This window comes from Christensenella sp. KGMB01412 (assembly GCF_055522415.1).
This window is the reverse complement of sequence record NZ_JBVFVW010000001.1, coordinates 57,672-115,342: the sequence shown is the minus strand read 5'-3', so window position 1 is coordinate 115,342 and position 57,671 is coordinate 57,672. Positions and strand designations below refer to the sequence as shown.

The 57,671-nt window shown below is 50.1% G+C and carries 57 protein-coding genes and 1 pseudogene (2 of these 58 cut by a window edge); 3 read left to right on the top strand and 55 right to left on the bottom strand.

Translation table 11 applies throughout. The features are described 5' to 3' along the window. The 26 genes from recA to pta form a co-directional block, all read right to left on the bottom strand. Positions 1-1,062: the 5' portion of a recombinase RecA gene (gene recA / locus ACS5WU_RS00575; RefSeq protein ID WP_302761075.1), read on the bottom strand. Its footprint begins 18 nt before the window's first position; 1,062 of the gene's 1,080 nt are visible here — the first part of the coding sequence; the start codon lies at positions 1,060-1,062; its stop codon lies off the left edge, out of view. Between the two features lie 20 nt (positions 1,063-1,082). Next, entirely contained in the window at positions 1,083-1,625 is a 543-nt protein-coding gene (gene pgsA, locus ACS5WU_RS00570) for a CDP-diacylglycerol--glycerol-3-phosphate 3-phosphatidyltransferase (protein WP_046443117.1), read from the bottom strand. Then, complete coding sequence (gene rimO / locus ACS5WU_RS00565; RefSeq protein ID WP_302761077.1) at positions 1,622-2,947, bottom strand: 30S ribosomal protein S12 methylthiotransferase RimO; 1,326 nt, start codon at positions 2,945-2,947, stop codon at positions 1,622-1,624. Before rimO ends, pgsA begins: the two co-directional genes overlap by 4 nt. Before the next feature lie 4 nt (positions 2,948-2,951). Further along, positions 2,952-5,378 carry a DNA translocase FtsK gene (locus ACS5WU_RS00560; RefSeq protein ID WP_302761079.1) on the bottom strand — a complete coding sequence of 809 codons (2,427 nt, stop codon included), beginning with the start codon at positions 5,376-5,378 and terminating at the stop codon, positions 2,952-2,954. Between the two features lie 170 nt (positions 5,379-5,548). Further along, complete coding sequence (locus ACS5WU_RS00555) at positions 5,549-6,829, bottom strand: M16 family metallopeptidase (RefSeq protein WP_052740412.1); 1,281 nt, start codon at positions 6,827-6,829, stop codon at positions 5,549-5,551. 200 nt (positions 6,830-7,029) lie between these two features. Continuing rightward, positions 7,030-9,129 carry a polyribonucleotide nucleotidyltransferase gene (locus tag ACS5WU_RS00550; protein ID WP_046443119.1) on the bottom strand — a complete coding sequence of 700 codons (2,100 nt, stop codon included), beginning with the start codon at positions 9,127-9,129 and terminating at the stop codon, positions 7,030-7,032. A 243-nt stretch (positions 9,130-9,372) separates the two neighbouring features. Then, a complete protein-coding gene (rpsO, locus tag ACS5WU_RS00545; protein WP_046443120.1) occupies positions 9,373-9,636 on the bottom strand; it encodes a 30S ribosomal protein S15 in 264 nt (87 codons plus the stop codon). A gap of 91 nt (positions 9,637-9,727) precedes the next feature. Beyond that, positions 9,728-10,648, bottom strand: coding sequence for a bifunctional riboflavin kinase/FAD synthetase (locus tag ACS5WU_RS00540; protein WP_046443121.1), 921 nt, complete (start codon positions 10,646-10,648; stop codon positions 9,728-9,730). Next, positions 10,626-11,507, bottom strand: a complete 882-nt coding sequence (gene truB / locus ACS5WU_RS00535; protein ID WP_465088873.1) for a tRNA pseudouridine(55) synthase TruB — start codon at positions 11,505-11,507, stop codon at positions 10,626-10,628. The genes ACS5WU_RS00540 and truB overlap by 23 nt, the downstream gene beginning before the upstream one ends. A 32-nt stretch (positions 11,508-11,539) precedes the next feature. Continuing rightward, positions 11,540-12,490, bottom strand: a complete 951-nt coding sequence (locus ACS5WU_RS00530) for a DHH family phosphoesterase (protein WP_046443123.1) — start codon at positions 12,488-12,490, stop codon at positions 11,540-11,542. Beyond that, entirely contained in the window at positions 12,487-12,843 is a 357-nt protein-coding gene (gene rbfA, locus ACS5WU_RS00525) for a 30S ribosome-binding factor RbfA (protein ID WP_046443124.1), read from the bottom strand. The genes ACS5WU_RS00530 and rbfA overlap by 4 nt, the downstream gene beginning before the upstream one ends. Positions 12,844-12,856: 13 nt before the next feature. Continuing rightward, complete coding sequence (infB, locus tag ACS5WU_RS00520) at positions 12,857-15,337, bottom strand: translation initiation factor IF-2 (protein WP_465088937.1); 2,481 nt, start codon at positions 15,335-15,337, stop codon at positions 12,857-12,859. Positions 15,338-15,401: 64 nt separating this feature from the next. After that, positions 15,402-15,737 carry a L7Ae/L30e/S12e/Gadd45 family ribosomal protein gene (locus ACS5WU_RS00515; RefSeq protein WP_046443125.1) on the bottom strand — a complete coding sequence of 112 codons (336 nt, stop codon included), beginning with the start codon at positions 15,735-15,737 and terminating at the stop codon, positions 15,402-15,404. Further along, the gene (gene rnpM, locus ACS5WU_RS00510; RefSeq protein ID WP_052740410.1) at positions 15,727-15,990 is read right to left on the bottom strand and encodes an RNase P modulator RnpM; all 264 of its coding nucleotides are present in this window, start codon (positions 15,988-15,990) and stop codon (positions 15,727-15,729) included. Before rnpM ends, ACS5WU_RS00515 begins: the two co-directional genes overlap by 11 nt. Before the next feature lie 12 nt (positions 15,991-16,002). Beyond that, entirely contained in the window at positions 16,003-17,232 is a 1,230-nt protein-coding gene (nusA, locus tag ACS5WU_RS00505) for a transcription termination factor NusA (protein ID WP_059109562.1), read from the bottom strand. Between the two features lie 13 nt (positions 17,233-17,245). Then, positions 17,246-17,704, bottom strand: a complete 459-nt coding sequence (locus ACS5WU_RS00500; protein WP_059109561.1) for a ribosome maturation factor RimP — start codon at positions 17,702-17,704, stop codon at positions 17,246-17,248. A 128-nt stretch (positions 17,705-17,832) separates the two neighbouring features. After that, positions 17,833-18,438 carry a glycerol-3-phosphate 1-O-acyltransferase PlsY gene (plsY, locus tag ACS5WU_RS00495; protein WP_046443173.1) on the bottom strand — a complete coding sequence of 202 codons (606 nt, stop codon included), beginning with the start codon at positions 18,436-18,438 and terminating at the stop codon, positions 17,833-17,835. Between the two features lie 2 nt (positions 18,439-18,440). Continuing rightward, complete coding sequence (gene der / locus ACS5WU_RS00490; RefSeq protein WP_046443174.1) at positions 18,441-19,775, bottom strand: ribosome biogenesis GTPase Der; 1,335 nt, start codon at positions 19,773-19,775, stop codon at positions 18,441-18,443. Between the two features lie 19 nt (positions 19,776-19,794). Continuing rightward, entirely contained in the window at positions 19,795-21,096 is a 1,302-nt protein-coding gene (locus ACS5WU_RS00485; protein ID WP_046443175.1) for a DUF512 domain-containing protein, read from the bottom strand. Positions 21,097-21,269: 173 nt separating this feature from the next. Continuing rightward, positions 21,270-22,508: a serine hydroxymethyltransferase gene (locus ACS5WU_RS00480; RefSeq protein ID WP_330697063.1), complete on the bottom strand. Its 1,239-nt coding sequence runs from the start codon at positions 22,506-22,508 to the stop codon at positions 21,270-21,272. 8 nt (positions 22,509-22,516) lie between these two features. Beyond that, positions 22,517-23,197, bottom strand: coding sequence for a ribonuclease III (gene rnc, locus ACS5WU_RS00475; RefSeq protein WP_302759976.1), 681 nt, complete (start codon positions 23,195-23,197; stop codon positions 22,517-22,519). Continuing rightward, the gene (gene plsX, locus ACS5WU_RS00470; protein WP_046443202.1) at positions 23,190-24,197 is read right to left on the bottom strand and encodes a phosphate acyltransferase PlsX; all 1,008 of its coding nucleotides are present in this window, start codon (positions 24,195-24,197) and stop codon (positions 23,190-23,192) included. The genes rnc and plsX overlap by 8 nt, the downstream gene beginning before the upstream one ends. Positions 24,198-24,322: 125 nt before the next feature. Then, a complete protein-coding gene (rpmF, locus tag ACS5WU_RS00465) occupies positions 24,323-24,511 on the bottom strand; it encodes a 50S ribosomal protein L32 (protein ID WP_059109558.1) in 189 nt (62 codons plus the stop codon). An 18-nt stretch (positions 24,512-24,529) separates the two neighbouring features. Continuing rightward, entirely contained in the window at positions 24,530-25,015 is a 486-nt protein-coding gene (locus ACS5WU_RS00460; protein WP_052740416.1) for a YceD family protein, read from the bottom strand. Between the two features lie 84 nt (positions 25,016-25,099). Next, positions 25,100-26,302 (bottom strand): acetate/propionate family kinase, encoded by a 1,203-nt coding sequence (locus ACS5WU_RS00455; RefSeq protein WP_046443178.1) that lies wholly within the window; start codon positions 26,300-26,302, stop codon positions 25,100-25,102. 23 nt (positions 26,303-26,325) lie between these two features. Beyond that, a complete protein-coding gene (pta, locus tag ACS5WU_RS00450; protein WP_046443179.1) occupies positions 26,326-27,324 on the bottom strand; it encodes a phosphate acetyltransferase in 999 nt (332 codons plus the stop codon). 92 nt (positions 27,325-27,416) lie between these two features. Between pta and ACS5WU_RS00445 the strand changes: the two genes are divergently transcribed. Then, entirely contained in the window at positions 27,417-28,610 is a 1,194-nt protein-coding gene (locus ACS5WU_RS00445) for a nucleotidyltransferase (protein WP_302759975.1), read from the top strand. Here the strand turns inward: ACS5WU_RS00445 and ACS5WU_RS00440 are convergent. From ACS5WU_RS00440 to fusA, 25 genes and pseudogenes are all read right to left on the bottom strand, one after another. Beyond that, the gene (locus tag ACS5WU_RS00440) at positions 28,603-29,382 is read right to left on the bottom strand and encodes a patatin-like phospholipase family protein (protein ID WP_046443181.1); all 780 of its coding nucleotides are present in this window, start codon (positions 29,380-29,382) and stop codon (positions 28,603-28,605) included. The genes ACS5WU_RS00445 and ACS5WU_RS00440 overlap by 8 nt on opposite strands. A 71-nt stretch (positions 29,383-29,453) precedes the next feature. Further along, on the bottom strand, positions 29,454-29,924 hold the full coding sequence (locus tag ACS5WU_RS00435) for a hypothetical protein (protein ID WP_046443182.1): 471 nt from the start codon (positions 29,922-29,924) through the stop codon (positions 29,454-29,456). Further along, on the bottom strand, positions 29,921-30,400 hold the full coding sequence (gene coaD / locus ACS5WU_RS00430; protein WP_046443183.1) for a pantetheine-phosphate adenylyltransferase: 480 nt from the start codon (positions 30,398-30,400) through the stop codon (positions 29,921-29,923). Before coaD ends, ACS5WU_RS00435 begins: the two co-directional genes overlap by 4 nt. Then, positions 30,401-30,946, bottom strand: coding sequence for a 16S rRNA (guanine(966)-N(2))-methyltransferase RsmD (gene rsmD, locus ACS5WU_RS00425; RefSeq protein ID WP_046443184.1), 546 nt, complete (start codon positions 30,944-30,946; stop codon positions 30,401-30,403). It abuts the gene before it with no gap. Further along, on the bottom strand, positions 30,946-31,497 hold the full coding sequence (locus tag ACS5WU_RS00420; protein ID WP_046443185.1) for a 5-formyltetrahydrofolate cyclo-ligase: 552 nt from the start codon (positions 31,495-31,497) through the stop codon (positions 30,946-30,948). The genes rsmD and ACS5WU_RS00420 overlap by 1 nt, the downstream gene beginning before the upstream one ends. Beyond that, positions 31,494-32,651 (bottom strand): alanine racemase, encoded by a 1,158-nt coding sequence (alr, locus tag ACS5WU_RS00415; protein WP_052740419.1) that lies wholly within the window; start codon positions 32,649-32,651, stop codon positions 31,494-31,496. Before alr ends, ACS5WU_RS00420 begins: the two co-directional genes overlap by 4 nt. 13 nt (positions 32,652-32,664) lie before the next feature. Further along, the gene (locus ACS5WU_RS00410; protein WP_046443186.1) at positions 32,665-33,096 is read right to left on the bottom strand and encodes an ACT domain-containing protein; all 432 of its coding nucleotides are present in this window, start codon (positions 33,094-33,096) and stop codon (positions 32,665-32,667) included. Positions 33,097-33,130: 34 nt separating this feature from the next. Then, a complete protein-coding gene (locus ACS5WU_RS00405) occupies positions 33,131-33,709 on the bottom strand; it encodes an indolepyruvate oxidoreductase subunit beta (RefSeq protein WP_046443187.1) in 579 nt (192 codons plus the stop codon). Further along, positions 33,706-35,439 (bottom strand): indolepyruvate ferredoxin oxidoreductase subunit alpha, encoded by a 1,734-nt coding sequence (gene iorA, locus ACS5WU_RS00400; protein ID WP_059109557.1) that lies wholly within the window; start codon positions 35,437-35,439, stop codon positions 33,706-33,708. Before iorA ends, ACS5WU_RS00405 begins: the two co-directional genes overlap by 4 nt. 43 nt (positions 35,440-35,482) lie before the next feature. After that, the gene (locus ACS5WU_RS00395; RefSeq protein ID WP_046443205.1) at positions 35,483-36,781 is read right to left on the bottom strand and encodes a phenylacetate--CoA ligase family protein; all 1,299 of its coding nucleotides are present in this window, start codon (positions 36,779-36,781) and stop codon (positions 35,483-35,485) included. 247 nt (positions 36,782-37,028) lie between these two features. After that, positions 37,029-37,595 carry a histidine phosphatase family protein gene (locus ACS5WU_RS00390; protein WP_046443189.1) on the bottom strand — a complete coding sequence of 189 codons (567 nt, stop codon included), beginning with the start codon at positions 37,593-37,595 and terminating at the stop codon, positions 37,029-37,031. Then, positions 37,592-38,173: a bifunctional adenosylcobinamide kinase/adenosylcobinamide-phosphate guanylyltransferase gene (cobU, locus tag ACS5WU_RS00385; RefSeq protein WP_302759973.1), complete on the bottom strand. Its 582-nt coding sequence runs from the start codon at positions 38,171-38,173 to the stop codon at positions 37,592-37,594. Before cobU ends, ACS5WU_RS00390 begins: the two co-directional genes overlap by 4 nt. A gap of 79 nt (positions 38,174-38,252) precedes the next feature. Continuing rightward, positions 38,253-38,666, bottom strand: a complete 414-nt coding sequence (gene atpC, locus ACS5WU_RS00380; protein WP_046443191.1) for an ATP synthase F1 subunit epsilon — start codon at positions 38,664-38,666, stop codon at positions 38,253-38,255. A 1-nt stretch (position 38,667) separates the two neighbouring features. Continuing rightward, the gene (gene atpD, locus ACS5WU_RS00375) at positions 38,668-40,089 is read right to left on the bottom strand and encodes a F0F1 ATP synthase subunit beta (protein WP_046443192.1); all 1,422 of its coding nucleotides are present in this window, start codon (positions 40,087-40,089) and stop codon (positions 38,668-38,670) included. Positions 40,090-40,120: 31 nt separating this feature from the next. Further along, the gene (gene atpG / locus ACS5WU_RS00370) at positions 40,121-40,981 is read right to left on the bottom strand and encodes an ATP synthase F1 subunit gamma (protein WP_046443193.1); all 861 of its coding nucleotides are present in this window, start codon (positions 40,979-40,981) and stop codon (positions 40,121-40,123) included. Positions 40,982-41,060: 79 nt separating this feature from the next. Further along, a pseudogene (atpA, locus tag ACS5WU_RS00365) lies at positions 41,061-42,851 on the bottom strand (F0F1 ATP synthase subunit alpha); the annotation flags it as partial. 9 nt (positions 42,852-42,860) lie between these two features. After that, a complete protein-coding gene (gene atpF / locus ACS5WU_RS00360; RefSeq protein WP_046443194.1) occupies positions 42,861-43,337 on the bottom strand; it encodes a F0F1 ATP synthase subunit B in 477 nt (158 codons plus the stop codon). Positions 43,338-43,388: 51 nt separating this feature from the next. After that, positions 43,389-43,613: an ATP synthase F0 subunit C gene (atpE, locus tag ACS5WU_RS00355; protein WP_046443207.1), complete on the bottom strand. Its 225-nt coding sequence runs from the start codon at positions 43,611-43,613 to the stop codon at positions 43,389-43,391. A gap of 71 nt (positions 43,614-43,684) precedes the next feature. Beyond that, positions 43,685-44,362: a F0F1 ATP synthase subunit A gene (atpB, locus tag ACS5WU_RS00350; protein WP_046443195.1), complete on the bottom strand. Its 678-nt coding sequence runs from the start codon at positions 44,360-44,362 to the stop codon at positions 43,685-43,687. Beyond that, the gene (locus ACS5WU_RS00345) at positions 44,362-44,652 is read right to left on the bottom strand and encodes a hypothetical protein (protein WP_046443196.1); all 291 of its coding nucleotides are present in this window, start codon (positions 44,650-44,652) and stop codon (positions 44,362-44,364) included. The genes atpB and ACS5WU_RS00345 overlap by 1 nt, the downstream gene beginning before the upstream one ends. Before the next feature lie 146 nt (positions 44,653-44,798). After that, on the bottom strand, positions 44,799-45,854 hold the full coding sequence (locus tag ACS5WU_RS00340) for a GNAT family N-acetyltransferase (RefSeq protein WP_046443197.1): 1,056 nt from the start codon (positions 45,852-45,854) through the stop codon (positions 44,799-44,801). Continuing rightward, complete coding sequence (locus tag ACS5WU_RS00335; RefSeq protein WP_302759980.1) at positions 45,851-46,729, bottom strand: DUF2156 domain-containing protein; 879 nt, start codon at positions 46,727-46,729, stop codon at positions 45,851-45,853. The genes ACS5WU_RS00340 and ACS5WU_RS00335 overlap by 4 nt, the downstream gene beginning before the upstream one ends. A 38-nt stretch (positions 46,730-46,767) precedes the next feature. Then, positions 46,768-48,519 carry a pyruvate kinase gene (gene pyk / locus ACS5WU_RS00330; protein WP_046443198.1) on the bottom strand — a complete coding sequence of 584 codons (1,752 nt, stop codon included), beginning with the start codon at positions 48,517-48,519 and terminating at the stop codon, positions 46,768-46,770. A 25-nt stretch (positions 48,520-48,544) separates the two neighbouring features. Beyond that, entirely contained in the window at positions 48,545-49,468 is a 924-nt protein-coding gene (locus ACS5WU_RS00325) for a 1-phosphofructokinase family hexose kinase (protein ID WP_046443199.1), read from the bottom strand. Positions 49,469-49,602: 134 nt separating this feature from the next. Then, positions 49,603-51,681 carry an elongation factor G gene (gene fusA, locus ACS5WU_RS00320; RefSeq protein ID WP_302759970.1) on the bottom strand — a complete coding sequence of 693 codons (2,079 nt, stop codon included), beginning with the start codon at positions 51,679-51,681 and terminating at the stop codon, positions 49,603-49,605. Between the two features lie 182 nt (positions 51,682-51,863). On the opposite strand from fusA, the gene ACS5WU_RS00315 reads away from it, so the two are divergent. Further along, the gene (locus ACS5WU_RS00315; protein WP_046443201.1) at positions 51,864-52,151 is read left to right on the top strand and encodes a hypothetical protein; all 288 of its coding nucleotides are present in this window, start codon (positions 51,864-51,866) and stop codon (positions 52,149-52,151) included. A gap of 55 nt (positions 52,152-52,206) precedes the next feature. Here the strand turns inward: ACS5WU_RS00315 and ACS5WU_RS00310 are convergent, their stop codons facing one another. The 3 genes from ACS5WU_RS00310 to murI all read right to left on the bottom strand — a co-directional run bounded on the left by ACS5WU_RS00310 (position 52,207) and on the right by murI (position 56,131). Beyond that, positions 52,207-52,905 carry a beta/alpha barrel domain-containing protein gene (locus ACS5WU_RS00310; protein ID WP_046442049.1) on the bottom strand — a complete coding sequence of 233 codons (699 nt, stop codon included), beginning with the start codon at positions 52,903-52,905 and terminating at the stop codon, positions 52,207-52,209. 79 nt (positions 52,906-52,984) lie between these two features. Further along, positions 52,985-55,231, bottom strand: coding sequence for a vitamin B12-dependent ribonucleotide reductase (locus ACS5WU_RS00305; protein WP_302762311.1), 2,247 nt, complete (start codon positions 55,229-55,231; stop codon positions 52,985-52,987). Between the two features lie 114 nt (positions 55,232-55,345). Next, entirely contained in the window at positions 55,346-56,131 is a 786-nt protein-coding gene (gene murI, locus ACS5WU_RS00300; RefSeq protein WP_320606763.1) for a glutamate racemase, read from the bottom strand. 235 nt (positions 56,132-56,366) lie between these two features. On the opposite strand from murI, the gene rpsT reads away from it, so the two are divergent. Continuing rightward, positions 56,367-56,630 carry a 30S ribosomal protein S20 gene (gene rpsT, locus ACS5WU_RS00295; protein ID WP_046442053.1) on the top strand — a complete coding sequence of 88 codons (264 nt, stop codon included), beginning with the start codon at positions 56,367-56,369 and terminating at the stop codon, positions 56,628-56,630. Between the two features lie 103 nt (positions 56,631-56,733). Here rpsT and holA read toward each other — a convergent pair whose 3' ends face one another. Then, positions 56,734-57,671: the 3' portion of a DNA polymerase III subunit delta gene (holA, locus tag ACS5WU_RS00290; RefSeq protein ID WP_046442055.1), read on the bottom strand. Its footprint extends 67 nt past the window's final position; 938 of the gene's 1,005 nt are visible here — the last part of the coding sequence; its start codon lies off the right edge, out of view — the gene reads right to left on this strand; it ends in the stop codon at positions 56,734-56,736.

The following is a 57,671-nucleotide window of genomic DNA, read 5'->3' as shown; positions in this document are numbered from 1 at the left end:
CTCTGCGGCGTCTTCCGCTGTTTCCGGCTCTTCTTCATAATCCCTGTATTCGCCCAAACGGTATGTCTTTAAAATCTCCTGCTTTACTTCCTCCAGTATCTCCGGATTCGCCATCAGGTATTGGCGCGAATTATCTCTTCCCTGACCAATGTGCTCGCCTTTGTAGGAGAACCACGCGCCCGATTTCACGATAAGCCCAAGCTGCGTCCCGAGATTAAGGACACTCGCCGGTTCGCTGATCCCTTCGCCGTAATAAATCTCGAATTCCGCCATTTTGAACGGCGGAGCCACTTTGTTTTTCACAACCTTGATTCTGGTACGGTTGCCGATCATCTGGTCCCCGACCTTGATCGTCTCGATCCGGCGCACGTCAAGGCGTACAGACGCATAGAACTTGAGCGCCTTGCCGCCAGTCGTCGTTTCCGGCGAACCAAACATCACGCCGATCTTTTCACGCAGCTGGTTGATAAAAACCACCACGGTGTTTGTCTTATTGATCGCTCCTGCGAGCTTTCTCAGTGCCTGGGACATCAGCCTTGCCTGCACGCCGACAGACGAATCGCCCATCAGGCCTTCGATCTCCGATTTTGGTACCAGAGCCGCGACAGAGTCTACGACCACAATATCGATCGCGCCGCTGCGCGTAAGCATATCTGCGATTTCGAGGGCTTCCTCACCCGTGCTCGGCTGGGAAACATACAGGTTGTCGATATCCACCCCAAGATTTTTGGCATACACTGGATCAAGCGCGTGCTCCGCATCGATAAACGCCGCCGCGCCGCCGCGCTTCTGCGCCTCTGCGATCATGTGCAGCGCCACGGTTGTTTTACCGGAAGATTCCGGCCCGTATACCTCAACAATCCTTCCACGCGGCACTCCGCCTATTCCAAGCGCAACGTCAAGCTCCAGGCATCCCGTTGGGATAATTTCGATATTCATATTTTTGGCAGCCTCGCCCAGCTTCATCACTGCGCCCTTGCCAAACTGCTTCTCAATCTGCGCCAATGCGCCGTCGAGTGCCTTTTCTTTGTTGCTCATGCCTTTGTCTTTTATATCTGCCATGCTTTTCCCTCTCTACTTTCCTAATCTGTAAGCGTTTCCCGGTTCTTCACAAAATATGCGATACAGGAATAAATCGAGAGAGCAACGCTCACCCAAATCAATATTCCTCCGACTGAAACCGGCAGCCCCATAAACGGCCAATCGTTCAGGAGCAACAGTATGATCGCCACAAACTGCACCACTGTTTTGATCTTGCCGGACATATCCGCTGCGATCACCACTCCCTTTGACGCGGCGAGCGAACGTACTCCCCCGATAATCAGCTCCCTTGCCTCCAGGATCAGAACCGCGATAAAACCGACTTTCCCCCATGCCATCAGCAGCAGTAACGCCGCCAGCACAAGAAGCTTATCCGCAATCGGATCCCACAGTTTCCCAAAATTGGTGACCTGGTTATTCCTGCGTGCCAGAAAGCCGTCCAGCCAATCCGTAATTGACGCTACAATAAATATTATAGCAGCATAGATGTTCCAATCAGGTAAATCCGTGAAATAAAATAATATAAAAAATGGAATCAATATCATTCGAAACAAGGTCAGTACATTTGGTGCGTTCCACTTCATTTTATCAGTTCTCCCGTACAATCATAGCTGTATGCCATGGTTATTTTTACCTTATAATATTGTCCCGCTTCAAGCGTTTCTTCCGTTTTGATAAATATCTTTCCATCCACCTCAGGCGCTTCGGCATAAGACCGCCCATAGTACAGGCCTGAATGCTCGTCTTTTCCTTCGATCAAAACCTCATAAACCCTGCCGACTCGCGCCTGGTTTCTATCGAGCGAAATCGACGACTGCGTATTGAGCACCGAATCCCGCCTGAATTCCTTTTCCTCCTCGTCGATCTGCCCGGGCATTTCCGCAGCTTTTGTGCCTTCTTCCTGCGAATAGGAAAACACGCCCAAATGGTCGAGCTGGAATTTCTTCAGATCCTGATACAAGTGTATCACATTTTCCCGTTCCTCGCCCGGGAAACCTACGATCACAGTGGAACGAATCACAAAATCCGGCGAGGCCTTCCGCACCTTTTCAATCACTTCCTGTGTGGATTCCCACGTGTTTTTCCGGTTCATTTGTTTTAAAATTACATTGTCTGTGTGCTGAATTGGAATATCAAGATATTTCACAATGTTATCATGGCTGCACATTACAGACAACAGCTCGTCCGTAATGCCGTCAGGATAGCTGTAAAGCACCCTGAGCCACTTCACGCCAGGAATCTGGGCCGCCCGATCCATCAGCTTTGCAAGATTGACATCCTCCGCAAGGTCCTTTCCATAGCCCGTCGTATCCTGTGCAATCAGGATAATTTCGTTATAGCCCTGCTCTGCAAGGGATGCTATCTCTGCAAGGATATCCTCCGGCCTGCGGCTTTGAAACCTCCCGCGTATGGAAGGAATCACACAATAGCTGCAGCAGTTATCACAGCCGTCCGCAATCTTAACGTAAGCGGTCGGGGGCATTGTAGTAATCACCCTGCCGGAAAAATGTTCGTCAAGCGTGTGGTCCGGGTAGCTTTCATACTTGTTTCCAAGGGCAACGGCATTGATGGCATCTTTGATTTCTTTATACGCCGACGTTCCCAGAAAAGCGTCCACCCTTGGCAGCGTTTCTTTCAATTCGTCACGGAACCGCTCCGGCAGGCAGCCTGTTACGATAATACCACGCACCTTGCCAAACTTCTTTTGCTGCTCCGCTTCCAGAATCGTGTTAATCGATTCTTCTTTTGCATCGTTGATAAACGCACAGGTATTAATCAGCATAATGTCCGCTTCTGCCATATCCTGCACAAATTCATAATCATCCTGCAACTGCGCGAGCATTTCTTCCGTGTCAATCCTGTTTTTTGCACACCCAAGCGATATCACGCCAATTTTCACAGTCATTTTTCTATTCCTCTTCCTGCGGCGGGTTCAACTTTTGCTGGAGTTCCTCTTTGCTGATCAGTACCTGCCTTCCCTTGCTTCCGTCCATGGGTGAAACATAACCGTTTTCCTCGAGCTGGTCAATCAGCCGCGCCGCACGGGCATAGCCGATCCGCAGCCTGCGTTGCAGCATCGAGGTAGACGCCTGATCGTACTCCACAATAGTTTCCAGGGCCTTTATGAACAATTCATCCGTCTCTTCCTGTCCCGCAATCGGATTTGTTCCTTCCTTTGCAATCCCTTCGATTACCCTGGTATCATAACTGGCCGCCATGCGGTCCTTTAAAAACTTGGTAACGGCTTCCACTTCCTTATCGGAAATGAAACAGCCCTGCAAACGCACCGGCTTTGGCGCGCCGGATGGATAGAACAGCATATCACCCTGCCCCAGCAGCTTCTCTGCCCCGGCCATATCCAGAATCGTCCGCGAATCCACCTGTGAGGATACTGCAAACGCCACACGCGAAGGAATATTCGCTTTGATAATGCCTGTAATAACATCCACTGACGGGCGCTGCGTTGCAATCACAAGATGGATGCCGCTCGCGCGTCCAAGCTGCGCGATTCTGCAAATCGCGTCCTCCACTTCACCGGGCGCAACCATCATAAGGTCGGCAAGCTCGTCGATAATCACCAAAATATGCGGCAGGGCATCCTGCTGCTCTTCCCGCATGATCTCGTTGTACTTTTTCAGGTCCTTTGCGCCTTTCGCCGCAAACTGGCGGTAGCGCATCGTCATTTCATTGACTGCCCAGTTGATGGCAGACGAAGCTTTTTTCGGATCCGTTACAACCGGAATCAGCAAGTGCGGGATGTCGTTGAATACGTTCAGCTCGACCACCTTTGGATCGATCATAATCATCTTTACGTCCTCCGGCGAGGCATGGTAAAGGATGCTTACAATAAGCGAATTGATACAAACGCTCTTTCCTGAGCCTGTCGCTCCCGCAATCAGCATATGCGGCATCTTTGCAATATCCGCATATACATTCGCGCCGCCAATATCTTTACCGAGCGCAAATGCGATCGGGCTTTTCTGGTTTTTGAACTCATCCCCCGATAGCAGCTCTCTAAGCCCCACCGAGCTCGTCTCCAGATTCGGTATCTCAATCCCTACAACGGGTTTGCCCGGCACAGGCGCTTCAATACGCACGTCTCTGGCCGCAAGATTCATTGCGATATCGTCGGCAAGGTTTACGATCTTGCTCACCTTCACACCCGGCGCCGGCTGCACCTCGTAACGCGTGACCACCGGCCCCCGGCTTACATTGACAACCTTCGCATCCACATGAAAGCTTGCAAGCGTGCTTTCGAGTATTTCCACATTCTTTTTAAGGTCCGCAGAAGAAGCCTTCGCCCCTTTGGGCACAGGATTAAGCAGATTCAGCGGCGGTTTTACGTAACTTGCCGCTTTCGACGCAGCGCCCACCGGCACAAACGGAGCGGTTTGCTGGCTCACAGCGGTTTCCTGCACCGCAGGCTGCCGCGCCGTGATTTTCGAAACATCTATCTTCCGCCTGCTCTGCGGCGCGCTTGGCACGTCGTCGTCAAACTGGATATCCGTATCCGAAAACACCTTCCTGTACTCCTCCGGATCGTAATCCGCAAATTCATCCTCGTCCGGTTCCTGCTCATAGACCATATCCGGCCTGGCAAAATCCCCCGGCTCCTCCACAATCATATTAAATTCGTTTTCCTCCTGCTGGCGCAGGCGCATTGCTTCTTCCTGCTGCGCGCGTATCGCAGCTTCTTTTTCAAGATCAAGGCTCTCTATATAGAGCCGCTTTTGCTCGCGGCGCGCTTCCGCCCGCGTGCGGTATCCGTCGTACGTCGTTTTGACCGCGCTGCCAATATTCGCGCTTACTTTTTTGATCGAGAGGTTCGTGAGCGCAAGGATACACACCGCAATCCCTGTGATAAATACGATGTAGCTTCCAATTTCCCCCAAAAAGCTGTAGGTCCAGAAAGAAAGCAGCGCACCGATCGCTCCCCCGCCCGCCTGCGTCTGCATGCCTGCGCCGTAAGAGCCCTTTACAAACGTTCCAAAATCGCTGCCCGCAACATATACGTCCCCCGCAACCGAAAGGTTTACGAGTGAGAACACAAACAATACGGCAAGTCCCAAAAGCACGAGCTTTCCCGCATTGGTGTTTTTTTTGCGCGATGCAATGAACAACACCCCGATGATACCGATTATCACGGGAACGACATATCCCAGAATTCCGCACAAACCAAAAACAACGTCTTTTATCAAATTGCCAAAAACGCTGTCTATACTCATATAAATTGTGATTGCAATAAAGATAGCAAGCCCTATAATAATAATGCCCGCTATTTCATTGCGCTTGTTGCTATTCTTTTTCCGTCTTTTCTTCTTGCGTGCCGTCGCCATGAATACTCCTCAAAATAGATGTATGCAATCTTAATTATTATAGCACCAAACTGAATTATTTTCAATCCATTATCCTGTGTACTGTGTCTTTACATATCAAGCCACAAACGCCGCCGGAGCTTATTCCGAGCGGCGCCCTTTTCCCTTTTCGATAAAACTGCTGCCAGCACCTAACCGAACAAGATTTTTTTCATCATGCCCTGATCATTTATTTTTCCCACGCAGGTTGTCGTCAGGCGGTCAAGATCGATACAGTAATCGATCACTTCCCTCATCTGCCCGTAACGCACCTCGTCAATGAAGCGTAATACTTCCTCGTCAGAGTAAACGTTGCCTGTCAGGATCATAGCCTTGCCGATCGCACTCATTTTGGAGGATGTACTTTCGAGCGACAGGATCAGGTTCCCCTTGAGCTGCTCCCTGCTCTGGGCGAATTCTTCCTCAGTAATACCATTTTCCTTAATCTTCTTCAGCTCCGCAACGATCATCTCCGCAACCTGCTCCGTATTTCCCGCCATCGTTCCGGCATATACGCCGTACATGCCGGTGCTTGAATAAAGCGCCGGATAGGTAAAAACAGAATACGCCATGCCCATTTCCTCACGAATCTTCTGGAACAGGCGCGAGCTCATGGAGCCTCCGACAACGTTGTTGAGGATATTGAGCGCATATTTCCGCTTGTCCTTCTGGTCGAAGCAGGGCATGCCCATGCAAAGGTGTACCTGCTCGATATCCCTGTCCGAAACCTCGAATCCGTCCTTGCGGGGAGCAAAACCATTGCAATCCGCAAACTCGGGTATCTGCAGCTTCTTCCTGTTCATGCTCACAAACAGGCTGTTCAGGCAATCCCTCAGCTTGTCTACGTCAAAGTTTCCCGCAACGGCGACCACAATATTCGAGGCCGTATAGTACCGGTCCATATAGCTTTTGAGGTCGTCGCGTGTAAATCTGCGGATATTTTCCGCAGGCCCTAAAATCGTTTTGGAAAGCGAGCATCCGTCAAAGTACGTGCTGGATATGAGATCCATTGCAGCGTCTTCCGGATTATCGTTGCTCATGGCGATTTCTTCCAGCACCACATTCCGCTCCTTATCGAGCTCTTCTGGCAGAAGCGTGGCGTTGCAGAACAAATCCGTCAGGATTTCAAGGCCCTCGCCGAGTTTCTCGTCGATTACCTTAATGTAATAGCAGGTGCACTCCTTTGATGTAAACGCATTGATCTGTCCGCCAATGTTGTCCACATCCACAGATATCTGCTTTGCGCTGCGCTTTTCCGTCCCTTTGAAAAGCATATGCTCGATGAGGTGCGAGATACCGTTTTCTTCTTTTGTCTCTGTGACCGAACCTGCGCCAACCCAGATTCCTGCCGTAACGGAATGAAAATTCGGAAGCCTTTCGCCGATCAGGCGAACGCCGCATTCCAGCATTTCATCCACAAATGTTTGATCCATATCAATATCCTTTCCGGCTAACCGTACCAAATCCTGCCACGCGCCTGCAATAAAGCGGGCATCGATCAGGATACGAATCCATGTACATTAAAATAGCCTTGCAACCGGAAAATGCCGCGGCGGCCAAATCTATGTTCGGACAGGCCCTTGCGGCATTTTGGTTATTTACTGTGATTTGCTTTACGCAAAGCGTCAGTCCCTTAGCTTTCGAGGTCTTCCGCTTTTACGCCTTTATGCGTCAGGTTGATCCTGCCCTGCTTATCGATCTCCACTACCTTTACAAGCAGCTCGTCGCCGATATTGCAAACGTCCTCCACCTTTTTCACGAATTCATTTGAAAGGTTGGAAATCCTGCACATTCCTTCCTTGCCCGGAGCAAGCTCTACAAACGCTCCAAAATTCATGATGCGCGTTACCTTTCCGTTGAACACCTCGCCCACCTTTACATCCTTGGCAATCGTCTCGATGATCTTACGCGCTTTTGCAGCCGCCACGTCGTCGGGCGTCAGGATAGAAACGCGTCCGTCGTCCTCGATATCGATTTTAACACCGGTATCGTCGATGATTTTGTTGATCACCTTTCCGCCTGCGCCAATGACCTCGCGGATTTTATCCGGATGAATCGTAAACTGGATGATCTTCGGTGCAAAAGGTGAAAGATGCTTACGCGGTTCCGGCAGCACTTCGTTCATCTTATCGAGGATATACAGTCTTCCCCTGAGCGCCTGAGCAAGGGCGCGCTCCAGAATTTCCTTGTCGATCCCCTTGATTTTAATATCCATCTGGATTGCCGTGATACCGTCCTTGGTACCCGCAACCTTAAAGTCCATATCGCCAAGGAAGTCTTCCAGTCCCTGAATATCAGTCAGTACGACTACCTTACCGCTGTCAACGTCTTTGATCAATCCCATCGCGCAGCCGGCAACCGGTTTTTTCATCGGAACGCCTGCATCCATAAGCGCCAGCGAGCTTGCACACACGCTTGCCTGCGATGTGGAGCCGTTGGAGCTGATGACCTCAGATACCGCGCGGATTGCGTACGGGAACTCTGCTTCTGAAGGAAGCATCGGCAAAATCGCACGCTCTGCAAGCGCGCCATGGCCGATCTCGCGGCGCGACGTGCTGCGCATCATCTTTGCTTCGCCCGTTGAATACGGCGGCATATTGTAATGGTGCATATAGCGCTTGAAATCCTCATCAGAAATACCGTCGAGGTTTTGCCCCTCGCGAAGGGCGCCCAGCGTTACAAGGTTCATCGCCTGTGTCAGCCCACGCGTAAATACCGCGCTGCCATGCGTTCTTGGGAAAATTCCCGTTTCGCACCAGATCGGGCGAATATCTTCGTAGCCCCTGCCATCCGGACGAATACCGTCGTTCAAAATCTTACCGCGAATTACTTCTTTTGTCATGTAATAAAGCACGTCCGCAATGTCTGCCGCGCCATCCGGGAACTGCTCGGCAAAATGCTCGATCACTTCCTGCTTTACCTGTTCCTGACGCGCCTCGCGTTCGTCCCTGTCAAACGTATCCACGCTCCAAACCACCTTATCAGCGGCATATTCGCGCACTGCATCGTTGATTTCGTCCGAAGCTTTGTGAATCGTAACTTCCTTTTCCGGCTTACCGATCTCGTTTTTGATATTTTCAATGAACGCGCAGATGCGTTTGATTTCCTCATGTGCAAACAGAATCGCGTCGAGCATTTCCTGCTCGGATACTTCATTCGCACCTGCTTCCACCATCATCACAGCGTCCTTGGTTCCTGAAACCGTAAGGTGGAGCCTGCTCTTTTCACGCTGCTCGCTGTTCGGATTGATGATGTATTCTCCGTCAATCATACCGACAAGTACGGAACCCGTAGGACCTGCAAACGGAAGTCCTGAGATGCTCAGTGCCGCGGAAGAACCGATCATTGCAAAGACCTCCGGCGAAACGTCGGGATCAATAGACATTACCGTCGCAACAATCTGCACATCCTTATAGTAACCCTTTGGGAACAACGGGCGAATCGGCCTGTCGATCAGGCGCGCCGCCAATATTGCCGAAGTTGCCGGCCTTCCCTCGCGTTTAATGTAACCGCCCGGTATTTTGCCTGCAGAATACATTTTTTCTTCATATTCCACACTCAGCGGGAAAAAATCGATGCCTTCCCTTTCCGTTTTTGAGCCTGTCGCATTTACCATGACAGCCGTGTCGCCGCATCTTACGATGACGCTTCCGTCTGCCTGGAAGGCGTATTTACCGCTCTCCACCGTGAGAGTCCGGCCGCCCAGTTCCATTTCATATACCTTATTTTGCATAGTTTCCTCCTACATTATTGTTTCATCTTTGGTTCGGTCCCCTTTGGCCAATGCCTTGGGTGTGCCCACAGGCACCATTTGGCGTCACAGCACGCTGATCTGCCCAATACGTTCACTGCGTAATAAGCCACGCTGCCTCGCACACTGCGCTCGGCGGTGTCTTGATACGTTTTGTAAAAACCGCTTCGCGGCTTTTACAAAACGTAATAAAGAGCGAGAAAATCCCGCTCCCCATCATGTCTGTTATTTTCTTAAGTTAAGGCTGCTGATAAGCGCTCTGTATCTCTCGATATCCTTTTCTTTGAGATAGTTGAGCAGGCCTCTCCTTTTACCAACCATTTTGAGCAATCCGCGTCTTGAGTGCGAATCCTTTTTGAATTCCTTCAAATGCTCGTTCAGGTGATTGATCCTGTAAGTAAGAAGCGCGATCTGTACTTCCGGGCTTCCCGTATCCCCTTCCTTCTGGGCATACTTCTGAATAATTTCTGTTTTTACTGTCTTGTCCATTTTTTACCTCCATTTGTTGAAAACCCGTTATGCTATGGTGCCGTCGGAGTTGTCGCACATCAGAGCATCCGGTAATCATATGTTAAATATTCTAGCACAAAAGATATTTTTTGTAAACAGATAAATCGGAAAGCATCTCCCTTGCCGTATCCGCATTGCGGGCGATTTCCGCACTGAGTTCCTCTACGTTTGCAAAAGCCTTTTCCCCGCGGATAAACGAAACAAAATTCACGCGCATTTTTTCGTCGTATACGTCCCCGGAAAAATCAAAAATAAAGGTCTCTATATTTGGTATTCCCTCGTCCGTTACGGTTGGCTTCACACCCACGTTGGTAACCGCCGGATAGCACTTGCCGTCGATTTGTACAATCGTAGCATATACGCCATATCTTGGCAGCAGCTTTTCAGTAGACATATTGGCTGTCGGAAACCCGATCGCAGAGCCAAGCTTTTTCCCCTTTTCGATCCTGCCGTCAATAAAGTAAAAACGATCCAGAAGCCGCGCAGTCTGCTCCATTTCGCCACGCTCAATATGCGCCCGGATCAGCGTACTGCTCACCTTGCCTTCTTCGCACCCAACCTCAGGGATAATCGAGACCGTATATCCATATCGATCGGCATTCGCACGTAAAAAAGCGGCGTCCCCTTCCGCATTTTTCCCAAAGCGGAAATCAAAGCCGACCGTAATGTGTCTCGCGCAGAAGTCGTTTACCAGCCTCTGCAGGAACTCCTCCTTTGTCAGCTTGGAGAACTCCTCTGTAAACGGCTGCATATAGAGCGCTTCCACACCCATGCACTCAAAAATATCGATTTTTTCTTTTACTGTGTAAATGTTTTTATAAGCCGCGTGACTGGGCTTTGTATCGAAGGTGTAAACCACCGACATAAGCTCCTTGTGCGCGTCGATTTCGTCGATCAGCGCCTTATGGCCCGCGTGAATCCCGTCGAACAGGCCGATTGCGACTGCCGTCGGCTTTTGAAGCGGCAGATCATTTTGCGTTAACAGTTCCACTGGATGTATCCCCCAATAGCTTCAGCGTTGATACGATTTTAAGCGTATTTCCCGCCTTTTTCCCAATTCCAATCAATTCATTCCTGCAATAGACGGCATATTCTGTGTCAGGCTCGATCCTGATATCCGTCTTTGTAAGGTCTATGGGCCTTCCCGTTGTCAAAAAACGAAACAAATGCCCCGGGCAGCAAATCTGTTGCATAAACCCAAGCGCATCCTCCATTGGCAGCATCGCCCTTTCGGCTTCGCCACCCTCTGCCAGCTCTTCAATCTCTGCAAGCGTATAGGAGTTTTGCACCTCATAGCCGCATGTTTTCGTGCGTAACAAAAAGGAGGTATATGCACAGCACGAAAGCGCCACGCCGATATCCGCACACAGTGTCCGGATATAAGTCCCTTTGGAGCATGCAATCCGCAGCAAAAAACGGTTGCACTCTCCCTCCAGAATCTCTATCTCATAAACGCTTACCTCTCGCGGAGGTTTTTCTACTGTGATTCCCCTGCGCGCAAGCTCATACAGCTTTTTACCGTTATGCTTTACTGCCGAGTACATCGGCGGCGTCTGGCTGAGTTTGCCGATGAATTGCGGTACCACCCGCGCAAGCGCCTCCCTGTCCACTTTACAGGAACACTCTTGCGTAAGAGTGCCGTAGCTGTCCAGAGTATCCGTAGCTGCGCCAAATGTAATTTCCGCAATATATTCCTTATCCCCGCGCATAATGTAGTCTGCAATTTTTGTCGCGCGTCCAACGCACACAGGCAGCACGCCCGCCGCACCCGGATCCAGCGTTCCGGTATGCCCGATCCGCTTCTCTGCCAGTATCCTGCGCAGGTGCGATACCACGTCGCTCGACGTCATTGCCGGCGGCTTTAAGATGTTGAATACGCCGTTCACTTCAAATAATCCCTCGCCGTACTCACAACTTTGTCCATTACGTCGTACAATTCGCCCTTGATCATACATCCGGCGGCCTTGACATGTCCGCCGCCGCCGAAGCGCGCCGCCATATCTCCCACGTCCGCGTATTCGTTTGCGCGCAGGCTCACTTTATATGCGCCTTCCCGCAGCTCCCGGATAAACGCCGCAATCTCCACGCCTTCTATTTCCCGCGCATAATCGATCAATATTTCATTGTCTTCAAGCTTTGCGCCGCATTCCTCGATTTCATCGAGCATAATTGTCGATACGGCGAGCTGCCCTTCAAAATGGAAACGGATGTTTTCAATAAAGCGCGCGATCAGCTTTGTCGCCCCAAGTGTCCTGCGGTTAAAAATCCGGTCCGCCATTTTTGCAAGCGGAAGGTCGTCGTTCACAAGGCAGGAAAACAATTCCAGCGTGGATTTTTTTGTGTTGGAGTAAGTAAAATTGCCCGTGTCCGTCGCAATCGCCATATAGACCGCCATATTGATCGTTTCGTCGATGGGCGCGCCCAGTTCCCTTGCGAGATAGTAGACGATTTCCCCTGTCGCCGGAAGATCCTGCACATAATTGACCTGCGCGTAATTTGTATTGGAAACATGGTGGTCGATATTGCAGTTCGGCTTTGCGTCAAAAAGCTCCTGCGCGGCGGAAAGCCGCTGCTTGGTCGCACAGTCTACAGTCAATACCGCTTCATAGTCGTCAAAACTGACGTCGTCAAGTAATTTAAAAAGTGGCCTGAACTGTTTGAAATCATACTTTGCGGGCGGCGCACATAATAAAATAACCTCAGCTTTCCTGCCAAGATTATTTAATGCTCTCGCGAGCGCATATGCGCTCCCGAGAGCGTCTCCATCCGGATTCAAATGTGTCAATACCGCAAACTTCTGATGGCTGTCAATAAAACTGATTACGTCTTTCATTCTGCTTCCTTATTCTTTACATCGTCAAGTAGCTTGGCGATCTTGATGCTGTATTCGATTGAGTCGTCAAGTAAAAATGTAAGCTCCGGAACCCGTCTGATGTCAACTGCCCTGGCAAGCCTTGTCCGGATAAAGGAAGCGCCGTGATTGAGCGCGTCAACCGACGCCTGGCGTTTTTTGTCCGTATCATATACGCTGACATATACCTTGGCAAATTTAAGATCCTGCGTTACATCTACCTTTGTTACGCTCGTCATGGCTGACAACCTGTCGTCCTTGACATCATTCCTGATGATATCGGCAAGCGCACGCTTCACTTCTTCGTCGATCCTGTTTAACCTGTTTGTGGGCATTTTCTTTCAACTCCTAACGCGCGATTTCGTGCATTTCAAAGCATTCGACCACGTCGCCTTCCTTGATGTCGTCGTAACGGTCCAGGGAAAGTCCGCACTCATAGCCTTGTGCAACTTCTTTTGCGTCGTCTTTAAACCTTTTTAAAGAACTCAGCTCACCTTCATATATAACCACGTTGTCACGAAGCAAACGCGCCTGTGCATTCCTGCGAATCATTCCGTCCGTTACATAGCAGCCCGCAATCGTTCCCACAGACGACACCTTGAACGTCTGGCGCACTTCCGCGTGACCGATCACAAGTTCCTCGAACTCCGGCTCCAGCATGCCCTTCATGGCAGCCGTAATGTCCTCGATCGCTTTATAGATAATCCGGTACAAACGGATATCCACCTTCTCCCGGTCTGCAGCGGCGCTCGCCATGTTGTCAGGCCTTACGTTAAAGCCAATGATGATCGCGTTTGCAGCCGAAGCCAGCATAACGTCCGTTTCCGTGATTGCCCCGACGCCGCAGTGGATCGCACGCACGCGAACCTCGTCGTTCGAAAGCTTTTCAAGCGACTGGCGCACCGCCTCGACGGAGCCCTGCACATCTGCCTTGATCACAATATTGAGGTCCTTAATCTGTCCTTCCGCAATCTGGCTGAACAGGTCGTCAAGCGACACCTTGGACATCTTCTTGAGCATCTCTGCCTTCTGCTTATCCTTACGCTCCTCAACGACCTGCTTGGAGAGCTTATCCGCAGGAGCTGCGTGCAGGATATCGCCTGCCACCGGCACCTCCGAAAAACCGATGACCTCCACCGGCTGCGACGGGAGCGCCTCGCTCACCGTCTGTCCACGGTCGTTTACCATTGCACGAACCCTGCCGTAAGCAGTACCCGCTATAATCGTATCGCCCGTTTTGAGCGTTCCATTTTCCACCAGTACCGTCGCCACAGGGCCCCTGCCCTTATCAAGCTGCGCTTCCACAATCGTTCCTTTTGCAAGGCGGTCAGGGTTTGCTTTAAGCTCCTGTACCTCAGCTACAAGAAGAATCATTTCGAGCAGCTTATCGATACCCTCGCCCGTTTTCGCGGAAACCGGAACAACGATCGTCTCGCCGCCCCATTCCTCAGGCAACAGGTTATGCTCTGTAAGCTCCTGCATGATCTTCTGGATATTGGCGTTTTGCCTGTCTATCTTGTTGATTGCCACGATGATCGGCACGTCCGCCGATTTCGCATGGTTGATCGCCTCTATTGTCTGCGGCATGATGCCGTCGTCCGCAGCAACCACGATGATTGCGATATCCGTAACCTGCGCGCCTCTTGCACGCATCGCCGTAAACGCCTCATGGCCCGGCGTATCGATAAAGGTAATCTTTTCGCCATTGAGCTCCACCTGGTATGCGCCGATGTGCTGCGTGATGCCGCCCGCTTCGCTCTCCGTTACCTTCGCAAGCCTGATCTTGTCAAGAAGCGAGGTTTTACCGTGGTCTACATGCCCCATGATCGTAACGATCGGCGGGCGTTTTTTGAGATTTTCCTCCGTATCCGGCTCTTCTTCAACCAGAATATCTTCAGCTGTCTGCGCGATTTTCTGCTCAAGCTCAATGCCAAACTCGTCGGCAATCAGCTGTGCCGTATCAAAATCGATCTGCGAATTAATCGTGCTCATCATTCCCAGAAGAAGAAGCTTTTTCAAAATCTCAGATACAGGTTTGCCTATTTTCTCCGAGAACAGTTTGACGGAAATCGTCTCCTCCGTGATCGTCGCCTTTTCAATCTTAATCGGCTCGATCACCGTTTTAGGCTGCTGTTGCTGCTTTTTATGCTTATATCTTCTGGAACCCTTCGGGAAATCATCATCGTCAATATTAAAGACGCGTTCCTTGATTTTAGGCCGCTTTGCACGATCCTCTTCCATCTGTTTTTTCGTCTTCTTGTTGTGGTCGAAACCCTGTCCCTGCTTTGGGCCTGCCGCCGAAGCAAACTTCTTTGCAGGCTGTGCGCCCGCCGGCCTGTCGGACTGCCCGCCTTGCGGCCTGCCTTGCTGCTGCGGCCTGTTGCCGCCTGCCGCCGGACGCTGCTGTTGCTGGGGGCGCTGATCCCTTTGCCCCTGCTGCGGTCTGCCTTGCTGCTGGGGCCTGTCATTTCTTGGCTGTTGCCGCTGATCCGACCTTTGCCCCTGCTGCGGTGCCTGTGGCTTCTGCTCCCTCATCTGCGGAGCAGGCGCTTTTTCCTGCGGCTTTTCTTCCTGCTTTTGCGGGGCGGGTTCCTGAACCTTTTCAGGCTCCGGCTTTACTTCCTGTACTTCCGCTTCTGCCTGCTGCTCTTCCTTTGCTTTCTGTTCCGCCGCAATCCGGGCCTCTTCGGCAGCCTTTTTGGCTTCCTCTTCCGCCCGCTGCTGCTCTAAAAGAGCGCGCGCTTTTTCGTTCTTGACTTTTTCAATGTCAAGAATTTTCGATTCGATCGCTTTTATATCACGGATTTGGTTATCCGCTTCTGTTTGCATTTCCAAAACACGGTTGAAAATGGTTTGTGCATTGTTTAAAAGTGATTTGTTTGTTTCTAAGATTTTAATTTTGCTCAATGATTTCACCCCCGGAATTCATGCTATATTTTTCCCACGCGCTGCTTGCAAACCGTGGACACACGATTCCAATAATTTTATTGTTCGGTTTGTTAAGGCTCCTGCCCAGTACGTCCTTTTCTTCAAGTATAATCAGCTTAACATGATAATACGTACAAGCGTCCCTGATTTCTTTTTTTGTATTCTCTGAAGCGCCGCCATCCACCACAACCAGCTTTGCTTTTCTTTTTTTGATTGCCTGGTCTACACCCTGTGCTCCATAAACAAGTTTCCCGGCACGGGCCGCAAGCCCCAGAAACCTCAAAAAGTTTTCATTTTCCAAACTTTTCCACGATTCCTTTCAGCTCTTCGTAAAGCGTTTCATCCATTGCATGGCGCATCACTTTTGGAAAGATTTTCTTTGCCTTATCCACACAGGCGGCATTTGCGCACAGGTAAAACCCGCGCCCCTGCGCCTTCCCCGTTTCATCCACGGCAAGGCCCGTATCCTTTGCGCGCACGATGCGGATGAGCTCGTTTTTCGGCTTGCCGCTGCGGCAGGCAATGCACATCCGTATGGGCTGTTTCTTATCCAAGGCCGATCTCCTTTATCCCTGCTCTGTGGTTTCCTCCGCCGGTGTATCTTCAGAAGGCGCACCCGTTTCTTCCATCTCGTCAAGCAGGATATCCTCTTCGATTTCTTCCTGTGCCTCTTCCTCGTTCAGCTCGTCAATCACGTCAAATTCATTCTCCATGGAATCGAGGCTTGTGTCCGCGTTTGCAAACTTCTCACCAAACACCTGCTCTTCAATCTGCGACTGGCTCTTGATGTCGATTTTCCAGCCGGTAAGCTTTGCAGCCAGACGGGCGTTTTGCCCCTCCTTGCCAATCGCAAGGGAAAGCTGGTAATCCGGCACGATCACCTTTGCCGCCTTTTCATCTTCGTTGATCTGCACCATGACCACCTTCGCCGGGCGAAGGGCGTTCGCGATAAACTCAATCGGATCCGCGCTCCACGGCACAACGTCTATTTTCTCGCCGTTTAATTCCTCTACTACCTTCTCGATACGGGTGCCCTTGTGGCCCACGCACGCGCCTACCGGATCGACATCCTTTTCGTCGCTCCACACGGCGATTTTTGTACGTCCGCCCGCCTCGCGCGCGATGCTCTTGATCTGCACGACATTCTGGCGGATTTCCGGCACCTCGATTTCAAACAAGCGTTTGATGAGCGCCGGATGCGTACGGGACACAATAATCTGCGGCCCCTTGTTTGTCTTTTTCACCTCGAGCACGTATACCTTGATACGGTCGTTGATGTTATATTGCTCAGAATAAACCGTCTCGCTTACGGGGATAATCCCCTCGGCGCGTCCAAGCTCCACATAGATATTGCCGCGCTCGATCCTGTGGACGATCGCAGTCAAAACCTCGTTTTCCTTTTCCGAATACTGGTCGTAGATAATGCCGCGTTCCGCCTCCCGGATACGCTGCACCACCACCTGTTTTGCGGTCTGCGCCGCAATACGTCCAAAATCACGCGGCGTAACTTCCGTCTCCACCACGTCTCCGGCCTCATATTTTTCGTTGATTTCACGGGCCTGCTCTACCGTGATTTCCGTTTCCTCATCTTCGATTTCATCCACAACGTTTTTGATCGCAAACACTTTGATCTCGCCGGTATCGCCGTCAATCTCCACGCGTGCGTTCTGATCCGTGCCAAAGTGTCTCTTGTAGGCCGAAATAAGCGCCGTTTCGATTGCTTCGAGTAAAATATCCTTTTTGATCCCTTTATCGCGTTCTAAATCTGTTAACGCTTCCATAAATTCAGTGTTCATTACCAAGACTCCTTTATATGTCCAAATGCAGACAAATTTTCGCTGTTTCTTTCAGTTCGAATATTATTTCATTTTCATCTGTTTCGATTGTAATGCTGTCCGGCGTATAGGCGGTCAATGTGCCGGTATACTCCTTTATGCCATCGAATGGTTTATACAGCTTCACGTCGATCTCCTGCCCAAGGCACCGCTCGAAATCGCGTGCGGTTTTCAGTGGCCGGTCAAGCCCGGGCGAGGATACGCACAGGATGTACTTTTCCGCAATGGGATCGCGCTCGTCGAGCACAGCCTCCACCGCACGGCTTACCGCCTCGCAGTCCTCAAACTGCACGCCGCCCTCTTTGTCGATATAAATCGTCAGCTGCCAGTCCTGCCCCTGCTTGGCGTATTCAGTATCCACATAAGTAAGCCCCATGGATTCGATGATCGGTATCGCGATCTCTTCCACAACGGAACGTGTATTCTTAGCCATAATTGCTCCTGAAATCCGTATTATAATGCGAAAGAGTGGGTATCTGGTCCCACTCTTTTGTAAAGCATCTATTAACCTATCTCATAATACCACAACAAACCGCTCTATGCAAGCCTTTTTTAAGCATTTTACTTCTTGGAAAGGCTCAATTTCCGTTCATTCCCATGAATCAGCCGGACGATGTTTTCCCTGTGGCTTAAAATACCTAAAATTGCTATAATTACCACCGCGATCTGCTGGTAAACGCTGTCAGGCGCAACCACGAAAGCCGCAACCGCACTCAGGATCAGCCCGATGATCGAGCCGATACTCATGATCTTTGTTGCGATTACAATAATAATTGCCACCGCAAATATAATCAGGGTTGGAATGGTTTGGATAATCAGGAGAACGCCGATTGTAGCGGCGATTCCCTTGCCTCCCTTAAAGCGCAGGAAACAGGAATAATTGTGCCCTACCACGGCAAAAACGCCTGCCACGCACAGACCAAGCTCCCCGCCAAGGTACATCCCGATGAGCGCCGCCAAAAGCCCTTTTAAAACATCGCCTGCAAATACCAGCACGCCCATTCCCCAACCATAATTTCTCAGAACATTTGTCGTACCGGCGTTACCGCTTCCCTTTTCACGGATATCTTCATGCCTGATCTTCTTCGTAAACAAATAAGAAAATGATATCGAACCCAGTATATAGGCGATCGCCGCACATAAAACGAGCACCCAAACATTTGTCATTCCTACTTTTCCCCCTTCTCATCACTTCGTTGTCTAATTATTATTTTAATCGGCGTGCCACTAAAGTCAAATGTTTTGCGCAAATAATTTTCAAGATAACGCTGGTAGGAAAAGTGCATGAGCGGAACTTCGTTGACAAAAAGCACAAATGTAGGCGGCCCGACGGTTACCTGCGTTATGTAAAATATTTTGAGTCTCCTGCCGTTTGTGCTCGGCGGCTCGTTCGCCGTTACGGCATCCTGCAGGCAATCGTTCAAAACGCCGGTTGGAATACGCCTCATGTTGTTGTCGTATGCTTCATGCAGCAGTGCAAACAGTTTATCAATCCGAAGTCCTGTCTGGGCAGAAATATAAATCCGTTTTGCATACGGCATAAACGCAAGGTCAGCGGCAATCTTCCTGTTGTACTCTTCGATGGTGTACGTGTCCTTTTCAACCGCATCCCACTTATTGACCGCAATGACACACGGTTTTCCCTCTGAGTCCACATAGCCCGCAACCTTTACGTCCTGCTCTGTGATGCCTTCTGTCGCGTCAATCATCACAACGACAACGTCTGCGCGCCGGATCGCGCCAAGAGAGCGTATGACGCTGTAACGCTCGATCGATTTGTCGTCGATCCTCCCTTTTTTGCGCATCCCCGCCGTATCGATAATCGTATACTTCTTTCCGTCCCGCTCAAAGGTCGAATCGATCGCGTCGCGCGTGGTGCCCGGAATATCGCTCACAATCGCACGGTCATAGCCGAGTATTTTATTGGTAAGCGAGGACTTCCCAACATTCGGCTTGCCCACAAGGGCAATTTTAAGCGAATCCTCCTCTTCCCCGTCCGTTTCAAATTCGCCAAGCTCGCCAATGATATCGTCGAGCAGGTCTCCAAGGCCAAGGCCCTGCGTAGAAGAAATCCCGACAACATCCCCAAGGCCGAGCTCATAAAAATCAAAAAGATTCTGTTCATCCTTTTTGTTGTCAATTTTATTCACCACAACAATCACCGGCTTTTTGGACTTTCGCAGCATCTTTGCCACCTCGTAATCCTCGGCTGTGATACCGGTCTTTCCATCCACCAGAAACAGGATCAGCTGTGCCGCTTCAATGGCAATCTCAACCTGCACGCGCATCTGTTTCAGAAGAACGTCGTCCGTATTCAGATCGACTCCGCCGGTGTCCACCAACGTAAATTCCTTATTCAGCCACTCCGCATCCGCATAAATGCGGTCTCGCGTCACACCGGGCGTATCCTCTATGATCGCCAGCTTTGTTCCTGTGATCCGGTTAAAAAACGTAGATTTACCCACGTTTGGCCTTCCTACGATCGCAACCAATGGTTTTGCCATATTTTTATTCCTTATCCTTTCATTGCACAAATGCGCTTATCAGCATATATCCGTCGTTATCCAGCTTTGCACACGGTTTGCCCAGCGCTGCGGAAAGTTCCTCCAGCGTTACGTCGTCCAGCATGGATGTATCATTTTCTTTAAAACAGCAACGGCTCAGGAACAGTACCTCTTCGCCGCCTGTTTTCCCCGCGACCTGCCTTATCACGTCTTCTCCTGTAAGCAGTCCCGTTACCGTAATCGTCTTTCCAAAAAACTCATTTTCTACCCTATAAACGGAAACCTCCGTCCCCAAAACGGTTTGTATCTGCTTTGCGAGCTTTTTCAAAAACGGATAAAAATCAACGCCTGTAATAATTCCGGCCTTTTGATATTTCGCTTTTTTCCCTTTCAGGTCAAAAAGCGCGTCCTGCGCCTCCTCCAAAAACAGGCGGACAAGCCCGACGCCGTTTTCAATCTGTACAAAATCTTCGTACTCCTCATAAGGCGGAAGATCCAGCTCCGCGCGTAAATACATTTCATCCGACGCAAATACAAATCTCGTCTCGCCGTTCTCTTCTAAAAAACGTTTCTGGTATGCCTCGATCGCGCGCACCGCTTCTCCGGCGCATTCCCTGCCAACCGGCTTTAGCGGGTATCTTCCCTCACGGTATTTGGTCAGGCCGGCCGGCACCACTGCAACCGAACCGATTTGCGGATACAGCTCATATAACTTTTCAATGGTTTCCTCCAGCACCTTTCCGTCGTTGAGGCCTTCGCACATAACGATCTGCGTGTGCATCCTTATGCCGTTTTTTGCAAGCCGTTCAATGATTCCAAAGGTTTTTACCGCATCCGGGTTGCCAAAAAGCAGCTTCCTCATTTCATCGTCATATGCGTGAACCGATACGTAAAGCGGGCTGATGCGCTGGTCTATGATCCTTTGTATCTCTTCTTCCTTCAGGTTCGTCAGCGTGATATAGCTGCCCATCAAAAAGGACATCCGCCAGTCGTCGTCTTTCAGGTACAATGTGCGGCGCATCTTTTTGGGCATCTGGTCTACAAAGCAAAATACGCACTTGTTTTTACAGCTTATTTTTTTGCCGAAGCCGTCGTTCTCAAATTCAATTCCAAGATCTTCATACGGCTCCTTTTCGATTTCAATTTCTTCCTGCGATCCGTCCTTCTTCTGTATAAGCACAAGCACAAGATCGTCTGCCATTGCATCGATATAGTCGATATAATCCCGGATGTTTTTGCCATTTACGGATAATAAAACGTCGCCCGCGGCAATCTCACATTCCGCAGCAATGCCGTCTATGTCTACCTGTTTTACGATCATCCAAAAGCTCCCCTGATTGCAGTTTATCAAATGGTTGTGCAAACGGCATTTACCAAAACTGCTATGCAACGTTTATGATTGTATCGAATCCTTCTCTTGCCAGCTGTAAAACTGAACGGACAAAAGGATACCCTCTTGTCCGCCCCATTGTCCAATACTCTTAAATACAGCGCTTATTTGTAAAGCGGGAATTCCTCGCAAAGCGAAATAACGCTGTCCTTGACCGCCTGTGCGGCGCTCTCACCGTCCATAATAATCTTTGCGATCAGGCCTCCGATCTCATTCATCTGTTCTTCTTTCATCCCACGCGTTGTTACGGAAGGCGTTCCAATCCGAATGCCGCTTGTAACGAACGGGCTCAATGTCTCAAATGGAATCGTATTCTTATTAACTGTGATGTTCGCCGTGTCGAGCAACGCTTCAACCTCTTTACCGGTTTTGCCTTTTTCCCCGACATCCACGAGCATCAGGTGGTTATCCGTGCCGCCGGAAACAAGGCGCAGCCCATTATCCTTCAGCGACTGCGCCAATGCCTGCGCATTTTTGATGATCTGCTTCTGGTATTCCTTGAATTCAGGCTGCAACGCTTCCTCAAACGAAACCGCTTTGGCAGCAATTACGTGCATGAGCGGTCCGCCCTGCGTACCCGGGAAAATCGCCTTGTCGACTGCCTTTGCAAGCTCTTCCGAGCACAGGATCATACCTCCGCGCGGTCCGCGCAGCGTCTTGTGCGTCGTCGTGGTCGTAAAGTGCGCGTACGGCACCGGGCTTGGATGGAGTCCCGCCGCAACCAGGCCGGCAATGTGAGCCATATCTACCATAAGGTATGCGCCGACAGCATCCGCAATCTCCCGGAACCGTGCAAAATCAATCGTGCGCGGGTATGCGCTCGCACCTGCAACAATCATCTTTGGCTTATGCTCCGTTGCAAGATCATAAATCTGATCGTAATCGATGGTTTCGTCGTCTTCTCTTACGCCGTAAGGGACAATGTTAAAGTATTTGCCTGACATATTGACAGGACTACCATGCGTCAGATGCCCGCCGTGTGAAAGGTTCATTCCAAGGATCGTATCGCCGGGATTCAGCACGCTGAAATAAACTGCCATATTTGCCTGCGCGCCGGAATGGGGCTGCACATTTGCGTGCTCTGCGCCAAAAAGCTTTTTCGCGCGGTCGCGCGCAAGGTTTTCCACAATGTCAACGAATTCGCATCCGCCATAATAACGCTTTCCGGGATATCCCTCCGCGTACTTGTTCGTCAGGTGGGAGCCCATCGCCTGCATAACAGCCTTCGAAACGAAGTTCTCCGATGCAATCAGCTCAATGTTGTGCTCCTGCCTGTTTAATTCCTTCATCATCGCGTCGTAAACCTGCGCGTCTGTCTTTTTCACTTCTAAAAAATCCAACATAATTTCTATTACCTTTCGTAAATTTTTTCAAAATCCGCGATTGCGGACTTGGCTGCATTTTGTTCTGCTTCCTTTTTCGAACTGCCCGAGCCTTCGCATATCGGCTTGCCGCCTACAAAAAGCTGTACGTGGAAAGTCGCATTGTGCGGCGGCCCTTCCTGGCTCTTTACCTCATAGGATATTTCCTGCTTGACGCTGCGCTGTACCAGTTCCTGGAACTGTGACTTATAATCATGATCGCTCATGCGGCTCATGGCAGAGCTGATCGCATCAGCAAACAGATCATAAATTACCGTCTTTGCGGTCTCAAAACCACCGTCGAGGTATACGGCGCCCATCAGTGCCTCTACAACGTTTTCGAGGATGGATGTTTTTTTCCGTCCGCCGGACTGCTCTTCTCCCTTGCCAAGTAATATATACTCGCCAAGGCCAATCCCGCGTGCAATTCCTGCCAGTGACCGGGAGCATACGATGTCTGCGCGCTTTTGCGTCAGGGCCCCCTCTGAAAAATCGCGGTAGCCTGTAAACAGGTAATCGCTGATAATCAGCTCGATCACCGCATCCCCCAAAAACTCCAGGCGCTCATAATGCGGAACGTTTCCGCAGGACGGGTGTGTAAGCGCCCGTTTCAGAAGCTGCTCATCTTTAAAGCGGTATCCGATTTTTCCTTCGAGCGTTTCTCTATTCATGATCGTCCTTCAGGCCGGAAATGCCCTGTTGGATTTCTTCCACCACATTACCGGCTATGAATTTTCTCGCCGCGTCGATTGCATGGAAAATTGCTGTAGCGTCCGAGCTCCCGTGTGCTTTCATGACGCCGCCCGCAAGCCCCAAAAGCAAAGCGCCGCCATATTCCTTATAATCCATTTTCTTTTTAAGCTTGCCAAAAGCGCTTTTCATAAATACCGAGCCGAGCTTTGCGCTCGCGCTTTCCTTGATGTACCCTTTGAGCATTCCAAGGATTGTCTTTGCGCAGCCCTCAAGAAATTTCAAAACGATATTTCCTGTGAATCCATCGCACACAAGCACGTCAAACTCGCCGGATAAAAGCTCTCGTCCTTCCGCATTCCCAACAAAATTAATCGGCGCTTCCTTTAAAAGCTGATACGCTTTTTTGGTAAGCTCGCTTCCCTTTTCTTCCTCAGCACCGTTATTGATCAGCGCGACCTTGGGGCTTTTAAGACCAAACACCTTTTGCATATAAATGCTGCCCATCACGCCAAACTGCTGCAAATACTGCGGCTTGCAATCCGCGTTCGCCCCGCCGTCGATCAAAAGCACCTCGCCCGTCTGCGAGGGCAAAACCGGCGCAAGCGCCGGACGCTTGATTCCATTAATGCGCTTTACAATCAGTGTCGCTCCCGCAACAAGAGCGCCTGTGCAGCCCGCAGAGATCAGCATCCCGCCCTCCCCGCGCGCAAGCGCGTTCAGCGCTACAACCATAGAGGAATCCTTTTTCTCCTTTAACGCCTTCACCGGCGAGTCATCCATCTCGATCACCTGCGTGGTGCCGATAATCTCAATTCTATCCTGATTATATTCCGCCTGCGAAAGCAGCGCTTCAATTTTCTGCCGGTCTCCTGTCAGTAAAAAAGATGTGTCTGGAAATTCCTGCATGGCACGAAGCACGCCTTTTACAATCTCGTCCGGCGCGTGGTCTCCGCCCATCGCATCTATGATAATCCGCATGATATCCCCTTCTTTTCCGTAAGATAGTGCAATACTGTTATTATATAGAAATTTACGGCTTATTTCAATCAAAATTAAACCAAAAAAGGATTTGCGTAAAGCAAATCCTTTTCTCTGATCCAAAACTACTTCGTCGCTTCTTTCGGAGCCACCGCAAGTCTTCCGTTATAGTAGCCGCAATTCGGGCAAACTCTGTGGGCCAGCTTTGGCTGGTGACACTGCGGGCACACGCCTACAGCCGGAGCTGTCAGCTTCCAATGCGCTCTTCTCGTATGTTTACGTTGTTTCGACGTTCTATTCTTTGGTACTGCCATTTCACACACCTCCCTCGATTAAAACAATCCTTTTAGTTTTGCAAACGGATTTGTTTCATCCGTATCATCCTGCTTGCATTCGCACGATCCTGCGTTCAGGTCCTGCCCGCACTGCGGACAAATCCCCTTGCAGTCCTCTTTGCACAGGAACTGCTGCGGCAGACTCAGTACGATTGCATCATATACCATTTTATCGAGCGACAGCGTGTCACCTTTGTAGGTATATTCCTCTTCCTCTCCAGTGCCCTCAGGCCAGTAGAGTTCGCTGAAACGGTACCCGACGTCTGTTGTCATGCCCGTAAGGCAACGGTCACACACCGTATTCAATACTGCGTCAAAATTTCCTGTAACGGAAACCTTTTTATCTGTCACGCAAAACTCTGCTTCCAGCTCGAGCGGCTGTGCAAAATCGATATCCCCGCCAAGCTCTGGAACACCTTCATAAGAGAACGTCCCACACTCGCCTTCATTTTTCAATGCCTTTGAAATATCAATATCTATCATACTTTGCTCGCCTCTGTAAGAAAACAGGTACCACTACATTATATTTTTATGCAGCGTGCTTGTCAACTCTTTTTTTGGGCACGGTTATTTGCAGCAGATATCGTATGTATCCTTTGCAATGGTCATTTCTTCGTCCGTTGGGATCACAAGAACCTTCACCCTGGAATCCGCCGCGGAAATATCCATTTCATCACCGCGCATACCATCGTTCTTCTCTTTGTCGATCTTCACGCCCATGAATTCAAGGCCTTCCACCGCGTGCATACGGACATCCCAGTCGTTCTCTCCAACGCCGCCCGCAAAAGTGATTACGTCCACGCCGCCCATGGCAGCCGCGTATGCGCCGATAAACTTTTTGAGACGGTAGTTGAATACGTCAAGCGCAAGCTTTGCGCGTTCGTTGCCCTTCTCCTCTTCCGCCCACAAGTCGCGGAAGTCGCTGGATATGCCGGAAATGCCCCATACGCCCGACTCTTTATTCAGGTAATTGATGGCCTGTTCGACGTCCATATTGAGTTTGCCCATCAGGTAAGGCACGATTGCCGCGTCAAGGTCTCCGGAACGCGTACCCATCACAAGGCCTTCAAGAGGCGTGAAGCCCATCGACGTATCCACCGATACGCCGCCATTTACAGCCGCTACGGAAGAACCGTTGCCAAGGTGGCAGGTGATAATTTTAAGGTCCTTGATATCTTTTCCAAGGATTTCCGCAGCCCTGTGCGAAACATATTTGTGAGATGTACCATGGAAACCGTATCTTCTGACCTTATAATCTGTATAAGCCGTGTAAGGGATTCCATACAGGAAGGCCTTCTGCGGCATATTCGCATGGAACGCAGTATCGAAAACTCCTACCATTGGAACATTTGGCATGAGCGCGCGGCACGCGTCGATCCCCATCAGGTTTGCGGGATTGTGCAGCGGTGCAAGCTCGATATTTTCCTTGATTGCATCGATCACTTCGTCCGTAATGAGTACGGATTCGCTGAACTTCTCGCCGCCATGCACGATCCTGTGGCCAACCGCGCAGATTCCGGAGAGATCGGCAACCACGCCGTGCGTTGGATCTGTAAGGGCCGCGACGACCTGCTTCATCGCATCGTTGTGGTCCTTCATGGGCGTTTCGATCTCTACTTTGTCTTTACCGGACGGTTTGTGCTTGATAACGGAATGGTCGATGCCAATTCTTTCAACAAGGCCTTTTGCGATCACAGTCGCATCGTCCATATCGATCAGCTGATATTTCAGCGAAGAGCTTCCCGCATTGATTACTAATACATTTTTCATGATCCCTATTCTCCCTTTTATTGTTAGAAAGACTGCGCCTGAACAGCAGTCATCGCAACGACAGATACAATATCCTCCACGCTGCACCCACGCGACAGGTCGTTCACCGGACGCGCAAGCCCCTGGCAAACCGGACCGATTGCATCCGCGCCGCCCAGTCTCTGTACCAGCTTATAACCAATATTCCCCGCCTGGATGTCCGGGAAAATCAGTACATTCGCATGTCCTGCGACCTTGCTGCCCGGGCTCTTTAACTGCCCTACCGCTTCAATGAGCGCTGCGTCAGCCTGCAATTCACCGTCTATATTGAGCTCTGGCGCCATTTCTTTTGCAAGCCTTGTCGCTTCAACCACTTTATCTACCTTTTCATGCTTTGCGCTGTTCTTGGTTGAGAAGGAGAGCATCGCAATCTTCGGATCGTCTATCCCGGCAAGCGCTTTTGCAGAGTCTGCGGAAGCAATCGCAATCGCCGCAAGCTCCTCTGCCGTCGGATCGATATTAACAGCGCAGTCCGCAAAGACCATAACGCCGTCCTGGCCCCACTTCGTATCCGGATGCTCCATAATGAAGCAGCTTGAAACAATCGGTACGCCCGGCTTTGTTTTGATCACCTGCAACGCCGGACGAAGCGTATCGCCCGTGGAATGGATCGCGCCGGAAACCATGCCGTCCGCGTCATTGTTTTTGATCATCATGACTGCGTAATAAAGCGTATCCTTGCAGGTTTCCTTTGCCTGCTCAGGAGTGATGCCCTTGCTCTTACGCATTTCATAAAACATATTTGCGTACTCGTCAAGCTTTGGGGAAGTTGCCGGATTGATGATCGTCGCTCCCGAAAGATCGACCTTCTTTGTGTTTGCAGCTTCGATTTCCTTCTCGTCGCCGAGCAGGATCACGTGTGCAATTCCCTGCTCCGCAATCTTTGCAGCCGCTTCGATCGTACGCGGTTCGCTGCCCTCAGGCAGTACAATGTTCTTTTGAACCGATTTTGCCTTTTCCTTGATCTTGTCCATCAATGACATTTTAGGTACACCTCACGTTTTGATATTATTATTTTAAAAAATTGGTTTCTCTGTTATAATGCACTCATATATTATAGATGAGAAAACGCTTTTTGAAAAGGGATTTTATGAAAATAGCCGGAATTATAGCAGAATATAACCCATTTCATATGGGGCACGCCCACCATATTTCGCAAACCAGACAAAAAACCGGCGCGGATTACATTATTTGTGTGATAAGCGGCAATTTTTCTCAGCGTGGCGAGTGCATGGTCTATGATAAATGGACACGCGCGCACAGCGCCCTGCTGTGCGGGGCAGACCTTGTGCTGGAGCTTCCGTTCCTCTATGCTACGCAAAGCGCGGAAGGCTTTGCGCGGGGCGGCGTGGACGTCCTCAATGCGCTTGGTTGTATTGACTATCTTTCCTTCGGTGCGGAAAACGCGGACACCTCCGCCCTTTTGGATGCCGCCGCTCTCCTGCTGGAAGAGCCTCCAGAGTTTTCCACAGCTTTGAAGGAGCAGCTTTCGTGCGGCGTTTCCTTCCCTTCGGCGCGTGCATATGCACTAGCGTCCTTTTTGCCACAACATTGCGAGTCCACGTTCACCGGCTCGAACAACATCCTTGGAATCGAGTATTGCAAGGAGCTTCTCCGTATCGGCAGCAAGATATCTCCCTTCGTCTTAAAACGCGAGGGCAATGAATATTCCTCCCGCATGCTTTCAGACACATACTCCAGCGCGACAGCAGTCCGCGCGGCAATCCTCCACGGAAGGGACTACCGCGGCCACGTGCCTGCTAAATGCCTGCCCCTGTATCAGGAAGCTTGCGCCGTTTCACCGGAGGCCATGTTTCCCCATGTCATATATGCGCTGCGCATGCTCGGCATTAATGGACTCAGAGAAATTGCCGAGGTTGCGGAAGGGCTGGAGCATAAAATTTCCGCATGCGCGAAAGATGTGCAAAGCTATGACGGCCTGATTCATGCGATCAAAAGCAAACGGTATACCTACACGCGCATTCAGCGTATTTTACTTTACGCATTGTTTGGCGTTACAAAGCAGGCCCTTGCCTGCGCTATGGAGGAACCGCTTTATGCCCGCGTGCTGGGCGTGCGGAAAAAGAGTATGGAGCTGCTGTCGCTTATTTCCAGGCAAACGCATATCCCGCTCGTTACGAAAGCGGCGGAATTCCCTGATGGCAGCCTGCTGCATTACGACCTTCTTTCTTCAGACATCTATGGGCTGTTCACAAAAAAAATCGCGCCCGCCGGACGCGATTTCACACAAAAACTGATGATTATTTGATCCCAAGCAATTTCTTGATTTCCGGAAGCGCTTTTTCCGCCGCTTCCTCCCCACGCTTTATGATCGTCTGGATATCTTTATATTGATTTCCGTCAATATCGTTTACCTCCGGCAATATCTGCAAATCCGCCTTTGGAAGCTCTGTCTGCGCGCGGTACCAATCTGAAATTGTAAAGGATACCTGCGCCAGCTCGATCACGCTTTTGGGCGGCTTGATCGGCTCCCCACGATAGGAAACATCTACGGCAACCACAACGTCCGGCTTCATTTCCCACGCCGCTTCTATCGCCGTGCGGTCTATTACGCCGCCGTCCACATAGGTCTTATTGTCAATCTTCTGCGGCATAAACATTCCCGGAATCGAAATACTGGCGCGCACCGCCTCGTGAATCGGGCCGGTGGTAAAACGCTTCAATTTTCCTTCCTCAATACATGTCGCAATGCAGCAAAAGGGCACCTTTGTCTTTTCGATCAGAATATTTTTGGTCATGAGCTTAATCAGGTCCTCTACCTTGTTTCCCTTCACATAACCAACATTAGACAGCGTAAAATCAAAATATTTTTTGTAATCAAATACAACCGCAAGATTTTCAAGCGCCTCTATCTGCCCCTCCGACGCAAAAATCCCGCCGATAAGCGATCCCATACTGCATCCCGCGATCGAGTGAATCGGTACTTTATTTTTGATCAGCACATTTAAAACGCCAATGTGTGCAAAGCCGCGGGCAGAGCCCCCGCCAAGCGCCAGCGCCATTTTTTTGCCGTTTGCCATAGTTCAAATTCTCCTTATCGTAAAAAATCTTCACGTTACAGATATAACGCAAAGATTTCCCCTGAAACAGCTTATTCAAATTCCGCCTGGTCTTTGTTCTTTTTATTGATAAAATTCGATTTGTTTTCTTTGATGATATCAATATATTCCTTCATATAGGACGACAAATCCTCCAGAACATTCACAGCGTAATCGTTTGCGTTTGTGCGGATTTCATACGCCTGCTTCTGCGCCACGTCAACCATCCTGTTTGATTTCTCGTATGCAAGCTGCGTCACCCGATGCTCTTCGATTAATTCCGCAAGGCGGTTATCCACACCGTCGAGGATATCCTTTGCTTTTTGCTCGGCCTGGTCTATGATCTCTTTCTTGCGTTTTAATACTTCCTGCGCATATACGATTTCCTCCGGAAGCGCGTCCCTGATCTCTTCCAGTATTTCCAGGACAAAATCAACGTCTATCGTTTTTTTGTTACCAAACAAAGACTTGCGGCTATCGTCAATTTCACCCATAATTTCATTTAACAGGTCGTAAATTTTCATTCCGTGATTCCTCCGTTTATCATATCCGATACTTCTCTGGGAACATATGCGGAAATATCCGCATGAAACTCCACAAGCTCGCGCACAGCTGTCGAACTGATGAAGTAAGTTTCAGGTTTGGAAAGAAGCGCCAGCGTTTCTACGCCCGGCAAAAGCTGTCCGTTGATCACTGAAAGCTGCTGCTCCAGCTCCAGATCCGCGCCTGTGCGAAGGCCGCGGATAATAATCCTGCAATCAAGCTTTTTCAGAAGATCGACAAGCAGCCCGTCAAAGCAAACCACCTCAACGCCCCTTATGTGCGCCGTCGCACGGCGAATCATCTCCATACGCGTGTCGAGACTGAACAGATAGGTTTTGGAAGGATTTTTCAATACTCCCACATACACCTTCGGAAAAATATTGCAGGCACGTTCGATGATGTCCAGATGCCCTTTTGTAATTGGGTCAAAACTTCCCGGATACACGCACGCCTTCATCTATTCCTCTTCCCAACGGTAAAAACTTAAAAATGTTTTCCCGTACCTTTTTTGTTTTTCGAGCCGGTACCCTGCCTGTGCCGGAAGCAGAAAATCGCTTTCCGCAACCGCAACGGCATTTTTTGCAAGAATGCCGCATCCTGCCGCAAGCTCAAACACCCTCTCATAGTATCCGCCCTTATATGGTGGATCTATTATTACTATATCAAACTTTTTTTGATTTTGAAATAACTTAATTGCCGCCTCATAGTCCTTTTTCAGAACAACTGCTTTTTTTTCGAAACCGGCAGCCTGAATGTTCCGCTCGATTGCTTTTTGCGCCCCGCCGGCATTTTCTACAAAAACAGCCTGCGCCGCGCCGCGCGAGAGCGCTTCAAGCCCCAAAGCGCCGCTCCCTGCGAACAGATCGAGCACAACGGTTCCGTGCAGCTCGAATTGCAGTCTTCCAAAGAGCGCCTCTTTCACATGATCGAGCGTTGGGCGGGTGTCAATTCCCTCCGGCGCAATAAGCTTCGTCCCTCTTTTTTCACCTGCAATAATCCTCATTACCTGATAATCCCGTCCGGCGTTATGATCATGTCCATGCGGATATCGTGTTTTTCACCCGGAATATGATCGACAATCTGGAAATCGTAAGCAAGGGCTATCTTTTTTGCGTGAACCGCCTGCGCCAGATAAGCGTCGTAATATCCTTTTCCAAAGCCGATCCTGTTCTTTTGCCTGTCAAATGCGATTCCCGGCACAATCACCGCGTCAAGCTCCCCCGGCTCCGCCATCTGCGCATCGGAAAACCTTGGCTGTGCAATGCCGAACGCACTCAATTCAAGCGCCGCGCTTTTGATATCCGCAGCGTGCATATCGCCGCAATCGATACATGGCAGGAAAATGCGCATTCCATGATACATCATCCACCCCGTTAAGGCCGCGGTCTTTACCTCTCCGTCAAAGTCGCTGTAAATCAAAACATTCTTTGCGCCATCCAGAATCTTGCTTTCCGTCAGCCGCTCGTAAATCCGTTCAGATTCATCCTCGATGTATTTTGAAGTCAGCCCCTTTCGCATATCCAGTATTTTCCTGCGAATTTCCTGTTTTGTCATATTCTGTCACCAGCCGTTTCGCTGCCCGTATAAACGCGCGGCACCCTGTAGTTAAAATCAAGTAAAATTTCATAGCTGATCGTTTCGCAAAGCCTTGCCATATCATCGGCAGAAACGCTTTTACCGCCCGCGTTTCCAAGTACGACCGCTTCGTCTCCAACGCGCACCGTCCCCTGTACGTCCGTAATGTCGATCATTGTCTGGTCCATACATACCCGCCCGATCACCGGGGCGTAAAACGAACCCTGCTGCGTTGTGACGATCATCCTGCCGCGGTTGGAAAGCAGCCTGTTATACCCATCGCCATAGCCGATCTGCACAGTCGCCACCCGCGTTTTGCGCGCCGCTGTAAAGGTGCTGCCATAGCCTACGCTCTCTCCAATATCGATTGTCTTGACATTGGATATCTCCGCGAACACCTCCATCACCGGGGCGAGGGGCACCGCATCCTTTTTGACCTCGTCAGAAGGATAATACCCATACATGGAGATGCCAAAACGCACCATGTCGTGCGAAAACTGCGGCAGGTCTATCGTGCCCGCGCTGTTATCCGCATGAATGGCGGGATATAAGCCCTTTTCATTTAAAATTTTAATGTAGCCCATAAACCTGTGGTGCTGCATCTGCGCGTGCGCCTTATCCTTTGCGTCGCTGTTTGCAAAGTGGGTAAACACACCGTTAAGCTCCACGTCTGCGCAACGCGCAAGCGCGTCAAGGCACGCCGCGAGCTCTTCTTCGCTGCGAATACCGATCCTGCACATCCCCGTATCAAATTTCAGGTGCACAGAACACCTTTTTCCTTCCTGCTTACAAATTTGCTGCAAAAGCAATATGTCGTCCGGCGTAAAAACGCATGGCTGCAAATCGAGCGCCATAGCGAGCCGCAGCTGGTCAGGATTTGACCGTCCGATAATCATAACGGGCATATCGATCCCCGCGCCGCGAAGCTCCTGCGCCTCCTCCGCAAGGGCAACGGCAAGCATTCGCGCGCCCGCACTTTTGGCTGCAAAAGAACACTCTACCGCACCGTGCCCGTACGCATTTGCCTTCACTACGGCTACTATCCCGCACGACGGCGGCAGGTTCTTCGCCGCATTTTCGATGTTCTGTTTCAAATTCTCCAGGTGAATCCTGGCGTATGTCCTTCTATACAAGATAAGCCGCCTTTTAAATGTTATAGACCATTTCTTCCGTGAGTATTTTGAGGCCCGAATCTTTTAACGCCTCATAGGCCTTTTCCGTTTCTTCCACACGGAAAATAATAAGCGCGTTGTCGCTTCTCGTTCCCACAAACGAATATAAGTATTCGATACTGATATCGTTTTCACGCAGGATTTCGAGCACGCGCGCAAGCCCGCCCGGCACATCCTCCACCTCAATGCCAAGCACCTGCGTCATCGTGGCGGTAAAGCCCGCGTCCTTTACGATTTTAAGCGCTGATTGAGGATCGTTGACAATGCAGCGCAGGATACCGAATTCCGCGGTGTCCGCAATGCTCAAAGCCTTCAAATCGATATTGTTTTCCGCCAGTGTCTTGGTCAGGCTGTACAGCCTTCCCTTTTTGTTTTCCACAAAGACCGATATCTGATTGATCATCATGCCGTGATCCTCCTTTTTGATATAGCGAATGCGTTTACAGCCCGTAACCGAGCAAAAATGCCTTTTCGTTCATCTCAATAAATTTTGGCTTAACAACGCTTCGTATTGCGTCCAGCCAGACGTTTTTTTCAATGTCCATGTTCTTTGCAAGCACTCCCAGCAGCACCGTATTGACCGCCTTTACGCTGCCCGCCTCGTTTGCGAGCGAAAGCGCGTCCACAAAGACCGCATCCGGGAAATGCGCTTTGATCTTTCCCTCCACATCCTGCGGATATTCCATCGCGCCAGTGATCACAGGCATGGGAAGTATCTGCTGCGTATTGCAGTACGCCTTTCCTCCGTCCGGATTCAAAAACGGCAGCCACCGCAGTCCTTCGAGCTCCTCAAATGCAAGCAGGATATCCGCGCCGCATTCGTCGATCACCGGGGAATAAACCGTTTCTCCTTTATCCCCAATACGCACATAAGTGACGACGCTGCCCCCGCGCTGCGCCATACCGTGCACTTCCGATAATTTAACGTCATAATTAAGCTTTAAGGCAATCTGCCCAAACACCATACTTGCAAGCAGCGTTCCCTGTCCGCCTACGCCGGCAATCAATATACTTTTCATTCCTCAATCCCTCCAATCGCATGGAACGGACAAATGTCCGCGCACAATCCGCAGCCGACGCAAAGCGATGCGTCGATCCGCACTCCGTTTTCCCCCTTAACGATTGCAGGACATCCCAGCCGCAGGCACGCGCCGCAATTTTTGCACGCATCCGTAACGACGAGCGTTCCCTTGTCCGCATTTTTATCGATCAGCATACATGGACGCTGCGTGATGATTACCGATAGCTCTTCCTTTGCCGTCTCCTCCCGGAGCGCCGTTTCAAGCGCATCAAGGTCGAACGGATCGAGGACGCGGATGTTTTTCACGCCAATCGTCTCCACGAGTTTCCTGATATCCACAGCGGGCGCAGGTTCTCCCTTTGCATTCTTTCCCGTTGCCGGATGATCCTGGTGCCCCGTCATGCCCGTCGTGGAATTGTCAAGGATCAGCACAGTGGAGGTCGCTCCGTTGTAAATCATATTCACAAGGCCCGTGATGCCCGAGTGCATAAACGTGCTGTCGCCAATCACGCTTACAAGCTTACGCGCAAACTCCCCGCCGCGCGCCTTCTCCATGCCGTGTGCCATTCCGATGGAAGCGCCCATGCACAGCGTCGTATCGATCGCGGAAAGCGGCGCCCCCGCGCCAAGCGTATAGCAACCAATATCGCCCATCGCCGTGAGTTTGAGTTTATTAAACAGGTAATAAACCGCCCTGTGCGGGCAGCCCGGGCAGAGCACCGGCGGGCGCATTGGAAGCGTCCCGACGTCGACAGGGTTGCACACTCCTCCGCCTAATTTTTCTTTCAGCATCCGCACGGAGTATTCTCCCTGTACGGTAAACAGGTCCTTTCCTTCCACAGGAAGGCCCATAACTCTGATCTGGTTTTCAAAAAACGGTTCGAGCTCCTCGATCACATAAAGCTTTTTCACTTTGGAAGCAAATTCCCTGATCATATTCCGGGGCAGCGGATATACCATGCCGAGCTTCAGCACGCTTGCGTTTGGCAGCGCTTCCTTCACATAGTTGTAACAGGTTCCGCTCGTCACCACGCCAACTTCCGTATCATTATACTCTACCCTGTTCAGGTCGCATGTATCCGCGTATGCGGCAATGTCCTTCATGCGCTGTTCCACAACTACGTGACGTTTTTTTGCCATACCCGGCATCATAACATATTTTTGGATGTTTTTTTCGTACGGCTTTACCGGAACCTCCGTACGCTCACCAATCTCAACCACGCCGCGCGAATGCGATATCCTCGTATTTGACCGCAGCAAAACCGGCGTATCAAATTGCTCGCTCAGCTCAAACGCGCGTTTCATAAATTCCTTTGCCTCGCCGCTGTCCGCAGGCTCGAGCATCGGCAAATGAGCGCTGCGCGCATAAAACCGCGAATCCTGTTCATTCTGGCTGGAGTGCATCCCCGGATCGTCCGCCACCAATACCACCAGTCCGCCGTTTACGCCCGTATAAGACGCGGTAAAAAGCGGATCGGCCGCCACATTAAGCCCTACATGTTTCATGCACGAAAGCGCGCGCGCGCCGCCATAAGCCGCGCCTGCCGCCACTTCGAGCGCAACCTTTTCATTCGGCGCCCATTCGGCATACACCTCGTCATGCTTTACAACATTTTCCGTCACTTCCGTACTCGGCGTGCCCGGATACGATGAAACGACATTCACGCCAGCCTCATACGCCCCCTGCGCATACGCTTCGTTTCCCAGCATAATTTTTTTCATTCTCATACCATTCCTCTTACTTATTTCAATGACTGATCATTTATTCCTTTTATTCGCTGCGGTTGTCGGTTACCCGCTGCGCTTTCCCTTCAAACCGTTTCAGGCTCTGCGGCTCCGCAAGCGTTACCTTCACGTGCATATTGAGCACTGTGAAAATGTTATGCGCGATCTGCTCGCGCAGCTTTTCGAGCGCGCCATAGCTTGTAAGCAGCGCTTCGTTTGCCACCTCCACCTTGACCTCGATCTTATCGAGATGCTTTTCTGTGGTGAGCACAATCTCGTAATGCGGTGCGACGTCCTCCATGCCAAGCAGCACTCCCTCGATCTGCGACGGGAACACATTCACCCCGCGGATAATCAGCATGTCGTCCGTCCTGCCGGATACCTTCTCCATACGCGTCGTAGTCCTGCCGCATTTGCACGGCTCGTCCGTCAGGCGCGTAATGTCCTTGGTGCGGTAGCGCAGGATGGGCAGCGCCTCTTTTGTAAGGCTCGTTACCACAAGCTCGCCGCGTTCGCCCATCTCCAGCACCTCTCCCGTATCCGGATCGATGATCTCCGATATAAATTCGTCATCCGCAATGTGCATTCCGTTCTGCACGTAACATTCCCCTGAAAAGCCCGGCCCGATCACCTCTGAAAGGCCGTAATTTTCCGTGTCGGTAATATTCAAATATTTCTCGATCTGTTTTTGCATCTCTTTGGTATGGCCTTCGCCGCCAAAGAGGCCCAGACGCAGCTTGAGTTTTTTAAAGTCGATGCCCATATTTTGCGCGGTCTCTCCAAGGTACATCGCATAGGACGGCGTACTGATAAGCACCGTGCTGCCAAAATCCTGCATAAATTTAATCTGCCGTTTTGTGTTCCCGCTCGAAACAGGGATCACCGTCGCCCCCGCGCGTTCCAAGCCATAGTGCAGGCCAAACCCGCCCGTAAAAAGGCCGTAGCCAAATGAAATCTGTGCGATATCGTCAGGAACCACCCCTGCCGCACACGCGATACGCGTCACAAGCCCCGTCCACATATCCAGATCGTGGCGCGTATAGCCCACAATCGTCGGGTTCCCCGTCGTTCCGGAAGAGCCGTGCACACGAACGATCTTTTTCATGGGAACAGCAAACATCCCATACGGATAATTGTCCCTCAAATCGTCCTTTGTGGTAAACGGAAGCTTTTCAATGTCTTTCAGCGTTTTAATATGCCCGGGCTTAATCCCCAGTTCGTCCATTTTCTTTTTGTAGTGGGGTACATTGTCGTAGCAATACTGAACAGAGTGTTTCAGCCTTTCCAGCTGCAATTCCCTGATTTTCTTTCGGTCCGCACACTCGACTTCCTTGTCCCAAATAATGTGTTCCAACGATATACCCTCCATCATTCCATACCGATATGCGCCGCATATCAAAATTGTGCCGCGCCCCTGCAGGAATAACAATAACGGCAGTCATTGCCACGGGGTTCCCCCTCCTGCCTTCCGACGCAAAGCAAACTATAAAATATTATAATACATCTATAGGGAAAAAACAAACACATATGGGCAAAACGCCATATGTGTCATTCGTTTTTTTCGTGTATTTCCGTATGTATTCCGTAGAATACTAGACTGTCACAGTGACAGCCTCCCCGTTTTGGATATCCCTTGTAAAAAGATCCGACATATCCCCCGTAAGCAGCGCCGACAGGCATGCAAGTATAAACCCCTTGTGCGCCACAATCAGGATACGGTTATTTTCATACTCAAATAAAACGTCATGGATAAACTTTTCGCAGCGTTCATAGTATTCCTCCACGCTGTCTCCCCCCGGAAAAACAAACGTTTGCCAGTCCTCCATATAACGTTTCCAGTCGTCCGGATAATTTTTTGCGATCTCATCGGCTCCAAGCCCCTCAAAGCGCCCAAAATCCGTTTCGACGATCCGGTCTGATTTTAATATGATTTTAGGGACGCGTTTCATCTCGCTCAATACATAATCCGTCGTTTGCAGCACGCGCTTCATGGTTCCGTAAAAGATCACGTCAAACCGCTCTTCCGAAAGCGCCTTTGCCGCTGCGAGCGCACATTCTTTCCCCTCTTCGTTCAGCGGCAAATCCGTTTTGCCGCTGAATACGCCACTGGCGTTTGCATCCGTCTGCGCATGCCGCAAAAATGTAAAACACGTACTCACTGTTTTCCTCCGTTTTCATCTTTTTTCAGCGGCAGCAGTATACCGCTCACCGAGAGGTATACCTCGCCTGCCGCGTCCGCAATCATCCTGTTTGCCATGCCCGCTGCGTCGCGGAATAGTCGTCCCAGGGAATAAGCGGGAACAAGCCCCATGCCCACCTCGTTTGAAACGACAATAAATGCAGCGTCGCTTTTGGAAATTTCGGCAAGTAATTCCCTGATTTTTTCTTCGATTTTCCGCTCAAGCGCTTCCTGCTCCCCGCGTTCCAGTACATCCGTCCCGTCCCAGTCTGTTTTTTCCCGCAGCAGCAGGTTTGTGATATAGACGGTAATGCAGTCAATCAGGTACGCCTCATGTTCGTTTTCCCGCACGGCGCCGGCAATATCATACGGCGCTTCGTAGGTTTTCCATGTCTGCGGCCTTCTCTGCTGGTGTTTATCGATACGCCGCCGCATCTCCGCGTCAGTGCTTATTGCCGTTGCAATATAAGCAACGTCTTCATAACGGGCTGCCATCCGCTCCGCATGATCGCTTTTTCCGCTTCTCACGCCGCCTGTCAAAAAAATCAGCTTTCCCATAAACTTTCCTTTATCATTCTACCCTTCCGGTAAAGTCTCCGTACAAAAAAGGCGGGGCAACCCCCGTCCTTTTGTTTTTCTACAGTGTGGTTTTGCGCTTGGTGAGGCTGAGACGTGCCATCGCGCGCGCAAGCGCGATCTTGTTGCGCCGGTACTCTTCCTCGCTGCGCTTCTGGCGCAGGCGCTCCTCCGCACGCTCCTTGGCGCGTTCCGCCCGCTTTACATCGATCTCATCAGGCCATTCGGCGGCCTGCGTAAACATGATCGTCTCATCCGGACGCACCTCCAGGAAGCCTTCCGCAACGGAACACATCACCCATTTTTTACCGGTATTTATTTTTACCTCTCCCGGTACGACCGTCACTACCTCCGACTCATGCCCCTTTTGGATGGACATTTGCCCGTCCTCAGTCGGAAAAATAACAGACACGATGCTGTCGCAGTAAAACGACCGTTCCGGCGTCAAAATCTCCAATAGGAATTGCGAAGCCATGTTATTTCATATCCTTTGCTTTTTCTTTTACCTGATCAATGTCGCCGGTCATATAGAACGCCTGCTCCGGCAGGTCGTCCACTTCGCCGTCGAGTATGGCCTTAAAGCTTTTGATCGTCTTTTCGAGCGGCACATATTCGCCCTTGATGCCCGTATAAACCTCAGCCACAAACATAGGCTGGGAGAGGAATTTCTGTATCTTCCTCGCGCGGAATACCGTCACCTTGTCGTCCGGCGCAAGCTCTTCCATGCCCAGAATCGAAATGATATCCTGCAATTCCTTATAGCGTTGCAGTGTGTGTACCACCCTGCTTGCCACGTCGTAATGCTCCTCGCCTACAATACGTGGATCGAGTATCCTTGACGTTGATTCCAGCGGATCCACAGCCGGATAGATACCCAGCTCGGATACGCTTCTGGACAGCACCGTGATCGCGTCGAGGTGAGTAAACGTCGTCGCAGGCGCAGGATCCGTCAGGTCGTCCGCGGGAACATAAATTGCCTGCACGGACGTGATGGAACCATGCTTCGTGGATGTAATACGCTCCTCGAGCGCGCCAAGCTCGTTTGCAAGCGTCGGCTGATACCCAACCGCCGAAGGGATACGCCCAAGCAGCGCCGAAACCTCCGAACCCGCCTGGATAAAGCGGTAAATATTATCGATAAATAATAGTACGTTCTGGCCTGTTTTATCACGCAGGTACTCGGCCATCGTAAGGCCTGTCATGGCGACGCGCATACGCGAGCCCGGCGGCTCGTTCATTTGCCCAAACGCAAGCGCCGTCTTTTCCAGCACGCCGCTCTCCGCCATTTCGCTGATGAGGTCGTTACCCTCCCTGCTTCTTTCCCCCACGCCGGTGAACACCGAATAGCCGCCGCTTTCCGTGGCAATATTATGAATCAGTTCGTTAATCAGCACGGTCTTGCCTACACCCGCGCCTCCGAACAATCCAATTTTACCGCCCTTTGCGTAAGGCGCGATGAGATCGATTACCTTCAGGCCTGTTTCAAATATCTCTGACACCGGATTTTGTTCCGCAAACGGCGGCGCCGGACGGTAAATCGGCCAATATTCGTCGGCTTTTATTTCTCCCTTGCCGTCGATTTGCTCGCCCATGACGTTTACAACCCTTCCAAGGATTGCCTCGCCAACCGGAACCGTGATCGGTTCCCCGGTATTGAATACCCTCATGCCGCAGGCAAGCCCTTCCGTTGCTTCAAGGGCAATGCAGCGCACAACGTTTTCGCCGACCTGAGACGCAACCTCCATCCAGACGGGGGCGTCGTCGTCGCTGTCGTTATGCTTTGCATAAAGAATCGTATTAATCGACGGGTTTGCCTGGTCTTCGGCAAACCTTACATCGATGACGGGGCCTGTAATCTTGATGATCTCGCCCTCGCTTTTAATCTTATATTCATACATACGTTCGTTACTCCTAATATAGTCCCTCTCGTCAGGTAAGCGCGTCCATCGCTCCCACGATTTCCGTAATTTCCATGGTGATCGCCTGCTGGCGCGCACGGTTCAGCGCAATATTGAGCTTTCCGAGCATTTCCTCCGCATTTTTGGTGGAGGAATCCATCGCCACCATACGCGCGCTGTTTTCACTGGCAAACGCCTGAATAAGCGCCCCGTAAATGAGGCCGATGATATACTGCGGCACCAACACGTCAAACACCTTGTTTGGCGACGGATGGTAATTCATTTCGTTTTCATAATCAAGCTCCGTCTCAATATCATCAAATTCCGACATCTCTACCGGCAAAAGCTTCAGCGCTGTTGGCACCTGTTTTACGGATGAATAATACCTCGTATAAATGAGGTACACCTCGTTCATTTCACTGCTGCGGTACATTTTGGATAAATCCGCAGCCAGGTTTCGCGCCTCGTAAAGCGTTGGATTCTGTGAAATGTGAAGATATTCCACGTCGATAGGCACCTTCTTGCGCTCAAAAAACGCCCGCGCCTCCTGTCCGATGGTAATGACGAATTTTTCGCCTTCCTTCATGAAGTCGTACGCAAAGTTGAGGATGTTGTGGTTATATCCGCCGCACAATCCCTTATCCGCCGCAATCACGATATATGCGGGAAAGCCCTTCTCGTGCTTTTCCAAAAACGTATGGTGCAGGTCGTGTGAATGCACCAGAATATCCTTGAGCGCGCTGCGTACCCGGTTAAAATACAACAGGTTTGCATCATAGCGCGCAATCGCCTTCTGCATCTTCGATGTGGAAATCAGCTTCATCGCTTTGGTGATCTTACTCGTATCGTTGATCGCGCGTATGCTGCTTTTTACATCCGCAGTATTACTCATGGCTGTCCACGCTCATTTCCGCAATCGGATCTACGGTAACGGCGACCGGCTCCGAAAGCCCCGCATCGTCCGCATTCTCCTTTTCAGTAAGGAATCCGCGTTTGAATTCCTCTGCCGCGTCCAGAATCATTTTTTGATTTTCGTCCGTCAGGTTTCCGGTCGTTTTGATATCACCTTTAATCTGCGGATATTTCGCGTTTGCAAAATCCAGGAATTCGCTGTTGAATTTCCTGATTTTATCGACAGGGATATCCATCAGCGCCTTATTGGTCGCAACGCAAAGCAAAATAACCTGGTTCTCTACAGAATACGGCGCATATTGCGGCTGGATGAGCGCCTGCGTCACCTTAAGCCCGTTATTGAGCGCGTCCTGCGTCGCCTGGTCAAGATCCGAAGCAAACTGTGAAAACACCTCGAGCTCGCGGTACTGGGCAAGCTCCAGACGAAGCGGCCCCGCCACCTTTCTCATTGCTTTAATCTGCGCGCTTCCGCCTACACGCGATACGGAAAGCCCGACGTTTACAGCCGGACGCTGTCCGGAATTGAACAGCTCTGTTTCGAGGTAAATCTGCCCGTCTGTAATCGAGATCACATTGGTCGGGATATAGGAGGAAATATCTCCCTCCATCGTTTCGATGATCGGCAACGCCGTCATCGATCCGCCGCCAAGCTTGTCGGAAAGCTTTGCAGCCCTTTCAAGAAGCCTGGAATGCAAATAAAATACGTCGCCAGGATACGCCTCGCGTCCCGGCGGCCTGCGAAGCAGCAGGGACATCGTCCTGTATGCTACCGCATGCTTGGAAAGATCGTCGTAAACGATCAAAACGTCCTCGCCCGCATACATAAAGCTTTCCGCAATCGCACATCCCGCATAAGGCGCAATATACTGCATTGGCGCGGTATCGCTTGCCGTTGACGCAACTACAGTCGTATAATCAAGCGCGCCGAATTCATCCAAACTGTTAACGATCTCTGCTATTGTAGAAGCCTTTTGCGCAATCGCAACATAAACGCACTTTACATTCTTCCCTTTTTGGTTGATGATCGTATCAACGGCAATCGCAGTCTTACCCGTCTGCCTGTCGCCAATGATCAGCTCCCTTTGGCCCCGTCCAATCGGAATCATGGAGTCGATTGCCAAAATTCCGGTCTGCAACGGCGTATCAACCGACTGCCTGTCGATGATTGCCGGCGCCGGCGTCTCAATAGGCCGCGATTCCTCCGTCAGGATTTTACCCTTTCCGTCGATGGGCAGCCCCAGCGGATTAATTACCCTTCCAAGTACTGCATCGCCCACGGGCACCTTGACAACGTCGCCCGTATGGCGCACCATGGAGCCTTCGGTTACGTCGGTTACGCCGTTTAGCAGCACAGCGCCCACACGGTCCATCTCAAGATTCAGCACAATGCCATAGGCTTCGTTTTCAAACTGCAGCAACTCGCCGTATTTGCAGCCTTCCAGTCCGCGTACAAATACCACCCCGTCGCCGGTGCGTTCCACGATACCAATCATCGAGATGTCGTATTTTACGTCAAACTGTGTAATTTTATCCTTGAGCTCCGCTCCAACAGACGTTTTCGCGAGTGCGCCGTCCACATTTTTCTTCAGAGCGTCTATGATGTCCTCTATGCTTTCATGATTCGTCTGTACCGTATTTTCCCCAATATAATCCTGCATCCGGTCGAGATAGGATTTCGCGCTTAAATCATAGACCATATTGTTGACCGTAGCGACAAAACCGCTGATCAGCGCCTGGTCTATCGAAACCTCAAAATCGATCTCCGCATCGAAAAGCTTGTTGAACTTTTCATTGATCGCAGAAATTTCATCGGGCGTAAATTCAGTTGCACAGACGAGTTTACCCTTCATTTTCAAATGCTAACTCACCTTCTCAAAAAATTCGTTGATTACGTTTTTGTTGTCCTCATAAGAGACTTCGCGCTCCAACACCTTTTCAGCGATCTGGATCGCCATTTTCGTCACTTCCTGGCGCATCTCAAGCACAGCCTGCTGCTTTTGGGATTCAATGTGCTTGTCTGTCCGGGTTCTGATCTCCGCAGCGCTTTCCTCCGCTTCCGTAACGATCTGGCGCGCCTGTTCGTCCGCGACGTCTTTGCTCTTATTGATCAGGGCAGTCGCAAGGTCCTGCGCGTTACGCATCATCTCGTCATATTTAGCTTTGATTTGCTCCGCATCGGAATATTTTTGCGCCGCTTCGTCGATCTGTTTTTGAATCTGGTTTGTCCTGTTGCTCAAAAATTTTGTGATCGGCTTATACAGCAGCCAGCGTAAAAAGAAAAACAGAATGACAATATTCACGATATAAAGCAGTATTTCAATAAAATTGATTTCCATAACAATCCCTCTGGTGATTGACCAGCGTCAAAAACGCCAGGTGTCTTCCGTTTATTTTCCCATCGTAAATATCATAATAATAGAAATAACAAAACCGTAAATCGCGGTAGACTCTGCAAGCGCAAGGCCAATCAGCAATACCTGGTTAATTTTACCCGTCGCTTCCGGCTGGCGCGCCACTGCTTCACAAGCTTTACTCGTAGCGATACCCATGCCGATGCCTGCGCCCATACCTGTGAAAACTGCCAGGCCTGCGCCGATTGCGATTAAACCCATATCCATAATTTTTACCTCCATTTATTCTTAAAATAATAAATTTATAAAAGCGTCTCCGCTTTCTGCCTGTGTTACACCTTTTCCTCGATGAAAGACATTGTCAGCATGGTAAACACATACGACTGCATTCCAAGGTGGAATAAAATAAAGTAGATTGATGCGATGCCCGGAATGCCGATAAATGCGAAATAACCAAGCGCACCATACAGCATATCCATTACTACGAGTCCGCTGAACATATTCCCAAAAAGCCGGCACGCCAGCGAGATCGGCACCGCTACAGAGGAAAGTACATTGATCGGTACCATAAAGGGTTTGGGCTCGGCATAGGTTTTAAGCCAGCCCTTCACTCCCCGAAAACGGATCGAATATGCGATGATCAATACAAATGAAACGACAGCAAGCGCAATCGTACAATCAAGGTCTGTAGCGGGGGAACGGATTCCCATAAATTCGAGCAGCCCGCTGCAGATAATAAATGCAAAAATCGTCATGATGTAAGGCGCGATTGATTTCGCCTTATCCCCCATAATGGAGCCGGAAAACTTATTGATCCCCTCCACCATGAGCTCCATGACATTTTGAAGCCCCTTTGGAACTCTTTTGAAATTTTTCAGGATTACAAACCGGAAAATCAGTGCAAAAATAATAATGGCGATCGTTGTTCCAAAAGCCGCGACAAGCGTCTGGCTTACCTGCAACGTGCCGAAAAGAGTAACCTTTCCCGGAAATACGCTGGGTATATCCATTACTTCTGCTCACCTCCATGCTGCTTATACTTTCTGATTGTCATAATGCTGTTTGTAACCGGTATTCCGATCATTGAGACCGCTATGCCGGAGGCACACCAGATCATGGCTTCTACTGAAACAAACCTTGCCATGCAATAAAGCACGGCAAGTATGAGCGCAAGCTTGGCAATCGTTACGGGCACTGCAAAACCGGCATTCTTCCTGCCGGACGTCATCATCATAATCAGTTTTTTCAGCAGCCAGACTTCGAAAACGCCGATCACAAGTCCGATGAAAATTCCCCACATTGCAATTTACCCTGCTTTGCTTCTTATTTATTTAGATATTATATTAGTCCTATTTTTGGCAGAATGCAACTACCGTTTTCAAAAAAAAATCACGCGTCGTTTCAGGACGCGCAATAATACTGATTCCCGGGGAGTTTTTCCATTTACTAATACGTTTCGAAAAAGCAGGAATTTTGCTTCAAAAACACTTTTGTTACCGGATCCCCTTCATTTTGCACCTGCGCGCCGGCAAGCAGTTCCGCAAGCTGTGTTACGCAAACCGCTATGTCTTCATGACCGTCCACCGGCGTAACGCCGACTTTGCCGTCCGCGTCCTTCTTTAATAGTAACCTGTATTCCCTGCCAAGAAACTCATCATCTACCAAAAGTATAAAATCATCCTGCACGAGCCGCGCATTTTGAAGAAGCTTTACCGGATCAAGCACGCGCATCATGGTAAACTCCTCGCTTCCCGCATCCTCTGCAAACGATGGCAGGAAATACGCAGCCTCCTTTGCAGGGCAAGCGCTTACCAGACTTTTACAGATTTCGTCATCGGCGGCCACAAGCTCAAACACCTCAGCCTTATCCCTCTCTTCATAATACAACGCATAGCCAAAGCGTCCTTCCCGCTCGTATACGGCTGCTTTTCCCCCATCCGCAAAGAGAAGCCCAAGCCATGCGTAAAAACGTTCCTGCGCGCGCAGGAAACAGTTATCAAACCGTTCCATATAAGCCGCATATGCGGCGCGCATTTTTTCTGCCGGCAGGTCCTGCATAGAGCGGTAAATCCTTACCCCTTCCGCAGCCTGTCCGGAAATGGCTGAATGCCGGGTTATATAAGCGATCGTTTCATATCCGAATTTACGGTAAAAAGCATGCAAAAACGGATGCAGGTACACGGCTGAAAGCCCGCGCTTTCTCATATCCAGCATCGCAAGCTTCACAAGCTCCTTCATAAGCCCGCGCTTCCTTGCCTTAGGCAGCGTCGCGCATCCCGCCAGAAAATCAGTATCATAGCTTTTTCCCGCAAGCTTTGCCTGGAACCTGAGCATAAAAAGATCCGCTATGAGCTCGCCCTGTTCATAATAGCCAAGCGTATCCTCATACCGTACTACCGTCCTGAAATATTCATCGATAAACGCATCCGAATCACCAAAGCAGACGCTCCATACCTTCTTTGCCTCTGCTTCTTCAGCTTGCCTCAGGCTCCTGATACTCATCCTTCTTCCCCGCTCAACAATACATCGTATTTTTCCAGCATAAACACCGGATGGTAGGACTGCTTTGCCTTACGAATGCCCGGTATGCCCATGTCTTCGGCACGATTGATGTATTTACAGTGCGACCAGACATTTTTGACAAACGCATTATTGACATACGTAAACAGCCCGTTAACGTCAGGCTGCGCCTTCTCAATATGAATGATCGCCGTATCGTCCTTGATCTGTTCTCCAAACGAAAAAGCGACAACCTTTCCATTGATTTTTACTACGCAGCCTTTAAAATTAAGCTCGCGCCAGTGGTCAAGCGCCTTCCTGATGGATAATATTTCCTCCTCGGCCTCCCGGGGATCCCCGTCCTTATCCTGCGCCCAGTCGCGCTGCAACTGCAGGCATTCCTCCCTGTATTTATCGTCATACAGGTCGAACTCGCTCGTATAGGTGCGCAGAAATGCGTTGATGTGATTCCTCTTGGAGTGGTACTTCTTCCCTGCGAGATCAATCAGGTCGCTTGCGTTGTAAACATATTCCGTGTTGTATTCATCATACGCAAAATCGTAACGTTCGCCGCAGTCTGCCTTTATTTTTTCCACCATTTGCGGCGTGGCGCATTTCAAATAAAAGACGCCGAAATTTTCCACCATATATTCCTCGCACATCTTCATATATGGTTCGATAGATTCCCTGTCATCCTTCAGGTACGGAGGTAACAGAAACGGCTTGTATACGTCGCTGTACATCGAAATAAACAGCGCGTTTCCATGCGTTGCCATTTTCATATCCCACGCCTCCTGCCAGGTATACATATTTGAAAACGAGGCTTCCGAGTGCCGGTAGCCGTGGTTCAATACATAGCTGTCAAAAAGAGGTTTCATTTCCAGTTGTAAAGGTTCAAATTCCAGCATAAATTATATCAGTCCTCACGATTTTCATTACATACAAGTCCACGCTCCGCGTCCAGCTTCACATGGATTCCATTTTTCAATATCTGCGTCGCGCTTGCCGCTCCCACAAGCACCGGGATATCCAGAGCCATACCAACGATCGCAGCATGGGAATCAAGCCCATCCGCTTCTGTTATAATACCCGCAGACTGTTTCATTAAATCCAAAATATTGTTAGACGTACTGGGTACTACAAGGATATCGCCGCGCTTAAAGGTTTGCCGCGCCTCTTTTTCCGAATTGGCAACGCACGTTGTAGAAGAAGCGCACAGCGCGTTTATGCCCGTACCCTTCACAAGAACGTCTCCCACAATATGTACCTTCAGCAGGTTTGTCGTCCCTGCAATCCCAAGCGGAACGCCCGCCATGATCGCAACGAGGTCTCCGTTTTGCAGGAGCCCGGCCTTCTTGCTCGTATTCACCACAAGCTCAAACAGCTCGTCCGTATTGAACTTCTGCTCCACCTCCAGTGGAATCACGCCCCACGACATATTCAGCTGCCTGCACACCTGCGGATCGGGCGAGCAGCCAATGATCGGAATCGAAGGCCGGTATTTGGAAACCATACGCACCGACGCGCCTGTTTTTGTCACAGCTATAATCGCCGACGCGCCAAGGTCGTAGGCAGTCGTGCATGCAGCATGCGAAATGGCATTCGTTACGTCTGAAATCTCAGTCATATCGTTCTTTTTAAAGCGCATCTTATAGTTGATGTCATGCTCTGTACGGCGCGCAATACGCGCCATCGTGATCACGGTCTCCACAGGATATTTCCCTGCTGCCGTTTCGCCGGAAAGCATGATCGCGCTCGTGCCGTCATAGATGGCGTTTGCCACGTCCGACGTTTCCGCACGGGTAGGCCTTGGATTGTGCATCATGCTGTCCAGCATCTGCGTCGCGGTAATGACAAGTTTACCCGCGCCGTATGCCTTATGGATCAGGCGTTTTTGCAGGACAGGAACCTCCTCGAGCGGTATTTCCACGCCCATATCCCCGCGCGCCACCATAATACCGTCAGACACACGCAGGATATCGTCAATATTCTTGACGCCTTCCGCGTTTTCTATTTTTGCAATGATTTTGATGCTCCTGCAATGGTAACGGTCCAATATTTTCTTAATGTCGAGGATGTCCTGTTCATTACGGGTAAAGCTTGCCGCAATAAAATCCACCTCGTTTTCAATGCCAAAGATAATATCTGCCTCGTCCTTTTCGCTGATATACGGCAGGGACACTGAAAATCCGGGCACATTCACGCCCTTCCGGTCGGAAAGCTTGCCGCCGTTTAAAACCTTGCATGTGATATCCGTATCGGTAAGGCAGGTCGCCTGCATCTCGATCAGGCCGTCGTCAATCAATATTATTGCGCCCTGTGCAAGGTCTCCCGGCAAATCCTTAAAGGAAACGGACACATGGGTTTCATCTCCCTCCACTTCTTTGGTGGTAAGGGTAAACGTATCCCCTTCTTTTAATTCTACGCTCCCTTTTTTAAACGTACCAATCCTGATCTCCGGGCCTTTCGTATCCAAAAGACAGGCAATATATTTATGCTTTGCATTGCCGATTTTCCGTACTTTATCGATCCTCGCCTTCTGGATCGCGTGATCGCCGTGGGAAAAATTCAGCCGCGCGACGTCCATACCCGCGTCAATCATACGTTCGATCGTATTTTCATCCTCGCTGGAAGGCCCTAACGTACATACGATTTTTGTTTTTCTCATCTGCTCCTACTCCCATATTTAAAAATTATATTGTAACGATTTCTATTTTATCATAGAACCGTTCAAAAATCTCCTTTGTGCACAGTTCTGTCCCCTCAAGCGTAATAGAAGCAGTCGCAGCTGCAACGCCGCGCCTGAGCGCTTCATCAGCCGGGCCGCCCAGCACGGACGTAACGCCTGCAACCATGGAATCCCCCGCACCGACTGTGGAACGCACGTCCACCTTCACCGGTTTTGCAAAATACGCGTTTTGGGCGTCCACCATGAGTGCGCCGTCGCCGCCCATCGATACTCCCACAAGATGCACGCCGGATGCAATAATCTGCCGGCATGCGGCAATGATTTCTTCCTTTGAATCCCCCTTGAGGTCGGTGATGCTGCGAAGCTCGTCAATATTTGGCTTGATGAAATACGGGTGCTGCTCGATCCCCAGCCGCAACACCTCGCCCGAAGCATCCAGCACACACTTTACCTGCTTTTCATTGAGCTCCCGGATCATCCTTGCATAAATATCCGGTTCGCATCCCGGCGGCAGGCTGCCGGTCAGGATTACGATATCCTCGCTCTTCGCTGTCTGGATCACGTTCTGGAATATCCTGCTCATGTCGTCCGCCGCAACCTCGTTGCCGCTCTCATTTATTTCCGTGATCTCTTCCGCCTGCTCGTCAAAAATCTTTGTATTGGTACGCGACTCGCCCGGTTTTTCAAAGAAGTCGTAAAAAATGCTTCTGGCTTCCAGCCGGCGCTTGATCAGCATCCCATCGCTTGTGTAAAGCAGGCCCATCACCTTTACGTTCTGTCCAAGCTCCTTGAGCACGACTGCGGCGTTAATTCCCTTTCCCGCTCCGTCGATCACGACCTTTTCAGGGCGGTTCGTCCCTCCGGTAACCAGTTTATCCAAATACAATGTTTTATCGATTGTCGGATTCAGATATACGCATATAATCATAATAAAAACTCCTTCCAAACAGGCCTTTACGCATCCTATTGCCACAAATACCCGTTTTTTATATAGCCTGTTTACTCCAGCAATAAGTAAAAAGGCTGCAATATCTTGCAGCCTTTATCTTACCAGTTTTACGTCTATTCTTCCATATCTTTTTTTGCCTGCTCGATTATTTTCCCTGCCATCTGGGCCGGAACTTCCTCATAGCGCTCAAAGGTTTGCTTAAAGGATCCCCGCGCCTGCGTCATAGAGCGCAGGTCCGTCGCATATTTGAACATTTCACTCATGGGAACCTCCGCCGTCACTTCCTGCATTCCATCCACCGGGTTCATTCCCAGAATACGTCCGCGCCTGCGGTTCAGGTCTCCGATGATGTCGCCCATGTATTCGTCCGGAATGACGACTTCCACCTTCACAATCGGCTCAAGCAGTATGGGGTTGGCCTCCGCCATGCCTTTTTTGAACGCGAGGTTTGCCGCTACTTTAAAAGCCATTTCAGAAGAATCTACCGTGTGGTAAGAGCCGTCATAAAGCGTGCATTTCAATCCCACCACGGGATATCCTGCCAGAACGCCCTTCTTAACGCTTTCGTGCAGGCCCTTTTCCACCGCGGGAATATACTGCCGCGGAACCACGCCGCCAACAATCTTATCCTCGAAAATAAAATCTGCGAGGCCGTCCGGGACAGGCGAGAATTCCAGCCATACGTCGCCGTACTGCCCGTGCCCGCCGGATTGTTTTTTATGTTTGCCCTGCGCCTTCACCGGCTTTTTGATCGCTTCGCGGTAAGGAATCTTCGGATCGTGCAGCTCGCCTTCCACGTTGAATTTGCTTTTCAGCTTGCTGTTGATGACCTCAAGGTGCATCTCGCCCATGCCGTTTGCAAGCATGTCGCCTGTTTCCGTATCTTTGACCAGTTTGAAGGTCGGATCCTCGTCCTCCAGACGGTGCAGACCGGAAAACACCTTCTCTTCCTCGCCCTTTTTCTTCGCGCCGACCGCAAGTGAAATACACGGCTGCGGGAATTCAAGCGGCAGGTATTTTACGACGCAGTTTGTGGAGCACAGCGTATCGCCTGTAGCCGTATGCTGCAGCTTTGCAATCGCGCCAATATCCCCCGCTTCTATCTGGTCTACCGGTATCAGCTTCTTTCCGCGCATCACGCCAAGGTTCGAACATTTCTCCGGCTTTCCTGTATTTGCATTGGTGATTGACATATCGGATTTCAAAATCCCCTGCATCACCTTGACAATCGAAAGCTTTCCAACAAACGGATCTGCGATCGTCTTCAAAACGTGCGCGGTAAACGATGCCGCCGGATCGATCTTCACGGAAACAGGATTTCCGCTCATATCCACCGCCTGCTCCTCCGGAGCGTCGATTGCCGCAGGCATCAGTGAGATCAGTTTATCCATCAGCGTAATTACGCCGAGGTTCTGGGCTGCGGAGCACACGAATACAGGCGCAAAGCTGCCTTGTGCGATTCCTTCTCCCAGTCCCTTTAAAATATCCTCCTCCGAAAGCTCCTGCCCATCGAAGAATTTTTCCATCAGCTCTTCATCATTTCCTGCCGCGCCTTCCACAAGCGCCTCGCGCAGGGCCTGCGCATCCTCAAGAAAATCCTGCGGAACCTCTTCCTGCTTCGTGCCGCCCTTGCCGTCAAACAGGTATGCCTTCATACCGATAATATCAATGATCCCCGTGAATTTGCCATCCTTTATTATAGGCATTTGTACCGCCGCCACTGCGGAAGGATACTTCGTACCGAGCGCACCGACCGTTTTTACAAAATCCGTATTTTCTTTATCGATCTGGTTGACTACAAACGCCCGGGGCATATCATGCTTTACGCAATATTCGTACGCCTTCTGCGCTCCAACCGGCACAATGCCATTCGGGCTCAGCATAATAAGGGCGCTGTCCGCCATCTCATACGCGGCGACTGCCTCCCCTTCGAAATCAAAATATCCGGGAACGTCGATCACATTGATCTTTTTGCCGTTCCACTCAACGGGTGCAAGCGCAAGGCCGATCGAAATCTGGCGCTTTATTTCTTCACTATCATAATCCGTTGTGGTATTTCCATCTTCAACTTTTCCCATACGCTCGATTGCCCCGGAGTCGAAAAGCATCGCCTCTGTCAGAGTCGTCTTTCCTTCACCACCATGCCCAACGAGCGCAATGTTTACAATGTCCTGTGGATGATATACTTTCATGTAATAGACCTCCTATGGAATTTATTTATATGAAGTCTTATAAACCAAAAATCAATAGTAGAAATGACAACTATAGTGTAACAGATAATAATAAAAAAATAAATAAATTTTTGAATTTAATATGGAATTTGAAAACATTCTATGCAATAATATACAAAGCACATCTGATAAAGGGGTATTCTATGAAACAGTTAACGGAAAAACAATCTAAAATAATCCAGATCATTCTGGGGCTTGTGGCAGGAATCGGTATCTGGTTTTCTATTCTTGTCGGCAGTGATTCGGATAGCGGCATCCTGCAGTATTTGTTCGTCATCATCTTTGCCGCTGTTATGCTTTTGCAGCGCTTTCTGGAAAATAAATTCGACACCAAATTCAGGACGTTCAGCAAATTTTGGCTGATTGGCCTTATTATCGGTTTGGTGGCATTTCTTATTTACGGGTTTGCATCCGGCACAATGTTTAAATGACACGGTACTCAAAAAGCCCGGCACAGCGCCGGGCTTTTTTATATCCTTTTCTTTCCTAAAGCTCTTCGCGGAACAGCTTCATCGTCATTCGGAACAGGTCTGAATTTGTGGGCGGCGTGTAAGTGATCGCATCGGCGCCGCAGTCAATCGTTTCACGGATGGTATCGTCCGTCGGCCCGCCAGTCGCGATGATCGGAATATAGGGATATTTGTTTCGTATTCCCTCAATAATCCTGCAGGTATCTCCGGCTCCGGATACATTGAGGATGTCCGCCCCGCTTTCGATGCGGCGCTCTATGTCTTCTTTTTCCGATACTACCGTGACAACCACGGGAATATCCACGCGCTTTTTGATTTTGGCAATGACGTCGTTATCCACCGCGGGCGAGAGTACCGCGCCCACAGCGCCGCGGAATTCCGTTTCGAGCGCAAGGTGTATTACCCGCTCGTCGCTCTTCTCTTCCCCGCCCACGCTGCACATAACCGGCACGTCCGCCGTGCTCATGATCGCCTGGTTAATAGAGGGCTGCGGCGTAAAGGGATACACCGCCATAATCGCATCCGCATTCGTATTTTTAATCAGCGCAACGTCTGTCGTAAACAAAAACGAACGCAGCGTCCTACCGAAAATCCTGATTCCCGGAGCCTCCCGGGTGACTTCCGGAACAGAGATGATCAGATATCTTAATTTACTTTCGTATTCTTTTTCCGGCATGATAAACTCTTTTCTTTTGTGTAATGTAGGTCTATTCATAGTATCGTATATCTACCACCAAAAAGCAACCAAAAAACAAAAAAAGCAGGCTTATACGCCTGCTTTTTTCTTTACTGCCTTATCCGCATTTGGAATAGCCGCACGAACGGCAAATATTGCAGCCGCCTTCAAATTCAAGCTGCTTTCCGCACTCCGGACATTTTGTATCGTCATGCTGTGCTTCCTCGTCCTGCATTACAAGCGGCGCCACCTTCTCGCCCTGCATCTGCGCCACAGTCTGCAATACCCTGCCAATCGCATCCGGGCAGGACAAGACCTTCACGTCGCCGCCCTTCCTGAGCGTGGAATGGCACCTGATTCCGCGCAGCTGTTCCACAACGGATTCCACATCCATCCCGCTTCTCAGGGCCGTTGAAATCAGCCTGCTTGTCGCTTCAGACTGAGACGGGCAGCCTCCTGCGCGTCCCAGGTTCGTAAATACCTCGCAAATACCGTTTTCATCGTAATTCACCGTGATGTAGAGGTTGCCGCAGCCAATCTTCACCTTTTGCGTAATGCCCTGCGTTACCTCCGGGCGCTGGCGGGGCGAAACGCCGACGACGCCTGCCGTTTCTTTGGAAACCGCTTGCGCTTTCGCATCGCCTTCCGCTTTGTTTACCTTGCCGATGTTAAGCACCTGTGCGTCCCTTGAACCATCGCGGTAAATTGTTACACCCTTCAGGCCCAGGTCGTAAGCAAGCTCATAAACCTTGCGAACATCCTCCTTTGTCGCCTCGCGAGGGAAGTTGACCGTCTTAGATACCGCATTGTCCGTATATTTCTGGAACGCTGCCTGCATACGCACGTGTGAATCCGGCGTAATGTCGTGCGCCGTCACAAAAACATCCCTGATGTCCTGCGGGATTTCCTCCATATGCGCTATGGTTCCCTCTTTGGCAATCTTTGACATCAGCTCCTTGCTGTACAGTCCGCGCTCTTTCATCACTTGCTCGAAATAAGGATGCGTCTCCAAAAGCTCGTCGTTATCCATAACGTTCCTGATATAAGAAAGCCCAAAAATCGGCTCGATCCCGGAAGACGCGCCGCAAATGATCGAAATTGTACCTGTCGGCGCAATCGTGGTCACAGTTGCGTTGCGCTGTACGAGCCCCTGGCTTTTAAAAATGCTTTCATCGTAGGTTGGGAAGGTCCCGCGCTGCTTTGCAAGCTCACAGGATTCCTCGCGCGCCGTATCGCGCAGGAATTTCATCACCTTTTCCGCCAGCTCAATCGCTTCGCCGGAGTTATATGGTATTTTAAGCTTATAGAGGATATCCGCAAAACCCATCAACCCAAGGCCGATTTTACGGGTGGAAAGCGTCATATCGCGTATTTCCTTCAGCGGATAATTGTTCACCGCGATCACGTTATCAAGAAAGTGCACCGCATTTTTGATCGTTTTCCTGAATTCGTCATAATCAAGCTCGTATTCGCCGCCTTTTTTCACCATCAGGGCGTCGAGATTGATCGATCCGAGGTTACAGCTTTCGTAGGGCAGAAGCGGTTGCTCTCCGCATGGATTGGTGCTTTCCACTTCCCCAAGCTTTGGCACCGGGTTATCGCGGTTGATCCTGTCAAGGAACACAATCCCCGGTTCGCCGTTTGTCCATGCCATTGTAACGATTAAATCAAATACTTCAGGGGCATATAATTTTTTGACTTCCTTTTTGCTGTGCGGATCAATCAGTGAATATTCACGCTTTTCGTTCACAGCCTTCATGAATTCCTCAGTGATCCCAACGCTGATGTTAAAGTTCGTAATTTCAGTTGTATTTTTTTTGCACTGGATAAAATCGATAATATCAGGATGGTCCACCCGCAGGATGCCCATATTGGCACCACGCCGCGTTCCGCCCTGCTTAACCGCCTCCGTAGCCGAATTAAAGACCTTCATAAAGCTCACCGGGCCGCTTGCAACGCCGCCCGTCGAATTCACAGAAGAGCCCGCCCCGCGCAACCGGGAAAAGGAAAAGCCTGTTCCTCCGCCGCTTTTGTGGATAAGCGCCGCATTTTTCACTGCGTCGAAAATATCCTCCATACTGTCTGCGATTGGCAGCACAAAACAGGCGGAAAGCTGCCCCAGCGGCCTTCCCGCATTCATAAGAGTCGGCGAGTTCGGCATGAATTTCAGGCTGGACATCATTTCATAAAAAATGTCCTGCGTTTGTTTCACATCCGCGTCAAGGTCGTATTCCTTATCCGCCTGTGCAATCGCCTGCGCAACGCGCTTGAATAAATCGTCTGGTTTTTCTGTCGGCTTTCCGTCCGCGTCCTTCTTCAGGTAGCGTCTTTCCAGTACGGTAACCGCATTTTTGCTTAACATCAAAAAATCCCCCTGCGCAATATATTTAGTATTCCATTATAAATCAGAACACTACATATAGTACACCAGTGGGATTTAAAATACCAGTTCTTTTTTTATTAAAATTCAATGGAAAAATTACATAATTTGTGCAAAGCGTTCAAAAACCTCTACGTTACGCGCATCTCCACTCGAAAAAAATTTTATATTCCCTTTTTGGGAACAATCGTTTAAAAGCCCGGCGCCTTCAAGCACCGTACGCACGTGGTTCGCCGTGCCGTACTTCCCGTCAAATATTTCGCAGGCGCCGCCGCAGATTTTATTTGCCACATCGTGGATTTTATCGCTGATAAACGAATAATGCGTACAGCCCACAACAACGCCCGAAAACTCCGTTCCCCTGTATGGCAACAGCTTTTCGCAGAGATATGCCTTGATGTGCGGATCGCAAAGATTTCCTTCCTCGATCAGCTCCGCAAGCCCCTCGCATTCGATATTTACAACCTGATCCTGCGCGCCCAGCTTTTCCAAAAGATGGCGGTACCGTTTCTGGTGAAGCGTCGCAGGCGTTGCAAGCACTGCCGTCCTGTTGTCCGGATACTTTTCTACTGCCGGCTTTACCGCAGGCTCGATACTGATAACCGGTATTTGATAGCGTTCGCGCATTGTCTGCACGGTGATGCTCGTTGCAGTATTGCATGCGATGACGATCATTTTAATCCCCTGCTCCATTAAAAAATCACCGCAGGCAAGCGATAGCTCCTTGATCTCTTCCTCTGTTTTGGTTCCATAAGGCGCATTTGCACTGTCGCCATAATAAATATAATGCTCGTTTGGAAGGAGTTTCCTGATCTCGGTGAGCACACTGATACCGCCCGCACCCGAGTCGAACACTCCCAACGGCAATTCTTTGTCCTGCATCATATAACTTCCTGTTCCAATCGTCTGGTTTCAATGGTTTCCATTATATAACAACCACCTGCGATAGTAAAGCGGGCAAAAATCTCCCCCTATGCCCGTACGCCGCATTTTACCAGAACGCGCCGATATTTCAGCGATTCTTTTTTCCCACCCTTTTTTCTGCTAAAAATAGCTTGCAATGGGTATTGTAATATGGTAGAATAGCTTTTGTTGAATTAAAAAATACGGGGGTGAAAGAATGCCTAATATCAAATCAGCAAAAAAACGCGTTAAAGTTATCGCTAAAAAGACGCTGCACAACAAAATGATCAAGTCTGCTCTTAAAACAGACCTGAAAAAGTTTGACGCTGCGGTAGCGGAAGACGCTGCAAACAAGGAAGAGCTCTTCAAGATTGCAGTTGGCGCGGTTGATAAGGCTGCTTTAAAAGGTACGATCCATAAAAACAAAGCAAATCGTACCAAAGCACAACTGGCAAAAAAATTAAACAGCAAAGCTGAATAATTGATTTGCATTCCCCCATTATCATATGATAATCAAAAGACTGGTTTCACCCATCAGTCTTTTTTGTTTGCCCAAAACAAAGCGGGCTTTATTCCGTTTTATTTCAGGAATTCATATAAATATCCACAAGCAGCGCATACAGGTCTGTTTTGAGGATCACAACTCCCTGCTTGGCGTCAAAATCCATCTGTGCCAGCTTATTGATCGCCCGCCGCAGCCGTGGCGCGGGAAAAGACTTGCACTGGCTGAGCGCCCTTTTGGCGGCAAATTCCCACGTTCCTGTCGCCTCCATAATATGTGATATCGTTTTGCTGTCCGAAAATTTTGCGTCCCGGCACGCGCGCGCCACAAGCATCTGCCTGAAATTATTTGAAAGCAGCGTCAAAAAGCCGATTGGGTTCGCATCCTCCGACAGCATCTTTTCAATCAACGCGTAAGCTTCCTTCGCGTGGCCCGCCACCATCATATCGTGTATTTTATACACGTTGTACTGCATGGATTTAATCGTGTATTTTTCAATATCCTGCGCGGTGATATCCCCCCTGCACACGCAGGCCAGCTTTGCAAGCTCATTTTGTATGACGGACAGGTCCCCGTCCGCGAGCGTACTGATCGTCTGCGCATTTTTCGCTGAAATCAAAAGATTCTTCTGCTTTGCCAACTTGACTATATAAGAGACCAGCTCGCTGTCCTTCATTGCCGCACACTCCACAAACATCCCGTTTTTCATTACAAACTTTACAAACGCTTTCCTTTTATCCGCCTTTCCCTGCTGCACAATTACAAAGACGTTTGACGCGGGCATATTGGCGTGTTCGTAAGGCGCGGTGAGGTCTCCCCCCGCCGCCGCCGAAAGAACATCCGTATTTTTGAGTACGACCACCCTGCGTTCCCCCATAAAGGGCAGCGTTTCAATCGACCGTATGACTTCCTTTGGATCGGGACGCTGCTCAAATACCGACAGGTTCAACTCCGGCATTTCTACGTTGAGATGCTTCATAATTGTAGAAAACGCCTGCTGTTTGACCGCCTCGTCCTCTC

Coding starts and splice junctions, on each gene's coding strand:
- ACS5WU_RS00405 (WP_046443187.1), bottom strand. CDS start 33,709: ATGAAAAGTATATTGATTGCCGGCGTAGGCGGACAGGGAACGCTGCTT.
- coaD (WP_046443183.1), bottom strand. CDS start 30,400: ATGAAGGCGTGCGTGTATCCGGGAAGTTTTGACCCAATTACAAAAGGG.
- ACS5WU_RS00480 (WP_330697063.1), bottom strand. CDS start 22,508: ATGTTGGATTTTTTAGAAGTGAAAAAGACAGACGCGCAGGTTTACGAC.
- rsmD (WP_046443184.1), bottom strand. CDS start 30,946: ATGAGGATTATTGCAGGTGAAAAAAGAGGGACGAAGCTTATTGCGCCG.
- ACS5WU_RS00345 (WP_046443196.1), bottom strand. CDS start 44,652: ATGTGGGGAATTTTCATCGGACTTGTGATCGGCGTTTTCGAAGTCTGG.
- rpsO (WP_046443120.1), bottom strand. CDS start 9,636: ATGGACAAGACAGTAAAAACAGAAATTATTCAGAAGTATGCCCAGAAG.
- rnc (WP_302759976.1), bottom strand. CDS start 23,197: ATGAATAGAGAAACGCTCGAAGGAAAAATCGGATACCGCTTTAAAGAT.
- atpG (WP_046443193.1), bottom strand. CDS start 40,981: ATGAGTAATACTGCGGATGTAAAAAGCAGCATACGCGCGATCAACGAT.
- ACS5WU_RS00530 (WP_046443123.1), bottom strand. CDS start 12,490: ATGAAAGACGTAATCAGTTTTATTGACAGCCATCAGAAGTTTGCGGTA.
- ACS5WU_RS00455 (WP_046443178.1), bottom strand. CDS start 26,302: ATGAAAAATGTATTAGTAATCAATGCGGGAAGCTCTTCGCTGAAATAT.
- pgsA (WP_046443117.1), bottom strand. CDS start 1,625: ATGAAGTGGAACGCACCAAATGTACTGACCTTGTTTCGAATGATATTG.
- ACS5WU_RS00410 (WP_046443186.1), bottom strand. CDS start 33,096: ATGATGATCAATCAGATATCGGTCTTTGTGGAAAACAAAAAGGGAAGG.
- iorA (WP_059109557.1), bottom strand. CDS start 35,439: ATGAGAATGAAAAAAATTATGCTGGGAAACGAAGCGTATGCGCAGGGG.
- truB (WP_465088873.1), bottom strand. CDS start 11,507: ATGACGTCGAGCGACGTGGTATCGCACCTGCGCAGGATACTGGCAGAG.
- ACS5WU_RS00435 (WP_046443182.1), bottom strand. CDS start 29,924: ATGAAAATTTACGACCTGTTAAATGAAATTATGGGTGAAATTGACGAT.
- ACS5WU_RS00340 (WP_046443197.1), bottom strand. CDS start 45,854: ATGAGTATCAGGAGCCTGAGGCAAGCTGAAGAAGCAGAGGCAAAGAAG.
- atpE (WP_046443207.1), bottom strand. CDS start 43,613: ATGGGTTTAATCGCAATCGGCGCAGGCCTGGCAGTTTTCACAGGTATG.
- atpB (WP_046443195.1), bottom strand. CDS start 44,362: ATGGATATACCCAGCGTATTTCCGGGAAAGGTTACTCTTTTCGGCACG.
- plsX (WP_046443202.1), bottom strand. CDS start 24,197: ATGCGGATTATCATAGATGCGATGGGCGGAGACCACGCGCCGGACGAG.
- fusA (WP_302759970.1), bottom strand. CDS start 51,681: ATGAAAGTATATCATCCACAGGACATTGTAAACATTGCGCTCGTTGGG.
- rimO (WP_302761077.1), bottom strand. CDS start 2,947: ATGACTGTGAAAATTGGCGTGATATCGCTTGGGTGTGCAAAAAACAGG.
- ACS5WU_RS00550 (WP_046443119.1), bottom strand. CDS start 9,129: ATGCAAAATAAGGTATATGAAATGGAACTGGGCGGCCGGACTCTCACG.
- pta (WP_046443179.1), bottom strand. CDS start 27,324: ATGTCATTGATGGACAAGATCAAGGAAAAGGCAAAATCGGTTCAAAAG.
- atpD (WP_046443192.1), bottom strand. CDS start 40,089: ATGTATGAATATAAGATTAAAAGCGAGGGCGAGATCATCAAGATTACA.
- ACS5WU_RS00310 (WP_046442049.1), bottom strand. CDS start 52,905: ATGAATAGACCTACATTACACAAAAGAAAAGAGTTTATCATGCCGGAA.
- ACS5WU_RS00420 (WP_046443185.1), bottom strand. CDS start 31,497: ATGACAAAACAGGAAATTCGCAGGAAAATACTGGATATGCGAAAGGGG.
- ACS5WU_RS00560 (WP_302761079.1), bottom strand. CDS start 5,378: ATGGCGACGGCACGCAAGAAGAAAAGACGGAAAAAGAATAGCAACAAG.
- ACS5WU_RS00325 (WP_046443199.1), bottom strand. CDS start 49,468: ATGATTATATGCGTATATCTGAATCCGACAATCGATAAAACATTGTAT.
- ACS5WU_RS00315 (WP_046443201.1), top strand. CDS start 51,864: ATGAAACAGTTAACGGAAAAACAATCTAAAATAATCCAGATCATTCTG.
- atpC (WP_046443191.1), bottom strand. CDS start 38,666: ATGGCTTCGCAATTCCTATTGGAGATTTTGACGCCGGAACGGTCGTTT.
- rpsT (WP_046442053.1), top strand. CDS start 56,367: ATGCCTAATATCAAATCAGCAAAAAAACGCGTTAAAGTTATCGCTAAA.
- ACS5WU_RS00485 (WP_046443175.1), bottom strand. CDS start 21,096: ATGATCGTAAAACAGGTAGACATAGACGGCATTGCTGCGGAATGTGAG.
- cobU (WP_302759973.1), bottom strand. CDS start 38,173: ATGGGAAAGCTGATTTTTTTGACAGGCGGCGTGAGAAGCGGAAAAAGC.
- rbfA (WP_046443124.1), bottom strand. CDS start 12,843: ATGCCCACAAACAGGTTAAACAGGATCGACGAAGAAGTGAAGCGTGCG.
- der (WP_046443174.1), bottom strand. CDS start 19,775: ATGGCAAAACCATTGGTTGCGATCGTAGGAAGGCCAAACGTGGGTAAA.
- pyk (WP_046443198.1), bottom strand. CDS start 48,519: ATGAGAAAAACAAAAATCGTATGTACGTTAGGGCCTTCCAGCGAGGAT.
- plsY (WP_046443173.1), bottom strand. CDS start 18,438: ATGACAAATGTTTGGGTGCTCGTTTTATGTGCGGCGATCGCCTATATA.
- atpF (WP_046443194.1), bottom strand. CDS start 43,337: ATGGAAATCAATTTTATTGAAATACTGCTTTATATCGTGAATATTGTC.
- rpmF (WP_059109558.1), bottom strand. CDS start 24,511: ATGGCAGTACCAAAGAATAGAACGTCGAAACAACGTAAACATACGAGA.
- ACS5WU_RS00440 (WP_046443181.1), bottom strand. CDS start 29,382: ATGGCAAACGGCAAAAAAATGGCGCTGGCGCTTGGCGGGGGCTCTGCC.
- nusA (WP_059109562.1), bottom strand. CDS start 17,232: ATGAACACTGAATTTATGGAAGCGTTAACAGATTTAGAACGCGATAAA.
- murI (WP_320606763.1), bottom strand. CDS start 56,131: ATGATGCAGGACAAAGAATTGCCGTTGGGAGTGTTCGACTCGGGTGCG.
- infB (WP_465088937.1), bottom strand. CDS start 15,337: ATGCAAACAGAAGCGGATAACCAAATCCGTGATATAAAAGCGATCGAA.
- ACS5WU_RS00335 (WP_302759980.1), bottom strand. CDS start 46,729: ATGAAACCTCTTTTTGACAGCTATGTATTGAACCACGGCTACCGGCAC.
- ACS5WU_RS00555 (WP_052740412.1), bottom strand. CDS start 6,829: ATGGATCAAACATTTGTGGATGAAATGCTGGAATGCGGCGTTCGCCTG.
- ACS5WU_RS00500 (WP_059109561.1), bottom strand. CDS start 17,704: ATGGCTAAGAATACACGTTCCGTTGTGGAAGAGATCGCGATACCGATC.
- ACS5WU_RS00460 (WP_052740416.1), bottom strand. CDS start 25,015: ATGATAGATATTGATATTTCAAAGGCATTGAAAAATGAAGGCGAGTGT.